Source organism: Geodermatophilus marinus, assembly GCF_003428645.1.
Lineage (GTDB): Bacteria > Actinomycetota > Actinomycetes > Mycobacteriales > Geodermatophilaceae > Geodermatophilus.
In genome coordinates this window covers 169,018-226,164 of record NZ_QVQH01000005.1, presented here as the reverse complement: position 1 = coordinate 226,164, position 57,147 = coordinate 169,018, and the positions used below count along the sequence as shown (strand labels likewise).

The 57,147-nt window shown below is 75.4% G+C and carries 50 protein-coding genes (2 of these 50 cut by a window edge); 22 read left to right on the top strand and 28 right to left on the bottom strand.

Annotated elements, in window-relative coordinates; all coding sequences use genetic code 11:
- A protein-coding gene (locus D0Z06_RS08215) for a LutB/LldF family L-lactate oxidation iron-sulfur protein (protein WP_117376876.1) crosses the window boundary here: on the top strand, positions 1–1,012 show its 3' portion. The gene continues 476 nt to the left of window position 1, outside the view; the window shows 1,012 of its 1,488 coding nt (coding positions 477–1,488); its start codon lies off the left edge, out of view; the stop codon is at positions 1,010–1,012.
- Positions 1,009–1,647 carry a LutC/YkgG family protein gene (locus tag D0Z06_RS08210; protein ID WP_117376875.1) on the top strand — a complete coding sequence of 213 codons (639 nt, stop codon included), beginning with the start codon at positions 1,009–1,011 and terminating at the stop codon, positions 1,645–1,647. The genes D0Z06_RS08215 and D0Z06_RS08210 overlap by 4 nt, the downstream gene beginning before the upstream one ends.
- Here the strand turns inward: D0Z06_RS08210 and D0Z06_RS08205 are convergent.
- The gene (locus D0Z06_RS08205; RefSeq protein ID WP_147331999.1) at positions 1,635–3,143 is read right to left on the bottom strand and encodes an AAA family ATPase; all 1,509 of its coding nucleotides are present in this window, start codon (positions 3,141–3,143) and stop codon (positions 1,635–1,637) included. The two genes, D0Z06_RS08210 and D0Z06_RS08205, sit on opposite strands and share 13 nt — an antisense overlap.
- Positions 3,144–3,348: 205 nt before the next feature.
- Here D0Z06_RS08205 and D0Z06_RS08200 point away from each other — a divergent pair, with 205 nt between their 5' ends.
- Positions 3,349–4,977: a glycoside hydrolase family 13 protein gene (locus D0Z06_RS08200; protein WP_117376873.1), complete on the top strand. Its 1,629-nt coding sequence runs from the start codon at positions 3,349–3,351 to the stop codon at positions 4,975–4,977.
- A 33-nt stretch (positions 4,978–5,010) separates the two neighbouring features.
- Here D0Z06_RS08200 and D0Z06_RS08195 read toward each other — a convergent pair whose 3' ends face one another.
- Both D0Z06_RS08195 and D0Z06_RS08190 read right to left on the bottom strand, forming a co-directional pair.
- Positions 5,011–5,742, bottom strand: a complete 732-nt coding sequence (locus D0Z06_RS08195) for a glutamine amidotransferase (RefSeq protein ID WP_117376872.1) — start codon at positions 5,740–5,742, stop codon at positions 5,011–5,013.
- An 11-nt stretch (positions 5,743–5,753) separates the two neighbouring features.
- Positions 5,754–6,326, bottom strand: coding sequence for an AAA family ATPase (locus tag D0Z06_RS08190; RefSeq protein WP_158579912.1), 573 nt, complete (start codon positions 6,324–6,326; stop codon positions 5,754–5,756).
- A 227-nt stretch (positions 6,327–6,553) separates the two neighbouring features.
- On the opposite strand from D0Z06_RS08190, the gene D0Z06_RS08185 reads away from it, so the two are divergent.
- Genes D0Z06_RS08185 through D0Z06_RS08175 form a run of 3 tightly spaced genes read left to right on the top strand, consistent with a single transcriptional unit; the run spans position 6,554 to position 10,120 of the window.
- Positions 6,554–7,930 (top strand): MFS transporter, encoded by a 1,377-nt coding sequence (locus D0Z06_RS08185; RefSeq protein WP_117376870.1) that lies wholly within the window; start codon positions 6,554–6,556, stop codon positions 7,928–7,930.
- On the top strand, positions 7,927–8,781 hold the full coding sequence (locus D0Z06_RS08180) for a 3-hydroxyacyl-CoA dehydrogenase family protein (protein ID WP_117376869.1): 855 nt from the start codon (positions 7,927–7,929) through the stop codon (positions 8,779–8,781). The genes D0Z06_RS08185 and D0Z06_RS08180 overlap by 4 nt, the downstream gene beginning before the upstream one ends.
- Before the next feature lie 13 nt (positions 8,782–8,794).
- Positions 8,795–10,120: a cytochrome P450 gene (locus D0Z06_RS08175; RefSeq protein ID WP_117376868.1), complete on the top strand. Its 1,326-nt coding sequence runs from the start codon at positions 8,795–8,797 to the stop codon at positions 10,118–10,120.
- 65 nt (positions 10,121–10,185) lie between these two features.
- Here D0Z06_RS08175 and paaZ read toward each other — a convergent pair whose 3' ends face one another.
- The 3 genes from paaZ to paaK all read right to left on the bottom strand — a co-directional run bounded on the left by paaZ (position 10,186) and on the right by paaK (position 14,250).
- Positions 10,186–12,225 (bottom strand): phenylacetic acid degradation bifunctional protein PaaZ, encoded by a 2,040-nt coding sequence (paaZ, locus tag D0Z06_RS08170; protein ID WP_117376867.1) that lies wholly within the window; start codon positions 12,223–12,225, stop codon positions 10,186–10,188.
- Positions 12,222–12,836 carry a TetR/AcrR family transcriptional regulator gene (locus D0Z06_RS08165; protein ID WP_117376866.1) on the bottom strand — a complete coding sequence of 205 codons (615 nt, stop codon included), beginning with the start codon at positions 12,834–12,836 and terminating at the stop codon, positions 12,222–12,224. Before D0Z06_RS08165 ends, paaZ begins: the two co-directional genes overlap by 4 nt.
- Positions 12,837–12,903: 67 nt before the next feature.
- A complete protein-coding gene (gene paaK, locus D0Z06_RS08160; RefSeq protein WP_117376865.1) occupies positions 12,904–14,250 on the bottom strand; it encodes a phenylacetate--CoA ligase PaaK in 1,347 nt (448 codons plus the stop codon).
- 196 nt (positions 14,251–14,446) lie between these two features.
- On the opposite strand from paaK, the gene paaA reads away from it, so the two are divergent.
- The 7 genes from paaA (at position 14,447) to D0Z06_RS08125 (ending at position 19,789) form a co-directional block, all read left to right on the top strand.
- On the top strand, positions 14,447–15,433 hold the full coding sequence (paaA, locus tag D0Z06_RS08155) for a 1,2-phenylacetyl-CoA epoxidase subunit PaaA (protein WP_117376864.1): 987 nt from the start codon (positions 14,447–14,449) through the stop codon (positions 15,431–15,433).
- Positions 15,430–15,801: a 1,2-phenylacetyl-CoA epoxidase subunit PaaB gene (gene paaB / locus D0Z06_RS08150; RefSeq protein ID WP_117376863.1), complete on the top strand. Its 372-nt coding sequence runs from the start codon at positions 15,430–15,432 to the stop codon at positions 15,799–15,801. The genes paaA and paaB overlap by 4 nt, the downstream gene beginning before the upstream one ends.
- 193 nt (positions 15,802–15,994) lie before the next feature.
- On the top strand, positions 15,995–16,906 hold the full coding sequence (gene paaC / locus D0Z06_RS08145; protein ID WP_117376862.1) for a 1,2-phenylacetyl-CoA epoxidase subunit PaaC: 912 nt from the start codon (positions 15,995–15,997) through the stop codon (positions 16,904–16,906).
- Positions 16,907–16,911: 5 nt separating this feature from the next.
- Positions 16,912–17,430 carry a 1,2-phenylacetyl-CoA epoxidase subunit PaaD gene (gene paaD, locus D0Z06_RS08140; RefSeq protein ID WP_233517531.1) on the top strand — a complete coding sequence of 173 codons (519 nt, stop codon included), beginning with the start codon at positions 16,912–16,914 and terminating at the stop codon, positions 17,428–17,430.
- A gap of 4 nt (positions 17,431–17,434) precedes the next feature.
- On the top strand, positions 17,435–18,514 hold the full coding sequence (gene paaE, locus D0Z06_RS08135; protein ID WP_117376861.1) for a 1,2-phenylacetyl-CoA epoxidase subunit PaaE: 1,080 nt from the start codon (positions 17,435–17,437) through the stop codon (positions 18,512–18,514).
- A gap of 1 nt (position 18,515) precedes the next feature.
- Positions 18,516–18,917: a thioesterase family protein gene (locus D0Z06_RS08130; protein WP_117376860.1), complete on the top strand. Its 402-nt coding sequence runs from the start codon at positions 18,516–18,518 to the stop codon at positions 18,915–18,917.
- A 74-nt stretch (positions 18,918–18,991) separates the two neighbouring features.
- Complete coding sequence (locus D0Z06_RS08125) at positions 18,992–19,789, top strand: SDR family NAD(P)-dependent oxidoreductase (protein WP_117376859.1); 798 nt, start codon at positions 18,992–18,994, stop codon at positions 19,787–19,789.
- Here the strand turns inward: D0Z06_RS08125 and D0Z06_RS08120 are convergent.
- The 3 genes from D0Z06_RS08120 to D0Z06_RS08110 form a co-directional block, all read right to left on the bottom strand.
- Entirely contained in the window at positions 19,783–20,700 is a 918-nt protein-coding gene (locus tag D0Z06_RS08120) for an oxygenase MpaB family protein (RefSeq protein ID WP_117376858.1), read from the bottom strand. The two genes, D0Z06_RS08125 and D0Z06_RS08120, sit on opposite strands and share 7 nt — an antisense overlap.
- A 72-nt stretch (positions 20,701–20,772) precedes the next feature.
- Positions 20,773–23,169: an ATP-binding cassette domain-containing protein gene (locus D0Z06_RS08115; protein ID WP_117376857.1), complete on the bottom strand. Its 2,397-nt coding sequence runs from the start codon at positions 23,167–23,169 to the stop codon at positions 20,773–20,775.
- Entirely contained in the window at positions 23,166–24,899 is a 1,734-nt protein-coding gene (locus D0Z06_RS08110; protein ID WP_199522207.1) for a CocE/NonD family hydrolase, read from the bottom strand. Before D0Z06_RS08110 ends, D0Z06_RS08115 begins: the two co-directional genes overlap by 4 nt.
- A gap of 274 nt (positions 24,900–25,173) precedes the next feature.
- Between D0Z06_RS08110 and D0Z06_RS08105 the strand changes: the two genes are divergently transcribed.
- On the top strand, positions 25,174–25,395 hold the full coding sequence (locus tag D0Z06_RS08105) for a hypothetical protein (protein ID WP_117376856.1): 222 nt from the start codon (positions 25,174–25,176) through the stop codon (positions 25,393–25,395).
- An 18-nt stretch (positions 25,396–25,413) separates the two neighbouring features.
- On the opposite strand, the gene D0Z06_RS08100 is transcribed toward D0Z06_RS08105, so the two are convergent.
- The 9 genes from D0Z06_RS08100 to D0Z06_RS08060 form a co-directional block, all read right to left on the bottom strand.
- Positions 25,414–26,184: an NAD(P)-dependent oxidoreductase gene (locus D0Z06_RS08100; protein ID WP_117376855.1), complete on the bottom strand. Its 771-nt coding sequence runs from the start codon at positions 26,182–26,184 to the stop codon at positions 25,414–25,416.
- Positions 26,181–26,570, bottom strand: a complete 390-nt coding sequence (locus D0Z06_RS08095; protein ID WP_199522206.1) for a VOC family protein — start codon at positions 26,568–26,570, stop codon at positions 26,181–26,183. The genes D0Z06_RS08100 and D0Z06_RS08095 overlap by 4 nt, the downstream gene beginning before the upstream one ends.
- 57 nt (positions 26,571–26,627) lie before the next feature.
- Complete coding sequence (locus D0Z06_RS08090; protein WP_117376854.1) at positions 26,628–27,719, bottom strand: 4-oxalomesaconate tautomerase; 1,092 nt, start codon at positions 27,717–27,719, stop codon at positions 26,628–26,630.
- Positions 27,716–28,420, bottom strand: coding sequence for a 4-carboxy-4-hydroxy-2-oxoadipate aldolase/oxaloacetate decarboxylase (locus tag D0Z06_RS08085; RefSeq protein ID WP_117376853.1), 705 nt, complete (start codon positions 28,418–28,420; stop codon positions 27,716–27,718). Before D0Z06_RS08085 ends, D0Z06_RS08090 begins: the two co-directional genes overlap by 4 nt.
- On the bottom strand, positions 28,417–29,100 hold the full coding sequence (locus D0Z06_RS08080) for a GntR family transcriptional regulator (protein WP_117376852.1): 684 nt from the start codon (positions 29,098–29,100) through the stop codon (positions 28,417–28,419). The genes D0Z06_RS08085 and D0Z06_RS08080 overlap by 4 nt, the downstream gene beginning before the upstream one ends.
- Before the next feature lie 5 nt (positions 29,101–29,105).
- The gene (locus tag D0Z06_RS08075) at positions 29,106–30,125 is read right to left on the bottom strand and encodes an amidohydrolase family protein (RefSeq protein WP_117376851.1); all 1,020 of its coding nucleotides are present in this window, start codon (positions 30,123–30,125) and stop codon (positions 29,106–29,108) included.
- A gap of 112 nt (positions 30,126–30,237) precedes the next feature.
- A complete protein-coding gene (locus D0Z06_RS08070) occupies positions 30,238–30,582 on the bottom strand; it encodes a DUF202 domain-containing protein (RefSeq protein ID WP_117376850.1) in 345 nt (114 codons plus the stop codon).
- The gene (locus tag D0Z06_RS08065) at positions 30,579–30,956 is read right to left on the bottom strand and encodes a YidH family protein (RefSeq protein WP_117376849.1); all 378 of its coding nucleotides are present in this window, start codon (positions 30,954–30,956) and stop codon (positions 30,579–30,581) included. Before D0Z06_RS08065 ends, D0Z06_RS08070 begins: the two co-directional genes overlap by 4 nt.
- A 13-nt stretch (positions 30,957–30,969) precedes the next feature.
- Positions 30,970–34,344, bottom strand: a complete 3,375-nt coding sequence (locus D0Z06_RS08060; protein ID WP_117376848.1) for a pyruvate carboxylase — start codon at positions 34,342–34,344, stop codon at positions 30,970–30,972.
- Between the two features lie 298 nt (positions 34,345–34,642).
- Between D0Z06_RS08060 and D0Z06_RS08055 the strand changes: the two genes are divergently transcribed.
- From D0Z06_RS08055 to D0Z06_RS08040, 4 genes are all read left to right on the top strand, one after another.
- Positions 34,643–36,298: a PP2C family protein-serine/threonine phosphatase gene (locus tag D0Z06_RS08055; RefSeq protein WP_117376847.1), complete on the top strand. Its 1,656-nt coding sequence runs from the start codon at positions 34,643–34,645 to the stop codon at positions 36,296–36,298.
- 59 nt (positions 36,299–36,357) lie between these two features.
- Positions 36,358–37,959 (top strand): acyl-CoA synthetase, encoded by a 1,602-nt coding sequence (locus D0Z06_RS08050; RefSeq protein WP_117376846.1) that lies wholly within the window; start codon positions 36,358–36,360, stop codon positions 37,957–37,959.
- 194 nt (positions 37,960–38,153) lie between these two features.
- Positions 38,154–39,188, top strand: a complete 1,035-nt coding sequence (gene speB / locus D0Z06_RS08045; protein ID WP_117376845.1) for an agmatinase — start codon at positions 38,154–38,156, stop codon at positions 39,186–39,188.
- Complete coding sequence (locus tag D0Z06_RS08040) at positions 39,185–41,065, top strand: primary-amine oxidase (protein ID WP_233517530.1); 1,881 nt, start codon at positions 39,185–39,187, stop codon at positions 41,063–41,065. Before speB ends, D0Z06_RS08040 begins: the two co-directional genes overlap by 4 nt.
- Before the next feature lie 194 nt (positions 41,066–41,259).
- Here the strand turns inward: D0Z06_RS08040 and D0Z06_RS08035 are convergent, their stop codons facing one another.
- Positions 41,260–41,751: an Lrp/AsnC family transcriptional regulator gene (locus D0Z06_RS08035; RefSeq protein ID WP_117376843.1), complete on the bottom strand. Its 492-nt coding sequence runs from the start codon at positions 41,749–41,751 to the stop codon at positions 41,260–41,262.
- Between the two features lie 105 nt (positions 41,752–41,856).
- Between D0Z06_RS08035 and D0Z06_RS08030 the strand changes: the two genes are divergently transcribed.
- Positions 41,857–43,248, top strand: a complete 1,392-nt coding sequence (locus D0Z06_RS08030) for an aspartate aminotransferase family protein (protein ID WP_117376947.1) — start codon at positions 41,857–41,859, stop codon at positions 43,246–43,248.
- A gap of 194 nt (positions 43,249–43,442) precedes the next feature.
- Here D0Z06_RS08030 and D0Z06_RS08025 read toward each other — a convergent pair whose 3' ends face one another.
- From D0Z06_RS08025 to D0Z06_RS08010, 4 genes are all read right to left on the bottom strand, one after another.
- A complete protein-coding gene (locus D0Z06_RS08025) occupies positions 43,443–43,856 on the bottom strand; it encodes a VOC family protein (protein ID WP_117376842.1) in 414 nt (137 codons plus the stop codon).
- 81 nt (positions 43,857–43,937) lie between these two features.
- Positions 43,938–44,741: an alpha/beta fold hydrolase gene (locus D0Z06_RS08020; RefSeq protein WP_199522205.1), complete on the bottom strand. Its 804-nt coding sequence runs from the start codon at positions 44,739–44,741 to the stop codon at positions 43,938–43,940.
- A gap of 69 nt (positions 44,742–44,810) precedes the next feature.
- Positions 44,811–45,275 carry a universal stress protein gene (locus D0Z06_RS08015; RefSeq protein ID WP_199522204.1) on the bottom strand — a complete coding sequence of 155 codons (465 nt, stop codon included), beginning with the start codon at positions 45,273–45,275 and terminating at the stop codon, positions 44,811–44,813.
- Positions 45,272–46,801, bottom strand: coding sequence for an APC family permease (locus tag D0Z06_RS08010; RefSeq protein ID WP_117376840.1), 1,530 nt, complete (start codon positions 46,799–46,801; stop codon positions 45,272–45,274). Before D0Z06_RS08010 ends, D0Z06_RS08015 begins: the two co-directional genes overlap by 4 nt.
- Before the next feature lie 109 nt (positions 46,802–46,910).
- Here D0Z06_RS08010 and D0Z06_RS08005 point away from each other — a divergent pair, with 109 nt between their 5' ends.
- A complete protein-coding gene (locus D0Z06_RS08005; RefSeq protein ID WP_117376945.1) occupies positions 46,911–48,119 on the top strand; it encodes a saccharopine dehydrogenase family protein in 1,209 nt (402 codons plus the stop codon).
- A gap of 98 nt (positions 48,120–48,217) precedes the next feature.
- Here D0Z06_RS08005 and gabT read toward each other — a convergent pair whose 3' ends face one another.
- The gene (gabT, locus tag D0Z06_RS08000; RefSeq protein ID WP_117376839.1) at positions 48,218–49,576 is read right to left on the bottom strand and encodes a 4-aminobutyrate--2-oxoglutarate transaminase; all 1,359 of its coding nucleotides are present in this window, start codon (positions 49,574–49,576) and stop codon (positions 48,218–48,220) included.
- A gap of 141 nt (positions 49,577–49,717) precedes the next feature.
- Here gabT and D0Z06_RS07995 point away from each other — a divergent pair, with 141 nt between their 5' ends.
- Positions 49,718–51,277 (top strand): PucR family transcriptional regulator, encoded by a 1,560-nt coding sequence (locus tag D0Z06_RS07995; RefSeq protein ID WP_117376838.1) that lies wholly within the window; start codon positions 49,718–49,720, stop codon positions 51,275–51,277.
- 127 nt (positions 51,278–51,404) lie between these two features.
- Here D0Z06_RS07995 and D0Z06_RS07990 read toward each other — a convergent pair whose 3' ends face one another.
- From D0Z06_RS07990 to D0Z06_RS07975, 4 genes are all read right to left on the bottom strand, one after another.
- Positions 51,405–52,451, bottom strand: coding sequence for an LLM class flavin-dependent oxidoreductase (locus D0Z06_RS07990; RefSeq protein WP_117376837.1), 1,047 nt, complete (start codon positions 52,449–52,451; stop codon positions 51,405–51,407).
- Complete coding sequence (locus D0Z06_RS07985; RefSeq protein ID WP_199522203.1) at positions 52,451–53,980, bottom strand: APC family permease; 1,530 nt, start codon at positions 53,978–53,980, stop codon at positions 52,451–52,453. Before D0Z06_RS07985 ends, D0Z06_RS07990 begins: the two co-directional genes overlap by 1 nt.
- A 154-nt stretch (positions 53,981–54,134) precedes the next feature.
- Complete coding sequence (locus D0Z06_RS07980; RefSeq protein WP_117376836.1) at positions 54,135–54,854, bottom strand: cache domain-containing protein; 720 nt, start codon at positions 54,852–54,854, stop codon at positions 54,135–54,137.
- On the bottom strand, positions 54,851–55,660 hold the full coding sequence (locus D0Z06_RS07975; protein WP_199522202.1) for a FadR/GntR family transcriptional regulator: 810 nt from the start codon (positions 55,658–55,660) through the stop codon (positions 54,851–54,853). The genes D0Z06_RS07980 and D0Z06_RS07975 overlap by 4 nt, the downstream gene beginning before the upstream one ends.
- 101 nt (positions 55,661–55,761) lie before the next feature.
- On the opposite strand from D0Z06_RS07975, the gene D0Z06_RS07970 reads away from it, so the two are divergent.
- A protein-coding gene (locus D0Z06_RS07970; protein ID WP_199522201.1) for a (Fe-S)-binding protein crosses the window boundary here: on the top strand, positions 55,762–57,147 show its 5' portion. It continues 144 nt past the right edge of the window; the window shows 1,386 of its 1,530 coding nt (coding positions 1–1,386); the start codon lies at positions 55,762–55,764; its stop codon lies beyond the right edge, outside the window.

Genomic DNA, 57,147 nt, shown 5'->3' with positions numbered 1-57,147 from the left:
GGGCGAGGACACCCCCTCGCACATCCTGGTGCCGGCCATCCACAGGAACCGGGCGGAGATCCGGGAGGTCTTCGCCCGGACCATGCCGCAGTTCGCCGGCCCGGGCGACGCGGGCGACCTCACCGACGACCCCCGGCGGCTGGCCATGGCCGCCCGCGCCCACCTGCGCGAGCGGTTCCTGCGCGCGAAGGTCGCGATCAGCGGCGCGAACTTCGCCGTCGCCGAGACCGGCACCCTCGCCGTGGTCGAGAGCGAGGGCAACGGCCGGATGTGCCTCACCCTCCCCGACACCCTGATCACCGTGATGGGCATCGAGAAGCTCGTCCCCACCTGGCGCGACCTGGAGGTCTTCCTCCAGCTGCTGCCCCGCTCCTCCACCGGCGAGCGGATGAACCCCTACACCTCGCTGTGGACCGGGGTCACCCCCGGCGACGGGCCGCAGGAGTTCCACCTCGTGCTGCTCGACAACGGGCGGACGGCGGTGCTCGCCGACGAGGTGGGCCGGGAGGCGCTGCACTGCATCCGCTGCTCGGCCTGCCTCAACGTCTGCCCCGTCTACGAGCGCACCGGCGGGCACGCCTACGGCTCGGTCTACCCGGGCCCGATCGGCGCCGTGCTGTCCCCGCAGCTCACCGGCGTCGAGGACAACGCCTCGCTGCCCTACGCCTCGTCGCTGTGCGGGGCCTGCTACGACGCCTGCCCGGTGGCCATCGACATCCCGTCGATCCTGGTGCACCTGCGCGGCGAGCACGTCGAGGCCGTCGCCCGGGAGAGGCGCCGCCCCACCCCGGAGGCGCTCGCCTTCCGCGCCCTGGCCCGGGTCATGTCGCACCCGCGGCTGTGGCGGGCCGCCCAGCGCGCCGCCGGGCTGGGCCGGTTCCTGGCCCGCGGCCGGCCCACGCTGCCCGCCGCGCTGCCCCCGCCGGCCAGCGCCTGGACCCGCACCCGGGACCTGCCCGCCCCGCCGGCGCGGTCGTTCGTGCAGCAGTGGACCCGGGAGCACGGCGCGTGACCGCGCGCGAGGAGGTCCTGGCCCGCATCCGCACCGCGCTCGGCGACCGGCGCCCGGACGTCGAGGTCCCCCGCGGCTACCGCACCACCGACGACCGGCCGGCCGGCGTGCTGCTCGACGTCCTCACCGACCGGCTGGAGGACTACCGCGCCACCGTGCTGCGCTGCGCCGCGGACGACGTCGCGACCACCGTGGGAGCCGCGCTGGGGGCGGCGCTGGGCGGCGGCTGGTCCCCGGCCGACGTCGTGGTGGCCCCCGGCGTCCCGGCCGCCTGGCGGCCCGCGGGGGCGGCCGAGGACGACGGCCGCCCCGCCGCCGGCCTCACCGCGTTCGCCGCCACCCTGACCGGCGTGGCGGTCGCGATCGCCGAGACCGGCACCCTCGTGCTCGACGGCTCCCCGCGCTGCGGCCGCCGGGCGCTGTCCCTGCTGCCCGACTGCCTGGTCTGCGTCGTCGAGGCCGGCCAGGTGGTCGGCGGCGTGCCCGGGGGGCTGGCCCGCCTGGACCCCCGCGCCCCGCTGACGATGGTCAGCGGCCCGTCGGCCACCAGCGACATCGAGCTCCAGCGGGTCGAGGGCGTGCACGGCCCGCGCACGCTGGTCGTGGTGCTGGTGGCCGCGCCCTACGGGCGGTAGCCGCCCCGGAAGCGCCGGACCGAGGTCCACGCCACGCCGGGGACCGGCTCGGGCACCCCCGCGGGCAGGGTCGCCGGGTCGACGCCCACCCCGAGCAGGGTGCGGGTCACCTGCTGGGTCGAGTCGAGCAGGTCGTCGAGCGCGCGGGCCAGGTGCCGGCCGGTGACGGCGGTGAGCCGCCCCTGCTCCTGCAGCGCCTCCAGCACCGCCCGGCGCAGCAGCTCCCTGAGGAAGGACGCGGTGACGCCGTCGCTGCGCTCGACCGCCGCGGTCAGGTCGGCCTCGGTGACCCGCAGGGGGACGCCGGAGCCGTAGAGGTCCAGCAGCCGGCGCCGGGCGGCGGCGTCGGGCAGGTCGACCTCGACGGCGACGTCGACCCGGCCCGGCCGCGCGGCCAGCGCCGGCTCCAGCAGGTCGGCCCGGTTGGTGGTGAGCACGAACAGCAGGTCGGCGTCCGGGGCGGCGCCGTCCATGGCGTCGAGCAGGTCGAACAGCACCGGGCTGCCGCCGGGGCCGAAGGAGCGGTCGGCGGCGACCAGGTCGACGTCCTCGAGCACGACCACCGCCGGCTGCAGGTCCCGGGCCAGCTCGGCCATCGAGCCGACCGCACCCAGGGACCGCCCGGTGAGCAGCAGCCGGGTGTAGCCGGACATCCGCCCGAGCAGGTAGCGCACCGTGTGGGTCTTGCCGGTGCCCGGCGGCCCGTACAGCAGCAGCCCCCGCTTGAGGTGCTGCCCGGCGGCGGCCAGCGCGTCGCGGTGCTCGGCCACCCCCAGGGCGTGCCGCTCGATCCGGTCGAGCACCGGCTCGGGGAGCACGACGTCCTCGCGGACCGTGCCGGGCGGCTCCAGGAAGGTCAGCTCGACCCCGCCCATCGGGGTCGGGGTGACCTCGACCAGCCGGCCGCGGTACACGTTGAGCTCGCGGCGCAGCCGGTCCAGCTCGGCGAGCACGGCCTGGGCCTGCGCCACCGGCAGCCCGGCGACCTCGACGGTCAGCCGCGGCTCGTGCTCGTTCGGGCCCTGGACCAGCAGCACGTAGCGCCCGGTGGCGTCGGTGACCACCAGCAGTGCCAGCTTCAGGCAGGCCCGGGTGGAGCCCGGCCCGTCGGGCAGGTCGACCACCGACGGGGCGCTCAGCCGCACGGGGGGCAGCGCCTCCCCGGTGACCAGCTGCTGGAGGTCGAGCCCACCGAAGTGCGGGGGCAGCACGACCCCGCGCACCTCGACGCCGCGCCCGTCCGCCCTCGTCCAGGCGTCCAGCGCGGCCTGCAGGTTGACCTGCTCGAAGAGCGGCAGCTGCCGGGCGACCACCGACCGCTCCAGGCCGGCCGGCCCGAGGGTGTCCTGCACCAGGGCGACGACCTCGTTGCGCGTCCCGCCGACCGGGGCCTGCAGCCACTCGAGCAGCGCGCGCAGCCCCGCCGCGAACTCCCGCTGTTCCGCCGGCCCGGCCGCCGACGTCCCCGGCCCGGTCTCCGACGCCCCCGTCGCCACCCCGCCCACCCCGTTCCCGGTCCGTGCCCCCGCGGCGCCCTGCGGCGCTCCGCGCAGGAGCGCAGCGTAGGCGATCGCGGCGCGGCCCGGCCGGCGCGGACGGGGGCCGGGGCCGGCGGTCGTCGGCAACTCCTGACAACGACACGGCGCGATTGCGTGCGGCCTGCGTCACAGCACACGCCGAGCGGGCGCCGATGCTGCGGGCATGACACGCCGGCTGTCCACCGCGCGGACCGCTCCCCGCCCCGGGGCCGCGGCCGCACCGGCGTCCCCCTGGTGGCGGGACGCCGTGGTCTACCAGGTCTACCTGCGCTCGTTCGCCGACGGGAACGGGGACGGCATCGGCGACCTCGCCGGGTTGCGCGCCCGCCTGCCCTACCTGGCCTGGCTCGGCGTGGACGCGGTGTGGGTGAACCCGCACTACCCCTCCGGCGGGGCCGACGGGGGCTACGACGTCGTCGACCACCGCGCGGTCGACCCCGACTACGGGGACGTCGCCGACGTGGAGGCCCTCGTCGAGGACGCCCGGGCGCTGGGGCTGCGGGTGCTGCTCGACGTCGTCCCCAACCACAGCTCCGACCAGCACCCGTGGTTCCGGCGGGCGCTGGCCGACCCGACCTCCCCCGAGGCCGGGCGCTACCACTTCGCCCCGCCGTCGGAGGCCCCGCCCAACAACTGGCGGTCGCTGTTCGGCGGCCCGGCATGGTCGCGGACGCCGGACGGCCGCTGGTACCTGCACCTGTTCTCGCCCGAGCAGCCGGACCTCAACTGGCGCGACCCCGCCGTCGCCGCCGACTTCGAGGACTCGCTGCGCTTCTGGCTCGACCGCGGGGTGAGCGGTTTCCGCGTCGACGTCGCCTACGGGCTGTTCAAGGACGCCGCGCTGCGGGACAACCCCGGCAGCTACTCCCCCACCCTCTTCGGCCACGGCCCCGAGCAGGCGATGACCTGGGACCAGCCGGAGGTGCACGACGTGTGGCGCCGCTGGCGGGCGGTCTGCGACGAGTACCCCGGCACGATGCTCGTCGGCGAGGTGTGCCTCGCCGACCTCGACCGCGTGGCGCGGTACTCCCGGCCCGACGAGCTGCACCAGTCGCTGGCCTTCCGGCTGCTGAAGTCCTCCTGGGACGCCGCGGCCTTCGCCGAGGCCACCACCGGCGCGCTGGACGCCTTCGGCCGGGTGGGGGCGCCGGTCTCCTGGGTGCTGGGCAACCACGACAAGGACCGCATGGTCAGCCGGTTCGGCGGCGGGGCCGTGGGCACCGCGCGCGCCCGCGCCGCGGCCCTGCTGCTGCTCGCGCTGCCCGGCTCGGCCTACGTCTACGCCGGGGACGAGCTCGGCCTGCCCCAGGCGCACGTGCCCGAGGCGGCGCGGCAGGACCCGATCTTCCACCGCAGCGGCGGGGCCCGGGCCGGCCGGGACGGCTGCCGGGTCCCGCTGCCGTGGAACACCGCCCCCGGGCTGGGCTTCTCCCCCGCCGGCGCCGCCGACCCGTGGCTGCCGGTGCCCGCGGGCTGGGAGCGGCACGCGGTCTCCCGCCAGGCCGGCGAGGGCGGCTCGACGCTGACCCTCTACCGGCGGGCGCTGGCGCTGCGCAAGGCCCACCCGGCGCTCGGCTCGGGGGCCGCGGAGGTCTCCGTCGAGGACGGCCTGCTCACCGTGCGCTGCACCGGCGCCGGCGGCGCGGTGCGCTGCGTGGTCAACATGGGCCGCAGCACCCGGCTGGTGGCCGGCCCCGGCCGCGTGCTGCTGGCCTCCACCTCCCGGGTGCGCTCCTCGGGCAGCAGCCTGGCCCTGCCCCCGGACAGCGCGGTGTGGGTCACCGAGGGCTGAACGGCCCAGACCGGTCCCCCCGGCCGGCCCGGCTCAGGAGGCGTAGCGGTCGGCGAAGGTGGCGAGCAGGCGGCCGGGCTCGGTGACGACGGCGGTCGACACCCGCGCGACCACCGTCTCGACCTCCGCGGCCGGGAAGTAGCCGGCGTTGCGGTAGACCCGGACGCGGGTGACCAGGCCGGCGACGTCGAGCTCCGGGTGGAACTGGGTGGCGTAGACGTTGCGGCCGACCCGGAACAGCTGCACCGGGCAGCCCGGCGAGGTGGCCAGCAGGACGGCGGACGACGGCAGGACCCGGCAGGCCTCCTTGTGCCCGACCAGCGCGTCGAAGACGTCGGGCAGCCCGGCCAGCAGCGGGTCGGCGCGGCCCTCGGGGGTGAGCGACACCGGCACGCAGGAGACCGGCTCGCCGAACGTCCGGTCCACCACCCCGCCCTGGTGCCGGCCCAGCGTGCCGATGCCGTAGCAGGCGCCGAGGAACGGGACGTCGCGGGCAACCACCTCGTCGAGCAGCCGGCGCAGGTCGGCCTCGACCCGCCGCTGGACGGGCGACTTGGCCCCCTCCGGGTCGCTGACGGTGAACGGCCCGCCGCCGAGGATGACGCCGGAGACCGCGGCGAGGTCGACCTCGGGCAGCGGCCCGGCCTCCAGGCGCACCCGGCGCAGCCCGGCCTCGTCGAGCCCGGTCAGCCGGAGGAACGCCGCGTACTCACCGTCCGCGGCGTCGTCCTCCGGCCGCGTGCCGAGGAACAGGAAGGGCCGCACGCGCAGGGATGCTAGAGCGCCGGCAGCCCGGCCAGCCCCGCCAGGCCCGCCGGTCCCCGGCCGAGCAGGCCGGCGGGGGTGAGCGCGTCGGCGTGGTCCCGGTCGACCACCAGCGCCGGCCCCGCGCCGGGGGCGCCCGCGGCCGCCAGCACCCGCGCCCAGCCGGCGCCGTGCCGGCGCATGGCGCGGGCGGAGACCTGCCGGCGGCGCGCCGCCTGGCCGTCCTCGGCGGTCCGCCGCGGGACGTCGAGGAGGACCAGCCGCAGCGGCCGCCCCGACCAGCGGGCGACGGCGCGGACGGTGGCCGGCCACCCGCGGCCGGTCCAGGGGTCGGTGAGGACGACGACCGGCGCCGGGCCGAGCAGGGCGAGCAGCACCCGCCCCCGGTGCAGCAGGTGGACCAGCGGGCGGAGCAGGCCGTAGGGCAGGCGCACGCCGGCCGCCCGCAGCGCACCGGCGACCTGCTCGGAGTCCCGGCCGACCACCCCCGGGGGCGTCCCGGCCAGCACCCGGCGCAGCAGCGTGGTCTTCCCCGAGCCGGGCAGCCCGCCGATCACGACGAGGAGACGTCCGTCGTCGTCCACGTGCCCTCCCTCCGCGGATCGCGGCTCCCGGGACACGGCTCCCGGGGATGCGGCCCCCCAGGATGCCCCCGGAGGCTGGGCGCACCCTGCCAGCGACCCGGGGGCCGGGTGAACGGGCTCCGGGCTGGGTGTTTGTGGTGCCGGACACAGCCTTGCTAGGGTTCCCGCCGACGGTTTACCGACCGAACGGTCGGTTTCACACATCCCCCACGACAGCGGGACGGTCGATGACTTCGCAGACGGCACCGCAGGCACGCGCGCGGACCACCCGGGAAGAGCGCAAGGTGCTCGCCGGCACCCTCGCCGGCACCACCATCGAGTGGTACGACTTCTTCATCTACGCCCAGGCGGCCGGCCTGGTGCTCGCCCCGCTCTTCCTGGCGCCGGTCAGCGAGGACTCCCCCGGCCTGGCCACGGTGATCTCGCTGGCCACCATCGGCATCAGCTTCCTGTTCCGCCCGCTCGGGGCCATCGTCGCCGGCCGGCTCGGTGACCGGCTCGGCCGCAAGCGGATGCTCGTGTTCACCCTGGTCCTCATGGGCGCGGCCACCGCGCTGATCGGGCTGCTGCCCACCTACGGCCAGATCGGCGTGCTGGCCCCGGTGCTGCTCATCCTGCTGCGCGTGCTGCAGGGCTTCTCCGCCGGCGGCGAGTGGGGCGGGGCGGCGCTGATGAGCGTCGAGCACGCCCCGCTGCACCGGCGCGGCCTGTTCGGCGCCTACCCGCAGATCGGCGTCCCGATCGGGATGATCCTGGCCACCGGCGTGCTCTGGGTGCTCACCACCGTCACCACCCCCGAGCAGTTCGAGTCGTGGGGCTGGCGGATCCCGTTCCTGTTCTCCGTGGTGCTCATCGGCATCGGCTACCTGATCCGCCGGGCCGTCGACGAGAGCCCGGTCTTCGAGGAGATGCGCCAGCGCCGCCGGGAGTCCTCCGCCCCGCTGCGCGACCTGTTCCGCCACAACACCCGGCAGGTCGTGCTCTCGGCGCTGACGTTCATCGCCAACAACGCCGCCGGCTACCTGCTCATCGCCTTCTTCATCGCCTACGCCAGCACCACGCTGGAGATGCCGCGCTCCTCGGTCCTGCTGGCCACCACGCTGGCCTCGTTCGGCTGGCTGGTGTTCACCCTCTACGGCGGGGCGCTGTCGGACCGGATCGGCCGGCTGCGCACCTTCCAGATCGGCTACGCGCTGGTCTTCGCCTGGATGATCCCGCTGTTCCTGCTCATCGACACCCGCAACATCTGGCTGTACGGCATCGCGCTGTTCGCGCTGACCATCGGCCTGGGCCTGTCCTACGGCCCGATGTCGGCGATGTACGCGGAGATGTTCCCGGTCGCGGTCCGCTACTCCGGCGTCTCGATCGGCTACGCGCTCGGCGCCATCCTCGGCGGGGCGTTCGCGCCGATGATCGCCGAGGTGCTCATCCAGTCGACCGGCTGGTCGGGCTCGATCGGCCTCTACATCATGGGCCTCTGCGTCATCTCCTTCGCCGCCGTCACCGCGATCGGCGAGACCCGCGGTGCCGACCTGCGGGTCGCCGAGGTCCACGAGCCGGCCGGGCGGACCGCGGCCGGGCGGGCGACCGGCGGGCGCGCATGAGCGGCGTCCCGTCCCGGGTCGGCGTGATCGGCGGCGGCCGCATGGGCGCCGGCATCGCGCAGGCCTTCCTCGCCGCGGGCGCGCACGTCGCCGTGGTGGAGGCCGGGGCGGAGGCCGCGGAGGCCGCCCGCGGGCGGGTGGCCTCCGGGCTGGCGGAGGCGGTCCGCCGGGGCACGCTGGCCGAGGACGTCGACGCCGTCCTCGGCCGGCTGGCCCTGCTCGACTCGCCCGCCGAGCTGGGCGACGGGACCGGCCTCGTGGTGGAGGCGGTCCCGGAGCGGGCCGACCTCAAGGCCGGGGTGCTGCGCGCCGCCGAGGCCGCCGTCGGCCCGGACGCCGTCCTCGCCACCAACACCAGCTCCCTGTCGGTCACCGAGCTCGCCGCCGCCCTGGAGCGCCCGGCCCGCTTCCTCGGCCTGCACTTCTTCAACCCGGTGCCGGCGTCGAAGCTGGTCGAGGTCGTGGTCGCGCGGGAGACCGACCCCGACCTGGTGGCGCGGGCGAGCGGCTGGGTCCGGGCGCTGGGCAAGACCGACGTCGTGGTGCGCGACTCCCCCGGCTTCGCGTCGTCCCGGCTGGGCGTGCTGCTCGGGCTGGAGGCGATCCGGATGCTGGAGGAGGGCGTCGCCGACGCCGAGGCCATCGACGCCGCGATGGAGCTGGGCTACCGGCACCCGATGGGCCCGCTGCGCTCCACCGACCTGGTCGGCCTGGACGTGCGGCTGGCCATCGCCGAGTACCTGCACCGCACGCTCGGCGAGCGGTTCGCCCCACCGCAGCTGCTGCGCGACAAGGTGGCCGCGGGCGAGCTGGGCCGCAAGACCGGCCGCGGCTTCCACTCCTACGACTGACCCGGGGGGCGCCATGACCGTCGGACCGGCGGGCACCACCACGCTCGTCGACCCGGTGACCTACGAGTCGGGCCCGCCGTTCGACCTGCTGCGCCGGCTGCGGGCCGCCGGGCCGGTGACCTGGGTCGACGAGCCGGCGCTGCACGGCCAGCCCGCCGGCCCGGGGTTCTGGCTGGTGCTGCGGCACGCCGACGTCGAGGGCGTGCTGCGCGACCCGGCGACGTTCTCCTCGTGGCTGGGCGCCACGCAGGTCCGCGACGCCGCGGACCTGGCGTGGGTGCGCCGGATGATGCTGAACATGGACCCGCCGGACCACTCCCGGCTGCGGCGGCTGCTCGCCCGCTCGTTCACCCCGCGGGCGGTGGCCGCGCTGACCGCCGCCATCGAGGCCACCGCGGACGGGCTGGTCGCGCGCATGACCGGCGGGCTCGGCGCGGGCCGGTGCGACTTCGCCAAGGACGTCGCCGCCGACCTGCCGCTGCTCACCCTCGCCGACGTCCTCGGGGTACCGGCCGAGGACCGCTGGCTGATGTTCGACTGGTCCAACCGCGTGATCGGCTGGCAGGACCCGGACTACGCGACCTCGGCGGCCTTCGACGGCACCGGCGGGACGCCGATGGCCCGCGAGGCGCTGGCGCTGCGGCCGGCGCCCGGCCCCGACGGGCGGATGCCCGACCCGCGCACCCGGGCCGGCATGCCCGACCTGTACGCCTACGCCCGGCTGCTGGCCGAGGAGAAGCGCCGCTCCCCCGGCGACGACGTCATGTCGATCCTGCTGGCGCAGGTCGACGAGGGCGGTGGGCGGGTCAGCGACGCCGAGTTCGAGAACATGTTCTGGCTGTTCGCCGTGGCGGGGAACGAGACGCTGCGCAACGGCCTGCCCGGCGGGCTCATCGCGCTGCTGCAGCACCCGGGGGCGCTGGCCGCCGTCCGGGCCGACCCGTCGCTGCTGCCCGGCGCGGTCGAGGAGATGCTGCGCTGGTGGACGCCGGTGATGGTGTTCCGCCGGACCGCCACCCGTGACACCGGGCTGGGCGGCGCGCCGGTGCGGGCCGGCGACAAGGTGGTCGTGTCGTTCACCTCGGCCAACCGGGACGAGGCGGTGTTCGCCGACCCCGACGCCTTCGACGTCCACCGGGCGCCGAACCCGCAGCTGGCCTTCGGCCACGGGCCGCACTTCTGCCTGGGCGCGCAGCTGGCCCGGGCGCAGATGCGGGCGCTGTTCGCCGCGCTGCTGCGCCGGACCTCCTCGATCGAGCTCGACGGGCCCCCGGTGCTGCTGCGGTCGAACTTCCAGCGCGGTGTCAAGCGCCTCCCGATCCGCTGGACCGCCGCGTAGCGGAGTGCCCCGTGCGAGGTTTCCCCGCACGGGGCACTCCGCATCACCCCCAGGTCACCCCCAGGTCACCCCCAGGTCTTGGCCACCATCGTGAGGACGTCGTAGGTCGCCACCGGCTTGCCCTCGCCGTCGACCACGACGGCGTCCCAGCGGACCTCGCCGTGGTCGGCGCCGCCGCGCGGGGTGATCTGCTTGCAGGTCAGCGTCACCGTGAGCTCCGCGCCCGGCTTGACCGGGGTGAGGAAGCGCAGGTTGTCCACGCCGTAGTTGGCCAGCACCGGCCCCGGGTCGGGGTCGACGAACAGCCCGGCGGCCCAGGAGACGATCAGGTAGCCGTGCGCCACCCGGCCGCCGAACAGCGGGTTGGCCGCGGCGGCCTCCTCGTCCATGTGGGCGTAGAAGGTGTCGCCGGTGAACTCGGCGAAGTGCTCGATGTCCTCGAGCGTCACCGCCCGCGGCCCGGCGGTCACCGAGTCGCCGACGCGCAGCTCGGCCAGCGACTTGCGGAACGGGTGCACCCCGTCGTCGTTGCGGCGGGCGCCGGTCACCCAGCGCCGGCCGATCGCGGTGAGCATGTCCGGCGAGGCCTGCACGGCGGTGCGCTGCATGTGGTGCAGCACGCTGCGGATGCCGCCGAGCTCCTCGCCGCCGCCGGCCCGGCCGGGGCCACCGTGCACGAGGACCGGCAGCGGTGAGCCGTGCCCGGTGTTCTCGCGGGCGTCGTCGCGGTCGAGCACGAGGACCCGACCGTGGGCGTGCGCGGCGCCGAGCACGAACTCCCGCGCCACCGCCTCGTCGTGGGTGACGATCGAGCCGACGAGGCTGCCCTGCCCGCGGGCGGCCAGCTCGACCGCCTGGGCGACGCCCTCGTACGGGAGCACGGTGCTCACCGGGCCGAACGCCTCCACGTCGTGCGGCTCCCCGGCGTCCAGGTCGTCGCAGCGCAGCAGCATCGGCGGGAGGAACGCCCCCCGGTCGCGGTCGGCGCCGACCACGTCGAACCGCTCCGGGTCGCCGGACACCAGCTCGGCGACCCCGCGCAGCGCCTTGACCGCCCGCAACACCTCCTCGCGCTGGTTCCGGCTGACCAGGGCGCCCATGGTGACGCCCTCGGCGCCGGGGGCGCCGACCACCACGCGGGCCAGCTCGGCCCGCACCGCCTCGACGACGTCGTCCACCAGCTCCCGCGGCACCAGGGCCCGGCGGATGGCCGTGCACTTCTGCCCGGCCTTGACCGTCGTCTCGGTGACCAGCTGGTCGACGAACAGGTCGAACTCCGGCGTGCCCGCCGTCGCGTCCGGGCCGAGGACGGCGCAGTTGAGCGAGTCGGCCTCGGCGTTGAACCGCACCGAGTTCGCCACCACCGCGGGGTGGCTGCGCAGTTTGCGGGCCGTGGCGGCCGAGCCGGTGAACGCGACGAGGTCCTGGCCGGCCAGCCCGTCGAGCAGGCCGGCGGGGCTGCCGGCCAGCAGCTGCACCGACCCCTCGGGCAGCAGGCCGGACTCGACGACCGCCCGGAACACCGCGGCGGTGAGGTAGGCCGTCTGCGACGCCGGCTTGACGATGGTCGGGACGCCGGCGAGCAAGGCCGGGGCGAGCTTCTCCAGGAAGCCCCACACCGGGAAGTTGAAGGCGTTGATCTGCACGGTGACCCCGCGCAGCGGCGTGTACAGGTGCTGGCCGGCGAACGTGCCGCGCTTGCCGAGCGGCTCGACCGCGCCGTCGAGGACGACGGTGTCGTCGGGCAGCTCGCGGCGGCCCTTGCTGGCGTAGGAGAGCAGGGTGCCGAAGCCGCCGTCGACGTCGACCGCGGTGTCGCGGTCGGTGGCACCGGTGCGGTGGGAGAGGGCGTAGAACTCGTCCTTGCCGGCCATCAGCCGCAGGCCGAGCTGCTTGAGCAGGGCGGCGCGCTGGTGGAAGGTCAGCGCGCGCAGCGCCGGGCCGCCGACGGTGCGGGCGTGGTCGAGCATCGCGGCGACGTCCAGGCCGGTGCTGCTGACCCGGGCGACGGCCTCGCCGGTCACCGCGTCGGCGATCGGCGTCCCCTCGTCGCGGGCGGCGTACCACCGGCCGGCCACGTAGCTCTCGAGCATCGGGGCGGTCATCGGAGGGCTCCCTTCGGGTGGGCCCGGAGGCCGGAGAACGTGGTGGTGACCAGCGCGTCGGCGAGGTCGTCGGCGGAGAGGTCACCGCCGGGGCGGTACCACTCGGTGAGCGAGTTGACGGTGCCGAACAGCAGCCGGCTGGTGACCGCGGGGTCGACGTCCGGGCGGACGTCGCCCTCCACCTCGGCGGCGCGCACCAGGTCGGTGACGAACCGGTCGAAGCGGCGGCGCCGGGCCAGCGCGGCCCGCTCCACCTCGGAGTTGCCGCGCACCCGCAGCAGCAGGGTGACGAAGGGCAGCTCGGCGGCCAGCACCCGCACCGAGCCGCGGACGACGTGCTCGAGCCGGTCGATCGCCCGGCCGGTGGTGGCGCCGGGCTCCTCGGTGACGGCGAACAGCGCGTCCAGGGCCCGGTCCAGGGCCAGCCGCAGCAGCTCCCCCTTGCCCGGGACGTGGTGGTAGATGGCCGACTTCGTGATGCCGAGCCGGCCGGCCAGCTCCTCCATGCTCGTGGCGTCGTAGCCGCGCTCGATGAACACCGCGACCGCGACGTCGAGCAGGGTGTCCAGCGAGTGCCCCGGACGGCCCCGGCGCACCTGCGCAGCGGTCACGCACCCTCCCTTCCTCGGCTCGCTCCCGCGGGCCGCTCCGCTCCTCGCTCGTCCCTCGCTGCGATCCTCACGCCCCTGTCCGCTCGCGGGAGTCGGTGAGCCGCTGCAGCTTGCCCAGGGAGCGCGGGAGCGTCTCGGGGTCGACCACGAGCACCTCGATGCTGCTGCCGACCATGTCCTTGACGCCCTTCTCGACCTCGCGGGCGGCGGGGTCGCGGCGCTCCGGCGGGCAGTCGGGGCGGGCCTCGACCCGCGCGACGAGGTGGTCCATCCGGCCGCGGCTGACCAGCTCGAGGGCGAAGTGCGGCGAGAGGCCCCGGGTGCGGAGGACGACCTCCTCGATCTGGGTCGGGAAGACGTTGACCCCGCGCAGGATGATCATGTCGTCGGTGCGGCCGGTGACCTTCTCCATGCGGCGCATGCCGGGCCGCGCCGTCCCGGGCAGCAGCCGGGTGAGGTCGCGGGTGCGGTAGCGGATGACCGGCATGGCCTCCTTGGTCAGCGAGGTGAAGACCAGCTCCCCCTGCTCGCCGTCGGGCAGCACCTCGCCGGTGACCGGGTCGATGATCTCCGGGTAGAAGTGGTCCTCCCAGACGTGCAGGCCGTCCTTGGTCTCCACGCACTCCTGGGCGACGCCGGGGCCCATGACCTCCGACAGGCCGTAGATGTCGACGGCGTGGATGCCGGCCCGCTCCTCCATCTCGCGGCGCATCTGCTCGGTCCAGGGCTCGGCGCCGAAGATGCCGATCTCCAGGCTCGACGCGCGGGGGTCCATCCCCTGCTTCTCGAACTCGTCGATGACGGTGAGCATGTAGGACGGCGTCACCATGATCACCCGCGGCTCGAAGTCGCGGATCAGCTGCACCTGGCGCGGGGTCATGCCCCCGGAGATGGGGATGACCGTGCAGCCGAGCTTCTCGGCGCCGTAGTGCGCGCCGAGCCCGCCGGTGAACAGCCCGTAGCCGTAGGCGTTGTGCAGCTTGTCGCCGGCCCGCCCGCCCGCGGCGCGGATCGACCGGGCCATCACGGTGGCCCAGGTGTCGATGTCCCGCTCGGTGTAGCCGACCACCGTGGGCCGCCCCGTCGTCCCGCTCGAGGCGTGCACCCGGCGCACCTGGTCCTGCGGCACGGCGAACATGCCGAACGGGTAGTTGTCGCGCAGGTCGGTCTTGCTCGTGGTCGGGAACCGGGCGAGGTCGGCCAGCTCGCGGCAGTCGTCGGGGTGCACGCCGGCCTCGTCGAAGGCCCGCCGGTAGTGCGGCACGTTCTCGTAGGCGTGCCGCAGCGTCCACTGCAGCCGCTCCAGCTGGAGGGCGCGCAGCTCGTCGAGGCCCAGGCGCTCGGCGGGGTCGAGCAGGGCGGGGTCGGGGGCGGCGCCCAGCCGCCGGTCGGTGTCGGTCGTGCTGGCGGTCATCGGTGCTGCGCCTCCGGGGTCGGTGCCGGGACGGCCGGTGTCCCGAGGCGGGGCGCCCCGATTTACCGACCGGATGGTCGGTAACCAACTCCCCCGACCCCCGCCCTGTCAAGTGGGGTTGTGATCCGCGCCGCGGTGGGGCACACTCATTACCGACCGTCCGGTCAGTAATTGACCGCCGACCCGAGGGGACGACATGTCCGCGCCCACCCTGGACCGCCCCGCCGCCGGGACGCCCGACGAGGCGGCCCTGCAGGCCCAGTTCGACGCCACCATCGCCGCCGGGCACCGCATCGAGCCGCGCGACTGGATGCCCGAGGGCTACCGGAAGACGCTCATCCGCCAGATCGCCCAGCACGCGCACTCCGAGATCATCGGGATGCAGCCGGAGGGCGACTGGCTGCTGGCCGCGCCGTCCCTGCGCCGCAAGGCGATCCTGCTGGCCAAGGTGCAGGACGAGGCCGGCCACGGCATGTACCTCTACTCGGCCGCCGAGACCCTCGGCGCCGACCGCGCCGACCTCACCGACAAGCTGATCGAGCGCAGGCAGAAGTACAGCTCGATCTTCAACTACCCCACGCTCACCTACGCCGACGTCGGCGTCATCGGCTGGCTGGTCGACGGCGCGGCGATCTGCAACCAGGTGCCGCTGTGCCGCTCCTCCTACGGGCCCTACGCCCGGGCGATGATCCGCATCTGCAAGGAGGAGTCGTTCCACCAGCGGCAGGGCTACGAGCTGCTGATGACGATGATGCGCGGCACCCCCGAGCAGCGGGCCATGGTGCAGGACGCCGTCGACCGCTGGTGGTGGCCGTCGCTGATGATGTTCGGCCCGCCGGACGACGACAGCCCGAACTCGGCGCAGTCGATGGCCTGGGGCATCAAGCGGCACAGCAACGACGAGCTGCGCCAGCGCTTCGTCGACATGACGGTGCCGCAGGCGGAGGCTCTCGGCGTCACGCTGCCCGACCCCGACCTGGCCTGGGACGAGGCGGCCGGGCACTGGCGGTCCGGCGCGATCGACTGGGACGAGTTCAAGCGCGTGGTCAGCGGCAGCGGGCCGATGAACGACGTCCGCATCGCCCGCCGCAGGGCCGCACGGGACGACAACGCCTGGGTGACCGAGGCGGCCAACGCCTACGCCACCAAGCACTCCGCCGAGCACGGGGGGCGGGCGGCATGAGCCAGGGCGACCTGACCAGCGAGGGCGGGCACGGCGCCGTCCCCACCGGGCCGGAGGTCCCCGTCGAGCCCGCGCCGGCCAAGACCCGGCGCGACTGGCCGCTCTACGAGGTCTTCGTGCGCGGCAAGCGCGGGATCAACCACGTGCACGTGGGCTCGCTGCACGCGCCGGACGACGAGATGGCGGTCGACGCCGCGCGCGACCTCTACACCCGGCGCAACGAGGGCGTGAGCATCTGGGTGGTCCGGGCGGCCGACATCACCGCCTCGAGCCCCGACGAGAAGGACCCGATGTTCGCCCCCAGCGGCGACAAGGTCTACCGCCACCCGACGTTCTACGAGATCCCCGAGAACGTCCCCCACATGTAAGAGGACCCCCGTGCCCCCCGCCACTCGCAAGCTCGCGGCGGGACCCTGCACGGGGGCCGATTCCAGGCTCACCAGGGCCCCTGGGAGGGGGCCATCCCCGAGGGCCCCGGGAGAGGGCGGCCCTGCGGGCCCCGTGGAGCCGTTGCATGCGGCTCAGGGTCCGAAGTGCATCACCAGCAGAAGGAGCCGCCAGATGGCGCACGAGGAGACGGTGTACGACGCGTTGGCCAACGCGGCGGACGACCACGGGCACTGGGCCTTCGGCACCGGGTTCGACGACCCGCTGGCCGGGGTCGACACCACCGTGCCCGAGGGCGTCGACCCGGCCGACCTGGGCACCTACTGCCTGATGCTCGGCGACGACGCGCTGGTCCTGGCGCAGCGGCTCACCCAGTGGGTCACCGCCTCCCCCGAGCTCGAGGAGGAGGTCGCCGTCGCCAACGTCGCCCTCGACCTGCTCGGGCAGGCCCGGCTGCTGCTGGCCCGGGCCGGCTCGACGGGCGTGCTGGGCCGGTCCCGGTCGCAGGCGACCGACAGCATCCCGGACGAGGACGCGCTGGCCTACTTCCGCGACCCCGACGAGTTCCGCAACACCGGCCTGGTCGAGGCGCCGGGCGGCGACTTCGGCCGCACGGTGGTCCGGCTGCTGGTCGCCTCGACCGTGCGGCTGGCGCTGTTCGCCCGGCTGCGGGGGTCCCGCGACCCGGTGCTGGCCGCCATCGCCGCCAAGGGCGTGCACGAGCTCACCTACCACCGCGACCACGCCGCCCGCTGGGTGCTCCGGCTGGGCGACGGCACCGCGGAGTCGCACCGCCGGGCGCAGGAGGGCGTCGACGCGGTCTGGCCGCTGCTGGCCGACGTCCTCACCCCCACCGACGTCGAGCAGCGCCTGGTGGACGCCGGCGTCGCGGTGGACCCGGCCGGGCTGCGCGAGGAGGTCGAGGGGGTCCTGACCACGGTGCTCGAGCGGGCCACGCTCACCGTTCCGGCCTGGCCGGCCGCCACCGCGCCGCGCGGGCGGTCCGGCCAGCACGGCCCGGAGCTGGCCGAGCTGGTCGCCGAGATGCAGAGCCTGGCCCGGCAGCACCCGGCGGCGACGTGGTGACGGCCGTGACCGGGGGGACGACGCGCACCGTGGACGACGCCCGGGTGGTCGCCGAGACGGTGACCGACCCCGAGCTGCCCATGCTGACCCTCGCCGACCTGGGCGTGCTGCGCGACGTCCGGGTCGACGACGACGGCACCGTGGTCGTCGACATCACCCCGACCTACAGCGGCTGCCCGGCCATGGGGGTCATGCGCGCCGACCTGGTGCACGCCCTGCACCGGGCCGGGTTCGCCGACGTCGACGTCCGCACCGTCCTCTCCCCCGCCTGGACCACCGACTGGATCAGCGAGGCCGGCCGCCGCAAGCTCGCCGAGGGCGGGATCGCGCCGCCCGGGCGGGCGCCGGTGCGCGCGGCAGGCCCGGTGCCCCTCCAGCTGGGCCCCACCCGCCGCACCGCCGACTGCCCGCTGTGCGGCTCGGCCGACACCGTCGAGCAGAGCGAGTTCAGCGCCACCGCCTGCAAGGCCCTGCGCCGGTGCCGCAGCTGCGGCGAGCCGTTCGAGCACGTCAAGGAGATCTGAGGCCGTGACCGCACCCACCACCCGCCGCCGGCCGCGGTTCCACCCGCTGAAGGTGGCGCGCGTCGAGCAGCTGACCGACGACGCCGTCGCGGTCACCTTCGACGTCCCCGAGGAGCTGGCCGAGGACTACGTGTTCCGGCCCGGCCAGGCGCTCACGCTGCGCCGGGTGGAGGGCGACCGCGACGAGCGCCGGTCGTACTCCATCTGCGCGCCCGTGGGCGCCGCGCCCCGGGTCGGCGTGCGCGAGGTGCCCGGCGGCTTCTTCTCCTCCTACCTGGTGCACGAGGTCCGGCCGGGCGACGAGATCGAGGTGCTCCCGCCGTCGGGGACCTTCACCGCCGACCTGTCGGTGCCCGCCGACCACGTGTTCGTCGTCGCCGGCTCGGGGATCACCCCGGCGCTGTCGCTGGCCGCCAGCGTGCTGCGCGACGGGGAGTCCACCGTCACCGTCTTCTACGGCAACCGGCGCACCAACACGGTCATGTTCGCCGACGAGCTGGCCGACCTGAAGGACCGCTACGGCACCCGGCTGCAGCTGGTGCACGTGCTCTCCCGCGAGCCCCGCGACGCCGAGCTGACCAGCGGCCGGCTCGACGGCGACCGGCTGCGCACCCTCGTCGGCAACCTGGTCGACGCCCCGCACGTGGACCACTGGTGGCTGTGCGGCCCGCACGGGATGGTCTCCGACGCCCGCGAGCTGCTCGCCGAGCTCGGCGTGCCGGCCGAGAAGGTCCACCAGGAGCTGTTCTACGTCGACGACGTCCCGCCGGAGCCGGTGCGCGGTGACGAGGAGACCGTCGAGGGGCCGAGCAGCCAGGTGACCGTCGTCCTCGACGGGCGCACCACGACCCTGGCGCTGCCCCGCGACGTGCCGGTGCTCGACTCGGCGCAGAAGGTGCGCGGCGACCTGCCCTTCGCCTGCAAGGGCGGGGTGTGCGGCACCTGCCGGGCGCGGGTCACCGACGGCGAGGTCGAGATGCGCCGCAACTACGCGCTGGAGGCCGCCGAGGTCGAGGCCGGCTACGTGCTCACCTGCCAGTCGCTCCCGGTGACCGACGCCGTCACCGTCGACTTCGACGCCTGAGGTGCGCGAGATCCCGGTCGGGGCGAGCGCGACCCTGGAGGTCGTGGTCACCCCCGAGATGACCGTGCACTTCGACCGGCTCGGCCCGGTGCACCCGGTGTACGCCACCTACACGATGGCCAAGCACTTCGAGGAGGCCGGGCGCACGCTGCTGCTCGAGCACCTGGAGCCGGGCGAGGAGGGCGTGGGCCGGTCGGTGTCGGTCGAGCACCTCGCCCCCGCCCGCGTGGGGGACGTCGTCGTCCTCACCGCGCGCTGCACCGAGGTGCGCGGCAACCGGCTGACCTGCGCCTGCACCGCGACCGACGCCGCCGGCCGCGAGCTCGGCACCGGGACGACGGTGCAGGTGGTCCTCCCCCGGGAGCTGCTCGAGGCCCGCCTCGCCGGCACGGCCCGGGCATAGGAAGCTCTTCCCACGTCCGCGACCCCGGGACACGGGTATAGCTTCCTCTTCCTCGGGAGGGAGGGAGCGCGCAGGTGGACCTGGGGCTGGGCGGCAGGCGGGCGATCGTGACCGGCGGCAGCCGCGGCATCGGGCTGGCCGTCGCCGACGGGCTGGCCGCCGAGGGGGCCCACGTCGCGCTCGTCGCCCGGGACCGCGACGCGCTCGAGGCCGCCGCGGCCCGCGTCCGGCGGCACGGCACCACCGTGCTCGCCTGCCCGGCCGACACCCGGGAGGACGACGCGGTGCGCGCGGTCGTCGACCGGGTGGTGGCCGTGCTCGGCGGGGTCGACGTGCTGGTCAACGCCGCGGCGCGGCCGGCCTCCTCCGCCCCCGTGCCGCCCCTGGCCGACCTGCGCGACGACGCGCTGCGCGAGGAGGTCGAGACCAAGGTGCTCGGCTACCTGCGCTTCGCCCGCGCCGTGGCCCCGCACATGGCCGCGGCGGGCTGGGGCCGGATCGTGAACGTCAGCGGGCTGAACGCGCGGCTCTCCGGCTCGCTGGTCGGCTCGGTGCGCAACGTGGCCGTGGCGGCGATGACCAAGAACCTGGCCGACGAGCTCGGCCCGGCCGGCATCACGGTGACCGTGGTGCACCCGGGCACGACCGTCACCGAGCGCACCCCGCAGGTCGTGGCCGCGCGGGCCGAGCGGGACGGGACGACGCCCGCCGAGGCCGAGCGCGCCCTGGCGGCGGGCACGAGCATCGGCCGGCTGGTCACCGCGGCCGAGGTCGCCGACGTCGTCGTGTTCCTCGCCTCGGCCCGCAGCGCCGGCATCACCGGGGACGCGGTGGCGGTCGGCGGGGGCACCCGGGGCGCCATCCACTACTGAGCGCGGGCCCACCCGGGTGCCGGGCCCGTCCCCAGCCGCCAGCGCGCGGCCTCCTCCGACGGGCTGCGGGGGCCCAGCGCCGCCCGCAGCGCCCGCAGCTGCAGGGTCGTCGCGGGCAGCCGCACCGCTCCCGGCCCGCGCCGGCCGGGGACGCCCGCGAACGGCGCCACCGACGGCGACACCAGCAGCGCGGCGGCGCCGGCCAGGCCGCGGTAGAAGACCTCCTCCACGCCCGCCAGCCCGGGTGGCGCGGCGAGGAAGGTCCGCAGGTGCTCCGGCACCGGCTCCAGGTCGGGGACGCACGCGGCCAGCGCCGCGGCCAGCTCGGCCTCGCTCGCCGGCAGGTCGGTCGCCCCGAGCGCGGCCGCGCTGCGGGCCCACTCGGCGACGTAGGCGTCCGGCCAGCGCCGGCCGAAGCGCCGGGTGAGGTCGGTGCCCACGGCGCGCTGGGCGGCGAGGAAGGCGTCGGTGAAGGCCAGGTGGACCCAGCGCAGCAGCGCCGGGTCCTGGGCGGAGTAGGGCCGCCCGCCGGGCGCGGTGCCCCGGACGGTGGTGTGCATCCGGCGCACGCGGGCGGCCTCCCGCTCGGCGAGCTCGGCCGAGCCGAAGGTGCTCACCACGAGCCAGCGGGCGGTGCCGGCCAGCCGCTTCCACGGGTCGTCGCGGTAGGCCGAGTGCCGCTCCACGCCGGCCAGCGCCAGCGGGTGGGCGGCCTGCCCCAGCAGTGCCGCGACGCCGCCGACCAGCGTGGCGAGGTCGCCGTGCACGCGCCACACCACGCCGTCGGGTGCGAACCACCCGGGCCCGCTGCCCACCCGTGCGATGTCGCGCACCCACGCCGGCGCGCCGGTCGGGTCGCCGGAGACCCGGGCCCGGAACCGGGCACGCGCGCCCTCGACCACCCCCGTCACGCCCCCAGCGTCCCACCGTCCGGGCCGTCCCCGCCGCCGGCGGCGGGCAGGGCCGGCCCGGACCGGTCGGCGTCAGGCGCCGACGTAGTCCGCGAGGTGCTCGCCGGTGAGGGTGGGACGGGCGGCGACGAGGTCGGCCGGGGTCCCCTCGAAGACGATCCGGCCGCCGTCGTGGCCGGCACCGGGACCGAGGTCGATGATCCAGTCGGCGTGCGCCATGACCGCCTGGTGGTGCTCGATGACGACGACCGACCGGCCGGAGTCGACCAGCCGGTCGAGCAGGCCGAGCAGGTTCTCGACGTCGGCCAGGTGCAGGCCCGCGGTGGGCTCGTCGAGGACGTAGACGGCGCCCTTCTCCCCCATCTGGGTGGCCAGCTTGAGCCGCTGCCGCTCGCCGCCGGAGAGCGTGGTCAGCGGCTGGCCGAGGGTGAGGTAGCCCAGCCCGACGTCGGCCAGCCGGTCGAGGATCGCGTGCGCCGCGGGGGTGCGCGCGTCGCCGGCCCCGAAGAACTCCTCCGCCTCGGCCACCGGCATGGCGAGCACCTCGCTGATGTCCTTGCCGCCGAGGGTGTACCCGAGCACGGCGGCCTGGAAGCGCCGGCCCTCGCAGACCTCGCAGGTGCTGGCGACGCCGGCCATCATGCCGAGGTCGGTGTAGACCACCCCGGCGCCGTTGCAGGTCGGGCAGGCGCCCTCGGAGTTGGCGCTGAACAGGGCCGGCTTCACGCCGTTGGCCTTCGCGAACGCCTTGCGGATCGGGTCGAGCAGCCCGGTGTAGGTGGCGGGGTTGCTGCGCCGGGAGCCCCGGATCGCGGTCTGGTCGACCACCACGACGCCGTCCCGGCCGGCCACCGAGCCCTGGACCAGGGAGCTCTTGCCGGAGCCGGCCACGCCGGTGAGGACGACGAGCACGCCGAGCGGGATGTCGACGTCGACGTCCCGCAGGTTGTGCGTGGCCGCGCCGCGCACCTCGAGGGCGCCCGACGGCGTGCGGACCGACGGCTTCACCGACGCCCGGTCGTCGAGGTGCCGGCCGGTGAGGGTGCCGGCGCGGCGCAGGCCCTCGACCGTGCCCTCGAAGACCACCTCGCCGCCGGCGGTGCCGGCACCCGGGCCGAGGTCGACGACGTGGTCGGCGATCGCGATGGTCTCCGGCTTGTGCTCGACGACGAGCACGGTGTTGCCCTTGTCGCGCAGCCGCAGCAGCAGGCCGTTCATCCGCTGCACGTCGTGCGGGTGCAGGCCGATGGTGGGCTCGTCGAAGACGTAGGTCACGTCGGTGAGCGAGGAGCCGAGGTGGCGGATCATCTTGGTGCGCTGCGACTCGCCGCCGGACAGCGTGCCGGCCGGGCGGTCGAGGGAGAGGTACCCCAGCCCGATCTCGGCGAAGGAGTCGAACAGGTGCTGCAGGCCGGCGAGCAGCGGGGCCACGGAGGGCTCGTCGAGGTCGCGGACCCAGTCGGCGAGGTCGCTGATCTGCATGGCGCAGACGTCGGCGATGCTCCTGCCCCGGATCGTCGAGCCCCGGGCCTCGGGGGCCAGCCGGGTGCCGTCGCAGTCGGGGCAGGTCGTGAAGGTGACCGCCCGCTCGACGAAGCGCCGGACGTGCGGCTGCAGCGCCTCGACGTCCTTGGACAGCATCGACCTCTGGATGCGCGGGACGATGCCCTCGTAGGTCAGGTTGATGCCCTCGACCTTGATCTTGGTCGGCTCCGCGTACAGGAGCGTGTGCAGCTCCTTCTTCGTGTACGCAGCGATCGGCTTGCCCATGTCCAGCCCGGCGCCCTGGAACAGCCGACCGTACCAGCCGTCCATGCTGTAGCCGGGGATGGTCAGCGCACCGTCCTCCAGCGACCGGCTGTCGTCGTAGAGGGCGGTGAGGTCGATGTCGTTGACCGTGCCCATGCCCTCGCAGCGGGGGCACATGCCGCCGAGGCGGGTGAAGGTGGCCTTCTCCCGCTTGGTCCGGGCCCCGCGCTCGACGGTGATGGCCCCGCTGGCCGTGACCGACGGCGTGTTGAAGGAGTAGGCGCTCGGCGGGCCGATGTGCGGCTCGGCGAGCCGGCTGAACAGGATCCGCAGCATCGCGTTGGCGTCGGTGGCGGTGCCGACGGTCGACCGCGGGTTGGCCCCCATGCGTTCCTGGTCGACGATGATCGCGGTGGTCAGCCCGTCGAGCAGGTCGACCTCGGGGCGGGCCAGCGTCGGCATGAAGCCCTGGACGAAGGCGCTGTAGGTCTCGTTGATCAGCCGCTGCGACTCCGCGGCGATCGTGCTGAACACCAGCGAGCTCTTGCCCGAGCCGGAGACGCCGGTGAAGACCGTCAGCCGCCGCTTGGGGAGCTCGACGCTGACGTCCTTGAGGTTGTTCTCGCGCGCGCCGTGCACGCGGATCACGTCGTGGCTGTCGGCGGCGTGCGCGGTGGGCGGCCGCGTGCTCGCGGCGGCGTCGGTCTCGGCCGTGGTCATGCTGTCTCCGTCCGTGGGTCGGGCTGCGGGGGCGGGTCGGAGGACCCGGCGGTCGGCACCGGCAGGAGGAGCCGGGAGGCCCCGCCGGCGAGGGTGATGCTCCGGTGCGAGGGGGCGGTGCGGGCGGAGGTCGCCGGGTCCTCCCCGGTGCCGAGGTTGCGCTCGAACCGCGGGTGCGATCCGCCGGCGACGAGCAGCCGCACCCGGGACCCGGCGCCGAAGCGGTGCGCGACGGCGTCCAGCTCGAGCCGGACGACGCCGTCCGGCGCGGCCGGGTCGAGCCGACGGAAGCCGTCGCTGACGTTGCGGGAGCGCCCGCGGGCGTCGACCTCGGAGACGCGGGCGAAGAGGTCGACGTGCGGGTTGTCGCTGGTGTGCGCCAGCTCCACGACCGGGCACCCGACGATCTCCAGCGGCGCGGGCAGCGGGGCCGAGTCGAGGACGAGGACGTCGTCCCGCGCGGCCAGCCGCCGGTCGTCGCGGTAGCCGCTGCCCGCGCCCAGCAGCCGCCCGCCGACCGTGGGCGTGGGGTCGGCCGGGTCGTACCGGAAGCGGGCCGGGCCGGCGGTCGCCGGGGGCGCGAGGGGGGCGAGCGCCCCGCCGGGCGCGAGGTGGAGGACCCGCTCGGTGGTCGCCGGGGGCCAGTGCGGCAGGTCGCGCCACTCCCCCGCGCCGGTCACGTGCACCCGCACCGGTTCCGGCCGGGTGCGTCCTGCTGTCCCTGCCGCGGTTCCTGCCGCGGTGCCGGCCAGGTGCTCGCCCAGCCAGTCGAGGCACTCCCGCAGCAGCGGGCCGGCGCCGCGCGTGAGCACCTGCAGGTGCGTCCACGGTCCGACGGTGAGCGCGACGTCGCGGCCGCGGGCGCGCAGGTGGGCGTACTGGGCCAGGGACTGCTCGAGGAAGAGGTCCTGCCAGCCGGTGTGCAGCAGCACCGGCACGCGGACGCGGTCCAGGGCCACGCCCAGCCGCATCGGCGCCCAGAACGGGTCGTCGAGGTCGCGGCGGCTGACCCAGTCGCGGTACCAGCCGGCCCGGCCGGCCAGCAGCGCCTCCCCCGCGTCGGCCAGCGGGAGACCGGCCAGGGCCGGCGCCAGCCGGCGGGGCGCCGTGGCCGAGCGGACCACCCCGCGCACCCCGCGGACCTCCTCCTGGGCGGCGACCATGTCGCTCCAGCCGAGGAAGTCGGCCAGCGCGAAGGCCCCGCCGGCGTAGACCGACTCGCCGAAGTCGTGCGGGCCCACCTGCACGATCGCCGTGGCCAGCTCCGGCGGGGGGTCCACGAGCAGCGCCCACTGGGTGAAGCCGAGGTAGGACATCCCGAGCGTGGCGAACCGGCCGCCGAACCACGGCTGCTCGCGCAGCCAGGCCACCGTGTCGGCCCCGTCCTCGACCTCGTGGACCATCGGCCGGAAGTCGCCGCCGGAGCCGAACGTGCCCCGGCACCGGGCGAGCACGACGTGGTAGCCGCGGGCGGCGAAGACGCCGCCGTGGAGGGCGGCCATGGGTCCGCTCCACCCGTACGGGGACCGCAGGAGCAGCGTGCCCAGCGCCGGCCCCTCGGGCGCCCAGTGGTCGGCGAGGAGCACCTGGCCGTCCCGCATCGGGATGCGCACGTCCCTGGTGACCGTGCAGCCGGTCGTCGGGGGCGGCAGCCGGAGCAGCCGGCCCAGCGCCCGGTCGGCGAGCCGGCGGCCGGTGCCCCGGGCGCGGGGCGGGAGGGTCGCGGTCACGGGTCGGGGACCTCCGGGATCGGCGGGGCGGGCGGCCCATCCACGCACCCGGGCGACCCGGCGTCAAGCCACCCGTCCGGCCCCGCTGCCCGCCCCGCCCCGGCCGCGTGCGACGGGTCGGTGACGACTTCGTGGCGAGACGGGGACTTCCGCGCACCCGGCCCGGTGATCGGGTAGGTCATCGAGGCGTGAGCAGAGAGCACACCTCGCGGACCGCCGGTCCACGGCACCCGGTCCCCCGGGGACGCCGGCGTCCCGTCGGAGAGGCACGGCCGTGACCGCCATCCCGCAGACCGACACGGACGCCCTGTCGGAGGAGCTGCTGGCCGAGGCCCGCCGCCCGGGAGCGGCCGAACCCGTCGCCATCCACGTCCGCCCCGAGCTGCACTGCCGGATGAAGGCGGCGGCGGTGGGCACCGACCCGCCGCTGCCGGTCGTGGTGGACGAGGAGATCCCCGCGTTCCCCGGCTACGAGATCCACCGCGCCGCGCCGTAGGGTCCCGCGCCCGGCCGGCTACGCCGGTGGGGCGTCCCGGAGCTGCACCAGCAGGTCCCGGGCGGCCGCGGCGACCCGCGCCGGGACGCCGAGCTCGGCCAGCTGCTCGGTGGCCGCCGCCATCTCGTCGGCCCGCCGCCGGGCGTGCGTGCGGGTGCCCTCGACCAGCCGGTCGATGGTCCGCTCGTCGAAGGCGGCGAGCTCGGTGCCGATGTTGCCGCGCAGCCAGTCCGCGCACCCGGCGGCCTCGGCCGCGGTGAGCGCCTCGACGACCGCGGCGGCCAGCCCCTTGTAGAACACGCTGCGCAGCAGCTTGCGGGAGATGGCCTCCCCCACCGGGCCCGGCTGCACGGTCACCTCGGCGCCCAGCCCGCGGAGCGCCCCGGCGTAGCGACCGGCGGCGTCGCCGGAGACGAGCATGGGGGTGCGCAGCCCCTTGCCCGGGACCGGCGACATCAGCGCCACGTCGACCACCGGCACCCCCTGCGCCGCGGCCCGCTCGGCGAGGGAGACCTTGAGCCCGGGGCTGGCGGTGTTGAGGTCGGCCCACAGCGTGCCCGGCCGCAGCGCCGGCAGCGCGGTGCCCAGCGCCGTCATCGCGTCGTGGGAGCTGTTGACGCTGAGCACCAGGTCGGCGTCGGTGACCGCCTCGGCCTCGCCGGCCCGCGGCTGCACGCCGTCGACGGCGACGCCCTTCGGGTCGTAGCCGCGGACGTCGGCCCCGGCGGCGGCCAGGTCGGCGGCGATCAGCGAGCCGGCCTCGCCCAGCCCGAGGACGGCGATCCTCACGGCTGCACCGGCGGCGTGCCGTGGGTGTGGAAGGTCTCGATCGTCTCCAGCCCCCAGGCCTGACCCTCGGCGCGCTCGGCCTCGGTCCAGTCCACCGGCCGCCAGCCGACCCCCCGGCCGGCCGCCTCGATGGCGGCCACCCGGCGCGCCAGCGCCTCGGGGCCGGCGGCACGCAGGTGGGTGCGGCCCACCCCGGAGGTGGCGTGCGCGGTGAGCGTCAGCGTGGTCGTCTCGTGGTCGTCCCAGGCGCGCAGGAACACCGAGTCGCCGGCCTCCCCGGTGCAGGTCGGGCCGAGGTAGCGGGTGCAGAACTCGACGCCCTGCTCGAGGACGGGGGTGCGCAGCTCGACGTGGCCGAGGTGGGCGATCTCGTGCAGCGGGGGCATCGGGGCTCCGGTGTTCGTCCGTGCGGGAGGGGGTGGGAGGACGGGGCCGCAGGTGTCTCAGCGGGGGAAGGCGGTGCCGTCGAAGAGCTTGCGGGCGGTGCGGACGACGCCGGCGCGGACGACGCGGGGCGGGTCGGCCGAGGCGTCGACCTCGACGTCGACGAGCAGGTGACCGGTCGGGTGCTCGACGTCCACCCGGGAGCTGCCGGCCGGCCAGCCGGCGGTGAGCTCGTGGCCGACGGCGCCGGGCAGCAGCATGCCGGTCACGACGCTGACCGCGGCGAACACGCCGATCGAGCTGTGCGGCTGGACCGGGATGAACGACCGGGTGCACACCTGGCCGCCGTCCCGGGGGGCGGCGAGCAGCGCGGTCTTGGGCACCGAGGTGCCGGTGACGTCGCCGAGCCCCATCAGCTCCCCGGCCGCGGTGCGGACGGCGTCGACCCAGGCCAGCAGGCCGGCGTCGGCGGAGAGCTCCGCGTGCGACTCGTACCCGGAGAGCCCGAAGGCCTCGGCCCGCGCGACGACCACGGCCATGCCGTTGTCGACGCAGGTGACGTCGATGCCCTCCACCGTGTCGCGGACCCGCCCCGTGGGCAGCAGCCGGCCGGTGCCCGAGCCGGCGGTGTCGGCGAAGGTGAGCGCCACCGGTGCGGCGGTGCCGGGGACACCGGCGATCGGGACGTCGCCCCACCGGCGGTCCCCGCGGTACTCGACCCGGCCACCCGGCGTCGGGAAGGTGGCCACGGCGACGCTGCCGGAGTTCAGCATGCGGATGCGGACGCTGGTCTGCTCCGCACCGGCGGGCACCAGGCCGCGCTCGACGGCGAACGGCCCCACGCCGGCGAGGACGTTGCCGCAGTTCTGCCGGTCGCTGACGGTCGGCTCGTCCACGCCGAGCTGCAGGAACAGGTAGTCGACGTCGACCCCGGGCGCCGCGGAGGGCGAGACGACGGCGACCTTGCTGGTCAGCGTGGTCGCGCCGCCCAGGCCGTCGATCTGCCGCGGGTCGGGGGTGCCCATGAGCCGCAGCAGCAGGTCGTCGCGCGCGGCCGGGTCGGCGGGCAGGTCGGCGGCCTCGAGGTAGAGCCCGCGGGAGGTGCCGCCGCGCAGCATGGTGCAGCGGACCCCGGTGTCGTCGTAGCTCACCCCCGCTGCTCCCTCCACGCCTCGTACGGGACGTGCTCGATGCCGAGGGCCGGCAGCTGCTCGCGCAGGCCGTAGCGGTCCAGGCCGAGCTCGCCGCGCCGGAAGGCCGCGCGTGTGGCGTCCTCCTTGTCGACCCGGGCCTGCGCCGCGGTGAGTGCCCGCGGCACGTCGGCGCGCGGCACCACCATGACGCCGTCGTCGTCGGCGACGACCACGTCGCCGGGGGCGACGGTCTGCCCGCCGAGGACGACGGGCACGTTGACCGCGCCGGGCGTGGCCTTGACCGAGCCCTGCGCGCTCACCGCGGTCGACCAGGCGGGGAAGCCCATCTCGCGCAGCTCGGCGACGTCGCGCACGCCGCAGCCGAGCACCACCCCCCGCACGCCGCGGTGCGCCAGCGCGGTGGCGAACAGCTCGCCGAACAGCCCGTCGCTGGACGGCGAGCTGGTCGCGACGACGAGGACGTCCCCGGGGCGGCACTGCTCCACGGCCACGTGGATCATCAGGTTGTCCCCCGGCCAGCACAGCACGGTGACCGCGGTGCCCCCGGTGCGGGCACCGGGCCAGGCCGGCCGGAACGCCGGGCCGAGGTAGCCGACCCGGCCGAGGGCCTCGTGCACGGTGGCCACGCCGAAGCCGCCGAGGCGCTCGGCGTCCCCTGCGTCGGCGCGGGGCGGATCGGTGACGACGACGGTTCTCACGGGGTGCCTCCTGGGGAGCCGGTGGACGCGGCCAGCGCGTCGATGACGCTGGCGAAGTGGGCGGTGGCGGCCGCCGCGGCGCGGCCGGGGTCGCGGCCGGTGACGGCGTCGACGAGCTCGCCGAGCTCGGCGAGGCTGACCTGCGGCCGGCCGGGACGCAGGGACAGCCGGAACTGGTGGCGCACCAGCTGCGCCTGCAACCGGTCGACCAGGCCGGCGGCGACCGGCTGGCGGGCGGCGGCGTGCAGCAGGCCGTGCAGCTCCTGGATGAGCGCGGAGTAGCCGAGCAGGTCGCCGGCCGCCAGCGCGTCGCGCATCGCCCCCAGCTGGGCGCGCAGCCGCCCGGCCTCGGCGTCGGTGACGCGCTCGGCCGCCTTGCCGGCGATGAGGGCCTCCAGGGCCATCCGGCACTCGGTGATCGCGACGGCCTCCTCGGTGGAGACCACCCGCACCCGCGCCCCGCGGTTCGGGACGCGCTCCACCAGCCCCTCGGCGGCCAGCGCGTCGATGGCCAGCCGGACGTGGCTGCGGCCGGCGTCGAACCGCGCCACCAGGTCGGCCTCGACCAGCCGGGAGCCGGGCGCGAACTCGCCCTCGGCGATCGCCCGGCGCAGGGCGTCCTCGACCCGCGACCGGACGGGCGGTGCGGCCGGTCGCGACCCCGGCGGCGGGGGCGGCACGGCGGTCAGCGCCCGGCCCGCCGCAGGGCCGCGTCGAGGCGGGGGTACACGCGGCGGGCGTTGCCCTCGTACACCGCGGCGCGGGCGGCGTCGTCCAGCCCGGCCGCCTCGACGTAGCGCCTGGTGTCGTCGAAGTGGTGGCCGGTGCGCGGGTCGACGCCGCGGACCGCCCCGACCATCTCCGAGCCGAACAGCACGTTGCCGGTGCCCACCACGTCGAGCAGCAGGTCGATGCCGGGCTGGTGGTAGACGCAGGTGTCGAAGAAGACGTTGCCCATCACGTTGGTCTCGACCGGTGGCTGGGCGAGCATGTCGGCCAGCCCCCGGTAGCGCCCCCAGTGGTAGGGCACCGCACCGCCGCCGTGCGGGATGACCAGCCGCAGGCCGGGCAGGTCGGTGAACAGCCCGCCCTGCACGAGCTGCATGAACGCGGTGGTGTCGGCGTTGATGTAGTACGCCCCGGTCGCGTGGAACGCCGGGACGGTCGAGGCCGACACGTGGACCATCGCCGGCACGTCCAGCTCGACCAGCGCCTCGTAGAAGGAGTACCAGGAGCGGTCGGTCAGCGGGGGCGCGGTCCAGTGCCCGCCGCTGGGGTCGGGGTTGAGGTTGCAGCCGACGAAGCCGAGCTCGGTCACGCAGCGGCGCAGCTCGGCGACCGAGCCCTCCAGGCCGGCCCCGGGCGACTGCGGCAGCTGGGCCACGCCGACGAACCGGTCGGGGAACAGCGTGGTCACCCGGTGCACCAGGTCGTTGCACCGGCGGGCCCACTCGAGGCTGACCGACTCGTCCCCGACGTGGTGGGCCATCGCCGAGGCCCGCGGGGAGAACAGCGTGACGTCGATGCCCCGCTCGTCCATCAGCCGCAGCTGGCTGGCCTCGATCGTCTCCCGGATCTCGTCGTCGCCGATCCCCGGGTACGGCGGCGGCGCGTTCCCGGCCTCCCAGGCCGCCACCTGCTCGGACCGCCAGGCGGTGTGGGCGGCCGGCGCGGTCGTGTAGTGGCCGTGGCAGTCGATGATCACGCGCGTCCTCCGATCCGGCGGGCCCGGTGCCACCGACCCTCCCAGCCCGTCGACGGGATCGTCAACGATCCTGTCGACAGCCCGGGGTGGCGCGCCTCCCCCCGGCCCGAGGTCAGCCGGCGAGGACGAACGCCAGCGCGAGGAGCCCCACGAGGACGCCCGAGCAGGCCAGCGCGGCGATGGGCAGGCCCGCCGCCCGGACGCCGGTCAGGTCCCCGTGGCCGGACAGCGAGCGGTGGACGCTGCGGTAGCGCCGCCAGGACAGCTCGGCGACGGCCACGGCCTGCGCCAGCCCGATCCCCGCGACGACCAGCGCGGCCAGGCCGAGCGCGGGTGCCGCCAGGCGTCCCCCCACGACCGCCCCGACCGCCATCGCGAGCGCGGTGCGGCGCCAGGCCAGGGCGGTCCGCTCCGCCTGCAGGCCGTCGTCGAAGACCGGCCCGGGGGGACCGCTCACCGCACCAGCAGGCCGATGAGGACCAGCGCGCCCGCGACCGTCGTCCCCACGGCCGTGACCACGCTCAGCGGCGGCGAGGGCAGCGGGCGCGAGCAGCGCATCGCCCGCTCGGTGGCCATCCAGCCGAACCAGGCCTGCACCGGCGCCAGCAGGCCCAGCGCGATGAGGACCAGGGCGGCGGCCAGCCGGGCGCCCTCGGCGATCGGCAGGTCCAGGGCCTCCAGCGCCACACCCGCCGCCAGCAGCGCCAGCGACGTGCGCATCCAGGCCAGGAAGGTCCGCTCGTTGGCCAGGGAGAACCGCGGGTCGGGCTCCTCCCCCACGCCGTAGACGCGCCGGGGGAAGCGGCGGTCGGCCCGCTCCGGTGGCGCCATGCCGGCCCGGCGCTCAGCCGAGGACGACGAGCAGGTCGCCGCCCTCCACCTGCTGCACCTCGCCGATGGCCAGCCGCTGCACCGTCCCGGCGACGGGGGCGGTGATGGCGGCCTCCATCTTCATCGCCTCGATGCTGGCGACCGGCCGGCCGGCCTCGACGGCGTCGCCCTCGGCGACCTGCAGGGTGACCACCCCGGCGAAGGGCGCCGCGACGTGCCCGGGCTGGGTGCGGTCGGCCTTCTCGGCGGCCTTGACCGCGGCCTCGACCGAGCGGTCGCGCACCGCGACGGGGCGCAGCTGGCCGTTGAGCGTGCCCATGACGGTGCGCATGCCCCGCTCGTCGGGGTCGGAGACGGCCTCGACGCCCATGAGCAGGGTGACGCCGGGCTCGAGGTCGACGGCGTGCTCGTCGCCGGGGCGCAGCCCGTACAGGAACTCCTTGGTCGGCAGCACCGACACGTCGCCGTAGGCCTCGGCGTGGGCGAGGTACTCGCGGGTGGGGCCGGGGAACAGCAGCCGGTTGAGGGTGCCGCGGGGGTCCTTGGCCAGCCACTCGCGGTCGGTCCCGGACAGCTCCGCCGGCGGCTCGGCGGGACGGCGGCCCTCCAGCGCCCGGGTGCGGAAGGGCTCGGGCCAGCCGCCGGGCGGGTCGCCGAGCTCGCCGCGCAGGAACCCGATGACCGAGTCGGGCAGGTCGTAGCGCCCCGGGTCGGCGGCGAACTCCTCGACCGAGACCCCGGACCCGACCAGCTGCAGCGCCAGGTCGCCGACCACCTTGGAGCTCGGGGTGACCTTGACCAGCCGGCCCAGCAGCCGGTCGGCGGCGGCGTAGGCGTCCTCGACCTCCTCGAACCGCTGGCCCAGCCCCAGGGCGATGGCCTGCTGGCGCAGGTTGGACAGCTGCCCGCCCGGGATCTCGTGGGTGTAGACCCGCCCGGTCGGCGAGGGCAGCCCGGACTCGAACGGCGCGTAGACCCGCCGGACCGCCTCCCAGTACGGCTCGAGGTCGTTGATGGCGGCCAGGGACAGCCCGGTGGCCCGCGCGGTGGTGTCGGTGGCGCCCACGATCGCCGACAGCGGCGGCTGCGACGTCGTCCCGGCCATGGCGGCCACCGCCCCGTCGACGGCGTCCACGCCGGCCTCCCAGGCGGCCAGCAGGGTGGCGGTCTGCCCTCCGGCGGTGTCGTGGGTGTGCAGGTGCACCGGGAGGTCGAAGCGCTCCCGCAGCGCCCGCACCAGGGTCGCGGCGGCCGGCGGGCGCAGCAGCCCGGCCATGTCCTTGATCGCCAGGACGTGCGCCCCGGCGTCGACGATCTGCTCGGCCAGGCGCAGGTGGTAGTCGAGGGTGTAGAGCCTCTCGCCGGGGTCGGACAGGTCGCCGGTGTAGCACAGCGCGACCTCGGCCACCGCCGTCCCGGTCTCGCGGACCGCGTCGATCGCCGGGCGCATCTGGGCCACGTCGTTGAGCGCGTCGAAGACCCGGAACACGTCGATGCCGGTGCGCGCGGCCTCGGCGACGAAGGCGTCGGTGACCTGGGTGGGGTAGGGGGTGTAGCCGACGGTGTTGCGCCCGCGCAGCAGCATCTGCAGGCAGACGTTGGGCACCGCCTCGCGCAGCGCGGCCAGCCGCTCCCACGGGTCCTCGTGCAGGAACCGCAGCGCGACGTCGTAGGTGGCCCCGCCCCAGCACTCCAGCGACAGCAGCTCCGGCACGGTCCGGGCGACGTGGCCGGCGACGGCGACGAGGTCCTTGGTGCGCACCCGGGTGGCCAGCAGCGACTGGTGCGCGTCCCGGAACGTGGTGTCGGTGACCGCCAGGGCGGTGCGGGTCCGCAGGTCCTCGGCGAACCCCGCGGGCCCCAGCTCGGCCAGCCGCTGCCGGGAGCCCGCCGCCGGTGCCTGCCGCAGGTCCACCGCGGGCAGCTTGGTGGCCGGGTCGACCAGGTGCGGGCGCTCGCCGTGCGGCCGGTTGACCGTCACGTCGGCCAGGTAGGTGAGCAGCCGGGTGCCCCGGTCGGCCGAGGCGCGCGCGGTCAGCAGCTGCGGGCGCTGCTCGATGAACGAGGTGGTGACCCGGCCGGCGGCGAAGTCGGGGTCGTCCAGCAAGGCCTGCAGGAACGGGATGTTGGTGGCCACGCCGCGGATGCGGAACTCGGCCACCGCCCGCCGGGCCCGGGCCACGGCCATGCCGAAGTCCCGCCCGCGGCAGGTGAGCTTCACCAGCATCGAGTCGAAGTGCGCGCCGACCTCCGCGCCGAGCGAGGCGCCGCCGTCCAGCCGGATCCCGGCACCGCCCGGCGACCGGTAGGTCGTGATCCGGCCGGTGTCCGGGCGGAAGCCGTTGGCCGGGTCCTCGGTGGTGATCCGGCACTGCAGCGCCGCGCCCCGCAGCGCGATCGTGCCCTGGGAGAGCCCCAGGTCGGCGAGGGTCTCGCCCGCGGCGATCCGCAGCTGCGCCTGCACCAGGTCGACGTCGGTCACCTCCTCGGTCACCGTGTGCTCGACCTGGATGCGGGGGTTCATCTCGATGAACACGTGCCGTCCGGCGGCGTCGAGCAGGAACTCCACGGTGCCGGCGTTGACGTAGCCGATGTGGCGGGCGAAGGCGACCGCGTCGGCGCAGATCCGCTCCCGCAGGGCCGGATCGAGGTTCGGCGCCGGGGCCAGCTCGACCACCTTCTGGTGCCGGCGCTGCACCGAGCAGTCCCGCTCGAACAGGTGCACCACGTCCCCGGCGCCGTCGGCCAGGACCTGGACCTCGATGTGGCGGGGGTCGACCACGGCCTGCTCGCAGAACACGGTCGGGTCGCCGAAGGCCGACTCCGCCTCCCGCATGGCCGCCTGGACCGCCGGGCGCAGCTCGGCCGGGTCGGCGACCCGCCGCATCCCGCGCCCGCCGCCCCCGGCCACCGCCTTGACGAACACCGGGAACGGCAGCTCCCGGGCGGCGGCGAGCACCGCGTCGGCGTCCGCGCTGGGCACGGTCGAGGCCAGCACCGGCAGCCCCGCCTCCCGCGCCGCGGCGATGGCCCGGGCCTTGTTGCCGGTGAGCTCCAGCACCTCCGCCGGCGGACCCACGAAGGTGATCCCCGCCCGGGCGCACGCGTCGGCCAGGTCCGGGTTCTCCGACAGGAAGCCGTAGCCGGGGTAGACCGCGTCCGCCCCGGCCCGGCGGGCGGCCTCCACGACCTCCGTCACGGACAGGTAGGCCCGCACCGGGTGGCCCACCTCGCCGATCGGGTAGCTCTCGTCGGCCTTCAGCCGGTGCAGGGAGTTGCGGTCCTCCCACGGGAACACCGCCACCGTCCCCGCACCCAGCTCGTAGGCCGCCCGGAACGCCCGCACCGCGATCTCCCCGCGGTTGGCCACCAGCACCTTCGTGAACACAGAGGTCCTCCCGCGGTCCTCGTCGTGGGTCCCGGCGCGGAACCGTCCGTGCCTGCCGATCCAACCGGACGCCGTCCGGCACGGGAAGCCGGGCTCGGGAGCACCCGTCACCGGGCGCCGCCCCGCGGCGCGGCGCCGGTCCCTCCCGTCACGACGAGCCGCCGCGCCAGTACTGTGCCTGCCTGGCCACCGGTCCCGGGGGACGTGGTGGCGAGGGGTCCCGAGCAGCGGGGATCCCGAGGGGCGGGGCCCGTGGGCCTGCGGTCCGGGGGTGCAGCGGTCGGGGGACGGAGGCGGGGTGCACGGGTCCGCCGGGGGCGAGGTCGAGCCGGCGCTGGCGGCCGCCGCCCTCGAGCGCCTGCCCGACGGCGTGGGCGTCCTGGACCGCGACTGGACGGTCCGCTACGTCAACCCCGCCGGGGCCCGGCTGCTCGACCTGCCCCGCGCCGAGCTGCTCGGGCGGGACCTGCGCGAGGCGCTGCCGGGGCTCGCCGACACGCCCTTCGAGGCCTTCCTGCGGCACGCCCGCCGCACCGGCGCGCCGGTCACCTGGCAGGGCTACCACCCCGGCACCGGCCGCTGGCTGTCGGCGGTCGCCGAGGCGGCCGGCGGGCTGCTGCACGTCTCCTTCCGCGCGGTCCCCCCGCCGCCGGCCGGCCCGGGGGACGGCGACCGGCTGCTCTACCTCGCCGAGGTCAGCGAGGCGATGATCACCACCCTGGACACCGGCGTCCCGGCCGACCGGCTGGCCGCCCTCCTGGTGCCGCGGCTGGCCGACTGGGCGACGGTCACGGTGGTCGCCGACGAGGGCGGCCCCGAGCAGACCGCCCGCGCCCACCGGGACCCGCGGCTGCTCGACGCGCTGGACACCTACCTCGCCGGGCGGCTGCGCGGGGCCCGGACCCAGGACGCGGTGACCGCCGCGCTGGTCTCCGGCGCGCCCGTCCAGCTCACCAGCATCGACCAGGCCCTCGTCTCCGCGGCGACGCCGGCGGAGGAGGTGCGCGAGGCCTGGCGCCGGCTGGACGCCACCAGTTGCGTCTTCGTGCCGGTCCGCTCCCGCGGCGAGACCTTCGGCGTGCTGTCGCTGGTCAACGCCGGCGACCGCCCGCCGCACTCGGCCGAGGAGATCGCCGTCGCGGTGGACGTCGCCCGCCGCGCCGCGCTGGCCTTCGACAACGCCCGCCTCTACCGCCGCCAGGTGCAGGTCGCCGAGACGCTGCAGCGCAGCCTGCTCCCCCCGCCGCCGGCCGCGGACGCGCTCCGGGTGGCGGTCCGCTACCGCCCGGCCAGCAGCCGCGCCCTGGTCGGCGGCGACTTCCACGACGCCTTCCGCACCGCCGACGGGGCGCTGGTCGCGGTCATCGGGGACGTCGCCGGCCACAACCTGGAGGCGGCCGCGGCCATGGGCCGGCTGGCCAGCACCGTCCGCGCGCTGGCCTACGACCGCGGCGACACCCCGGCCGGCACGCTCACCCGCGTCGACCGGGTCCTGGCCGGGCTCGGCCCGGGCACGCTGGCCACCGCACTGGTGGCCCGGCTGGAGCAGGACGACGCCCAGCGGGCGACCGGCGAGCACACGCTGCGGTGGTCCTCGGCCGGGCACCCCCCGCCGCTGGTGCTCCGGGCCGACGGCGGGGTGCGGGTGCTCGGGACGACGCCGGAGCGGCTGCTCGGGGTCGGCCCCCCGGCGGTGCTGCGGACCGACCACCGGGCGGCGCTGCGCTCCGGGGACGTGCTGGTCCTCTACACCGACGGCCTGCTGGAGCACGGCGGCACGTCGATCGACGAGGGCACCGACCGGCTGGCCGCGGTGCTGGGCGGCCTGGCCGGGCGCCCGCTCGAGGAGCTGTGCGACGGCCTGGTCGACGGCGTCCTCACCGGACGGGCCCGCGACGACGTCGCCGTCCTCGCCGTCAGGGTCGACGGGGTCGACGGGGTCGACGGGTGGTGACCCGGGGCCGGCCCGGTGGCAGGCTCGCACCGTCCCGCCGGCCCCGGAGAGGTCCCCAGATGACGACGTCGTACACGCCCGAGACCACCGCCGCGATCGCCCGCGCCCGGCAGCACGCGGTGGGCGACCTGCTGCACCGCACGGCGGCCCGGTACCCGAAGCGGACCGCCGTCGTGGCCGGCGACCTGCGGGTCACGTACGCGGGGTTCGACGCCGCGGTCAACCGGACCGCGCACGCGCTGGCCGACCGCGGCCTGGCCAAGGGCGACCGGTTGGCGCTGCTGTCGCACAACTGCTGGCAGTTCGCCGTCGTCGCCTTCGCCACCGCACGGATGGGTGTCGTCCTCGTCCCGGTGAACTTCATGCTCGGCCCGGACGAGGTGGCGTACGTGCTCGAGCACTCCGGCGCCGCCGGCATCGTCGCCGAGGACGCGCTCGTGCCCACCGCCGAGAAGGCCCTGGCCGGGGCCGGCATCGGCGGCGGGGTGCGCGGCTGGATCAGGCTGTCGGGTGCCGCGCCGTCCAGCGGCTGGGAGGACGTCGACGCCTGGTGGCGGACCGGGGACGACACCCCGCCCGACGTGCTCGTCGCCGACGACGACCCGATCCGGATGATGTACACCTCGGGGACCGAGTCCCGGCCCAAGGGCGTGCTGCTCTCCAGCCGGGCGCTGGTCGCGCAGTACGTCAGCTGCATCGTCGACGGGGGCATGACCGCCGACGACGTCGAGGTGCACGCCCTGCCGATGTACCACTGCGCGCAGCTGGACTGCTTCTTCTCCCCCGACGTCTACCTGGGCGCGACCAGCGTCATCCTCCCGGCGCCGGACCCGGCGGCGATCCTGGCCGCGGTCGAGCGGGAGCGGGCGACCAAGCTGTTCTGCCCGCCGACGGTCTGGATCTCCCTGCTGCGGCACCCGGACTTCGACACCACCGACCTCTCCAGCCTGCGCAAGGGCTACTACGGCGCCTCGGCGATGCCGGTGGAGGTGCTGCGCGAGCTGGCCCGGCGGCTGCCGGACGTGCAGCTGTGGAACTTCTACGGCCAGACCGAGATGGCGCCGCTGGCCACCATCCTGCGGCCGCACGAGCAGCTCGAGCGGGCCGGCTCGGCGGGCCGGGCGGCGCTCAACGTGGAGACCCGGGTGGTGGACGACGCCGGCCGGCCGGTGCCGCCGGGCGAGGTGGGCGAGATCGTGCACCGCAGCCCGCACGCGACGCCGGGCTACTACGCCGACGAGGCGAAGACCGCCGAGGCGTTCGCCGGCGGCTGGTTCCACTCCGGTGACCTCGGGACCATGACCGAGGACGGCTACCTCACCGTCGTCGACCGCAAGAAGGACATGATCAAGACCGGCGGGGAGAACGTGGCCAGCCGGGAGGTCGAGGAGGCGGTGTACGAGCTCGACGGGGTCGCCGAGGTGGCGGTGTTCGGGATCAGCCACCCGCACTGGATCGAGGCGGTGACCGCCGTCGTCGTCCTCAAGCCCGGCGCCACCCTGACCGCCGAGGACGTGCACGCGCACACGCGGGAGCGGCTGGCCGGCTACAAGCGGCCGAAGTACGTCGTGCTCGCCGACGCGCTGCCCAAGAACCCCAGCGGCAAGATCCTCAAGCGCGAGCTGCGCCAGCAGCACGCCGGGCTCGCCGGCGAGGGCTGAGCCGCCCGGGCGGAGTGGATCCGTCGGGGTGACCCCGACGGATCCACTCCGCCCTGGGGCGCGTCCTCGCACCCGATCGCCGCTACACTCCGCCTCCTACGACGGATACCGTGGCCCTACAGCGCCGTCGCCACGGTTTCCACGGTCGAGGGCGCGCCGGGGCGGGGCGAACGGTTCCCGCGGAGGGAGAGGTCATGCCGCGCTACGGGGCCCAGTTCGGCCCGGACATCACCTTCCTCGGCGTCGACCGCTGCGACCTCGGCGACCCGGCCTCCCTCGCCGGCGCGGACGTCGTCGTCGTCGGGGCCCCCTTCGACGGAGGCACCTCGCACCGGCCCGGCACCCGCTTCGGCCCGCAGGCGATCCGGATGACCGACTACCTGCCGCACGACGGCTCCCGGCCGAGCCTGGCGCTGCGCACCGACGGGCTGCGCGACCTGCGCGTGCTCGACGCCGGGGACGTGGAGATGTACTCCGGGGACATCGAGACCGCCCTGCCCGCCCTGCGGGAGGCCGTCGCCGCGGTCGTCCGCGCGGGCGCGGTCCCCGTCGTCCTGGGCGGGGACCACTCCATCGCCTTCGCCGACGCCGGCGGGGTCGCCGACGTGCTCGGCCACGGGCGGGTGTCGATGGTCCACTTCGACGCGCACGCCGACACCGGCGACATCGAGTTCGGCTCGCTGTGGGGCCACGGGCAGCCGATGCGCCGGCTCATCGAGTCCGGCGCCCTGCGCGGGGACCGGTTCCTGCAGATCGGGCTGCGCGGCTACTGGCCGGGGGCGGAGACGCTGGACTGGATGGCCGCGCAGCGGATGCGCTCCTACGAGATGACCGAGATCGGGCACCGCGGGCTCGACGCGTGCCTCACGGAGGCGTCGGCGATCGCCACCGACGACTGCGACGGCGTGTTCCTCTCGGTCGACATCGACGTCTGCGACCCCGGGCACGCGCCCGGCACCGGCACCCCGGAGCCCGGCGGGCTGACCGCCCGCCAGCTGCTGGACGCGGTCCGCCGGCTCTGCTTCGAGCTGCCGGTCGTCGGGATCGACGTCGTCGAGGTCAGCCCGCCCTACGACCCCGCCGACATCACCGCCGCCCTGGCCAACCGCGTCGTCCTCGAGGCCCTGTCGGCGATCGCCCGGCGCCGCCGGGACGCCCGGGACGGCACCCGGTGGGACCCCGCCCTCCCCCTGCTCGCCGACCGCCGCCCCCGAGAGGACACCCCGTGACCGCCCACCCGCTCGACCCGCTCACCGCCGACGAGTTCCGCGCCGCGGCCGGCATCCTGCGCCGGGACAGGGGCGTGGACGAGCGCTGGCGGTTCGCCTCCGTCGAGCTGCGCGAGCCGGCCAAGGACGTCGTCCGCGCCTTCCGCCCCGGCGACCCGATCCGCCGCGAGGCCCGGGTGACCTGCTGGAGCCGCGACGAGGGGACGCCGTACAAGGCGCTGGTCTCCCTCACCGACGACGCCGTCCTGTCCTGGGAGGCCCAGCCGGGCCGGCAGGCGAACATGACCCTCGACGAGTGGCACGAGGCGCACGAGACGCTGATCGCCCACCCGGACGTCGTCGCGGCCCTCGCCCGGCGCGGCATCACCGACCTCGACCTCGTCCTCATCGACACCTGGGCCTACGGGCACTCGCTGATCCCCGAGGGGCTGCAGGACCGCCGGGTCGGGTGGACCGACGTCTGGCAGCGCTCGGCCCCCGGCGCCAACCCCTACGCCAACCCGGTGATGGGCCTGCACCTCGTCGTGGACCTCGACCGGATGGAGCTGCTGCGCATCGAGGACACCCCGCCGCCGGCCCGCCCGGCGGTCATGGGCGAGTACGTGCCCTCGCTGGTGCCGGGGCTGACCCAGCGCACCGACGTCCGGCCGCTGGAGATCACCCAGCCCGAGGGCGTCTCCTTCACCCTCGACGGGCACGAGCTGCGCTGGCAGAACTGGACGCTGCGGCTGGGCTTCAACCACCGCGAGGGGTTGGTGCTGCACCGGGTGGCCTACGACGGGCGCCCGATCGCGCACCGCATGTCCTTCGCCGAGATGGTCGTCCCCTACCGCGACCCCAGCCCCGACCACCACCGGCGCACCGCCTTCGACATCGGCGAGTGGGGCCTGGGCTTCATGACCACCTCGCTGGAGCTCGGCTGCGACTGCCTCGGCGAGATCACCTACGTCGACGCCGTCCTGCACGACAGCCGCGGCGAGCCCTACCCGATCCGCAACGCGATCTGCCTGCACGAGGAGGACGACGGCGTGCTGTGGAAGCACGTCGACGAGCAGGCCGGCGCCGAGGTGCGCCGCTCACGGCGGATGGTCGTGTCCTTCCACGCCACCGTGGCCAACTACGAGTACCTCGTCTACTGGCGCTTCTACTCCGACGGCACGATCCAGTGCGAGGTGCGGGCCACCGGGATCATGGTGACCAGCGCCTTCGACGGCGACGCCCCGCCGTACGGCACCGTGGTCGACGAGCGCACGTACGCCCCGCACCACCAGCACTTCATCGTCGCCCGGCTCGACATGGAGGTCGACGGCCCGGAGAACACCGTCGTGGTCTCCGAGAGCGAGGCGCTGCCGGTGTCGGAGGAGAACCCCCACGGCCTGGCGCTGGTGCAGCGCAGCCGGGCCCTGACCACCGAGTCCGAGGGCCGGCAGGACCCGGACTACGCCACCCAGCGCAGCTGGAAGGTGGTCAACCGCGGCCGCCGCACCCGGCTGGGGACGCCGCCGGCCTACAAGCTCGTCCCCTCGTCGGCGTTCCCGGTCATCGCCGACCCGGCCGCACCGTTCCGGCGGCGCGCCCGGGTCGTCGACCACGCCCTGTGGGTCACCCCGTACGCGGAGGACGAGCGCTGGCCCTCCGGCGAGTTCTGCAACCAGAGCCGCGAGGACGACGGCCTGCCCGCCTGGACGCGGGCGGACCGGTCGATCGCCGACACCGACATCGTGCTGTGGCACGTCTTCGGCATCCACCACATCACCCGGCCCGAGGACTGGCCGGTCATGCCCGTGGACGTCGTGTCCTTCCAGCTGCGGCCGGTCGGCTTCTTCGACCGCAACCCGGCCCTCGACCTGCCACCCAGCCCGTCGCGCTGCCACTGACAGGCCCCGTCCCGAGGCTCGCCCCGAGCCTGCGAGGGGTGAGGAGGACGGGGTCGCGCCTCGGCTCCTGGCCCCGTCCCGAGGCTCGCCCCGAGCCTGCGAGGGGTGAGGAGGACGGGGTCGCGCCTCGGCTCCTGGCCCCGTCCCGAGGCTCGCCCCGAGCCTGCGAGGGGTGAGGAGGACGGGGTCCTTTCTCAGTCCTCGGCGGCCGCCGGGAGCTGCGGGCGGCGGGTGCCCCAGGCGTAGGTCTGCTTGCGCAGGCCCAGGTAGAGGTGGGTCTCGGTGGACTCCACGCCCTCGACGGCCCGCAGCCGGGCGATCATCTCCAGCAGCTGGTCGTCGTCCTCGCAGACCACCTCGACGAGCAGGTCGACCGACCCGGCGGTGACAACGACGTAGTCGACCTCGGGGAACTCGGCGACCCGGTCGGCCACCGCCCGCAGGTCCCCCTTCGTGCGGATCGCCACCATCGCCTGCCGGGAGAACCCGACCTGGAGGGGATCGGTCACCGCCACGATCTGCATGACCCCGGCGTCCAGCAGTCGCTGCACCCGCTGGCGCACCGCCGCCTCCGACAGGCCGACCGCGGCGGCGATGCGGGCGTAGGGCCGCCGGCCGTCCTCCTGCAGCTGCTCGATGATCGCGCGCGAGACGTCGTCCAGCACGAACTGCCCCCGCATCGTCATCACGTGATCCTACCGGCCGCCGCACGGACGGTGTCGTCGGTCCGGGAGCCCGAAGGCTACGATTCACCCCACTGTCACCCTCCGACGACGACGGGATCCGTGGTCATGACCACCACCGAGCAGGACGTCGCAGCCCCGGCCCGGCCGATCGGCCCCGAGGCGACGGCCAACCTCTGGCTGCACTTCTCGCGCATGGGCGCCTACCGGGACACCCCGCCCCCGGTCATCGTGCGCGGGGAGGGGCCGTGGATCTACGACGACCGCGGCCGGCGCTACCTCGACGGGCTGGCCGGGCTGTTCGTCGTGCAGGCCGGGCACGGGCGCCGGGTGCTGGCCGAGGCCGCGGCCCGCCAGGCCGAGACCCTGGCGTTCTTCCCGCTGTGGTCCTACGCCCACCCGGCGGCCGTCGAGCTCTCGCAGCGGCTGGCCGCCGCGGCCCCCGGCGACCTCAACCGGGTCTTCTTCACCACCGGCGGCGGCGAGGCCGTCGAGACCGCGTGGAAGGCCGCCAAGCAGTACTTCAAGCTGACCGGCAAGCCGGGCAAGACCAAGGTCATCAGCCGCGCCGTGGCCTACCACGGCACCACCCAGGGCGCGCTGTCCATCACCGGCCTGCCCGCGCTCAAGGCCGACTTCGAGCCGCTGGTGCCGGGCACGTTCCGGGTGCCCAACACCAACCTGTACCGGGCACCGGTCTTCGCCGACGACCCCGCGGCCTTCGGCCGGTGGGCGGCCGACCAGATCGAGCAGCAGATCCTGTTCGAGGGCCCCGAGACCGTGGCCGCGGTCTTCCTGGAGCCGGTGCAGAACGCCGGCGGCTGCTTCCCGCCACCGCCCGGGTACTTCGCACGGGTCCGGGAGATCTGCGACCGCCACGACGTCCTGCTGGTCAGCGACGAGGTCATCTGCGCCTTCGGCCGGCTGGGCACGACCTTCGCCTGCGACAAGTTCGGCTACGTCCCCGACATGATCACCTGCGCCAAGGGGATGACCTCGGGGTACTCCCCCATCGGCGCGATGATCGCCTCCGACCGGGTCGTGGAACCGTTCCTGCGGGGGACGACGTCCTTCCCGCACGGCTACACCTTCGGCGGCCACCCGGTCAGCGCGGCGGTGGCGATGGCCAACCTCGACATCTTCGAGGAGGAGGGGCTCAACGCTCACGTGCTGGCCACCGAGGACGCCTTCCGGGCCACCCTGGAGCGGTTGCTGGACCTGCCGATCGTCGGGGACGTCCGCGGCGACGGGTTCTTCTACGGCATCGAGCTGGTCAAGGACAAGGCCACCAAGGAGACCTTCGACGACGCGGAGTCCGAGCGGCTGCTGCGCGGCTTCCTCTCCGGCGCGCTGTTCGAGGCCGGCCTGTACTGCCGCGCCGACGACCGCGGCGACCCGGTCGTCCAGCTCGCCCCGCCGCTGGTCTGCGGCCAGGCCGAGTTCGACCTCATGGAGCAGGTGCTGCGCGACGTCCTCACCGAGGCCTGGACGCGGCTGTAGGGGCGCACCCCGCTCCCCGCTCCCCGCTCCCCGCTCCCCGCTCCCCGCTCCCCGCTCCCCGCGGTGATCATGGGCGTCTGGCACGCGACACGGCGGGACACGCCGACCGGCCCGGCGGGAAGCCCATGATCACCGCGGGGACGGCGGGGGCACACCGCGGGGACGGCGGGGAGGCCAGCGGGGACGGGCGCCGGTCAGCCGGCCGGCTGCGCGATGTTGACCATCCAGGCCACCCCGAACCGGTCGACGCACATGCCGAACTCGTCACCCCACACCTGCTTCTCGAGCGGCATGGTGACCGCCCCGCCCTCGGAGAGCCCGGCGAAGTAGCGGCGCAGCTCGTCGGCGTCGTCCCCGCTGAGGCTGATCGAGATCGAGCTGCCCTCCCTGCGCTCCATGCCGGCGGGGGTGTCGGAGACCATCAGGGTGTACCCGGCCGGCGTCTCGAGCTGGCCGTGCATGATCTTGTCGGCGTCGGGGCCCTGGGCCCCGCCCGCCTCACCGAAGGTGCTCAGCGAGACCTCCCCGCCGAACACCTCCCAGTAGAACTCGAGGGCCGGCCGGGCCGTGTCCGCGAAGCTGATGTACGGGTTGAGGCGAGAGGTCACGACTTCCTCCGGGTGCCGGGTGACGGGCACCGCCGACGCGGTGCGGGCGGTCGGCGTGGCAGCCGACCGGGGAAGCTGGGGTCACGACGCGGGCGGCGGGGCGTCGATGAACGGCAGGACCACGTCGAGGACCAGGTCGGTCCTGGCCAGCCCGTGGAAGTGCGTCGTCCCCGGGAACACCGCCAGCTGCGAGGCCGGGACGCCGACGAAGTCGCCGTTGACGTCCCCGCCCCGCAGGCGCAGGAACCGGACCGCGTGGTCGAGCGTGACCGCATCGCAATCCCCCACGGTGATGAGGGTCGGCGCGGCGATCCCCCGGATGTCCGCGTCGGACCAGCCGGGGACGCCCTCGTCGAACGAGCCGAGCTTGTCCAGCAGGGTCTGCAGCCGGTCGGGGTGCGGCGACCTGGCACGGTAGGCCTGCTCCATCGGCGTGCCCGCGATCATCTCCACCGTCATGCCGCCCACCGCCTCGCGGTTCTCCGGGCGGTCCCCGTCCGGGTGGAACGAGGCGGAGGAGATGACGAGCCGGCGCACGAGCTCCGGGTGCTCGATCGCCAGGTGGAGGGCGGTCGCGCCGCCCACGCTGAAGCCGAGGACGTCGGCCCGCGCGACGCCCAGGTGCCGGAGCAGCCCCACGACGTCGGAGGCCAGGTGCGCGCTCCGCAGCGGCCGGTCGACGTCGTTGGTCCGCCCGTGCCCCTGGAGGTCGGCGGCGATCACCTGGCGGGTGGCGGCCAGCCCGGGGATCAGCGCGCCGAACTGCTGGTCGATGTCGAACAGCCCGCCGTGCAGCAGGACCAGCGGGGTCCCGCCCGCACCGTGGACCTCGTAGTACATCTCCAGGCCGTCGACGTGGGCGTATCCGCTCTGCGGTGCGGGCACGACGGGAGTCTTCAACCCGCCCCGCCCCCGGTCAACGGTGATCGCCACGCCGGATCCCCGGGTGGGCGGTCAGCCCTCCACGGCGGGGACGCAGAGCACCGGGCGGCGGGAGAGGTGCAGCAGCTTGTGCGGCACCGAGCCCAGGATCGCCCCGCGCAACGGGGTCTCCCCGTACGTGCCGACGACGACGACCCGGGCGTCGTGCCGCTCGGCGGCGTCGAGCAGCGCGTCGACCGGCTTGTCGGGCAGCACCTCGACCACCGTCGCCACCCCGGCGGCCCGGGCCGCCTGGACGGCGTGCGCGGTCGCGGTCCGGCCCATCTCGGCGATCGCCTGGTAGTGCTCGCCGGCCTCCTCGCCCACCGAGCCGGGGGGCGCGGCCCCGAAGACCAGGACCAGCGGCTCGCCGAGCCGGGCGGCCAGGTCGATCGCCAGCTCCAGCGCGCTGCGCGCTCCCGGGGACTCGTCGTAGCCCAGGACGATGCTCATCGTCTTCCCTCCGGTCGGCCGGCCTGCTTCCTGCTGCGCGGTCACGGCGCGGGGTCCTCGACCGCCGCTGCGCTGCGACCTGCGGCGATGTCGCTCTCCAGCCGCTCGGCGGTGGTGGTGCGCTCCTGCCAGAACCGGCCGTCGCGCACCCGCCAGACGAACATCACGACGAGGCCGAGCACGAAGATCCCGACCCCGATGACCAGCGGCGGGCCGACACCGAGCCAGGCCTGGCCGCTGTAGGAGTTGGCCGGGTCGGCCAGGTCGGCCAGCGACTCCACCAGCAGCCACAGCAGCAGCAGCGCCCCGACCACCGGGCCGACGCCGATGAGCAGCAGGTCCTTGGCGCTGCGGGTCAGCCGCTGCCGGTAGAACACCGCGCACGCGATGCCGGTGAGGGCGTAGTAGAACGCGATGAGCAGCGACAGCGCGGTGAGCGAGTCGAACAGGGCGTTCTCGCTGATGGCACTCACCAGCAGGTACCAGGCGATGGCGATGCCGGCGACCCACCACGTCGAGACGTCGGGGGTGCGGTACCGCGGGTGGATGCGGGCCAGGCCGTGCGGCAGCGCGTGCCGGCGGGCCATCGAGAGCCCGGTCCGGGACGCCGGGAGGATCGTCGTCTGGGTGGAGGCCAGGGCCGCGGTCGCCACGGACAGCAGCAGCACCCAGTCCCAGCCGCCGAGGACGTCACCGGCCAGCAGGGCGAAGATGAACTCCTCCTCGCCGGCGTTGGCCTCGAGGTACCCGGTCCCGGAGAAGACGAGGACGGCGTAGGCCACCGCCAGGTAGGTGACCAGCAGCAGCACGGTCGAGACGATCGCGGCCCGGCCCGGTGCCGAGGCGGAGTCCTTGGTCTCCTCGGTGAGGTTGACCGCCGACTCCCAGCCCCAGTAGATGAAGACGCCCAGCAGCAGGCCGCCGGTGAGGGCCGCCCCGCCGGCGCCGAACGGGTTGAGCCACGACCACTCGGGCGTCAGCCCGCCGCCCTCGACGGCGTCCCCGCCGAGGCCGCGCACGATCGCCACCACGGCGAACACCAGCAGCGCCACGACCTGGGCGATGATGAGCACGTCCTGCAGCCGGGCGGACAGCTCGGTGCCGAGCACGCAGACGGCCGTCATCAGAACGATGACCAGCACGGTGAGCACCCGGATCACCACGGTGTTCTCGGCGAGGCCGTCCAGCTGCAGGGCCAGCAGGCCGAACCGCACGGCGACGTCGGCCAGCGAGCCGATGACCAGGACGCCGGTCATGGCGATGGCCCACCCGCCGAGCCAGCCCACCCAGGGGCCCATCGCCCGGGTGACCCAGGAGAAGGTGGTGCCGCAGTCCTGGTCGGCCCGGTTCAGGTAGTAGAAGGCCGACGCGATGAGCAGCATCGGCACGAAGGACGCCAGGAACACGCCCGGCGCGTAGACGCCGACCAGGGCGACGACGGGGCCGATGACGGCCGCCATCGAGTAGGCCGGTGAGGTCGAGGCGAGGCCGATGACGAGGGCGTCGAGGAACCCGATGGCGTTGTGCCGGAGCTCGGCGGGCGCCTCCGCCGGCGGCTGCTGCTGGCTCATCCGACGGTTATCGCAGCCGGAACGGCTTTCGGCAAGGGTTTGGTCGGCGCGACCCCTGTCGACGCGACGGAAGTCGTCGCTAGGCTGCCGGTCACCTGTGGAGGTGGACATGCGCATCCTGCTCGTCGGCGCCGGTGGCGTCGGCAGTGCGGTCGCCGCGATCGCGGCCCGCAGACCCTTCGTCGACCGCCTGGTCGTGGCCGACTTCGACCCCGCCCGCGCCGAGAAGGCGGTGGCGGTGACCGGCGACCCCCGGCTGGTGGCCGCCCGCGTCGACGCCTCCGACGAGGCCGGCGTGCGCGCGCTGCTGGCCGAGCACTCCTGCCAGGTGCTGCTCAACGCGACCGACCCGCGCTTCGTGATGCCGCTGTTCCGGGCCGCGCTCGCCGCGGGCGTCGACTACCTGGACATGGCGATGTCGCTGTCGCGGCCGCACCCGGAACGGCCCTACGAGGAGACCGGCGTGAAGCTCGGTGACGAGCAGTTCGCCCTGGCCGGCGAGTGGGAGGCCGCCGGACGGCTGGCGCTGGTCGGCATCGGCGTGGAGCCCGGGCTCTCGGACGTGTTCGCCCGCTACGCCGCCGACCACCTGTTCGCCGAGATCGACGAACTCGGCGTCCGCGACGGGGCGGACCTCGCCGTCCGCGGCCACGACTTCGCGCCGTCCTTCAGCATCTGGACGACGATCGAGGAGTGCCTCAACCCGCCCGTGGTGTGGGAGCGCGACCGGGGCTGGTTCACCACCCCGCCGTTCAGCGAGCCGGAGGTCTTCGACTTCCCCGAGGGCATCGGGCCGGTGGAGTGCGTCAACGTCGAGCACGAGGAGGTGCTCCTCATGCCGCGCTGGGTGGACGCGAAGCGGGTCACCTTCAAGTACGGCCTCGGCGCCGAGTTCGTCGACGTCCTCAAGACGCTGCACAAGCTCGGGCTGGACCGCACCGAGCCGGTGCGCGTCGGCGACGTCGAGGTCTCCCCGCGCGACGTCGTCGCCGCCGTGCTGCCCGACCCGGCCGGGCTCGGCGAGCTGATGACCGGCAGGACCTGCGCCGGCCTGTGGGTCAGCGGCACCGGCACCGACGGCACCCCCCGGCAGGTGTACCTGTACCACGTGGTCGACAACGCCTGGTCGATGGCGGAGTACGGCGCCCAGGCGGTCGTGTGGCAGACCGCCGTCAACCCGGTGGTCGCGCTGGAGCTGCTGGCCACCGGCCGGTGGTCCGGGTCGGGCGTGCTCGGCCCGGAGGCCTTCGACGCGGTGCCCTTCCTCGACCTGCTGACCGCCTACGGCTCCCCCTGGGGGATGCGCGAAGGGGGCTGAGGCCGGCGCCGTGGAAGGACCCCGTCCTCCTCACCCCTCGCAGGCTCGGGGCGAGCCGCTGGACGGGGCCGGCGCGGGGCCCCGGCCGACCGGTCACGTCACCGTGCGGGGGCGTGCTCGTCGAAGGCGGCGTCGAGGACGTCGAGCGCCTCGCCGAGCAGCTCCTGGCCGATGACCAGCGGCGGCAGGAAGCGCAGCACGTTGCCGAAGGTCCCGGCGGTCAGCGTCACCACGCCCTGCGCGTGGCAGGCCTTCGAGATGCGGGCGGTCAGCTCGGCGTCGGGCTCCGTCGTCCCGGGCCGGACCAGCTCGACGGCCAGCATCGCGCCCCGGCCGCGCACGTCGCCCACGGCACCGGACCGCTCCTGCAGCCCGCGCAGCCGCGGCAGCATGGCGGCCTCGAGGGCCCGCGCCGCCCCGGCCAGCTCCCGCTCCCGCATGGTCCGGATGGTGGCCAGCGCGGCGGCGCAGGCGACCGGGTTGCCGCCGTAGGTGCCGCCCAGGCCGCCGGTGTGGCAGGCGTCCATGAGGTCGGCCCGACCGGTGAGCCCGGCCAGCGGCAGCCCTCCGGCGATGCCCTTGGCGGTGGTGACCAGGTCGGGGACGACCTGCTCGTGCTCGCAGGCGAACCAGTCGCCGGTGCGGCAGAACCCGGTCTGGATCTCGTCGGCGATGAACACCGCGCCCGAGCGCCGGCACCAGTCGGCCAGCGCCGGCAGGAAGCCCGGGGCCGGGACGACGAAGCCGCCCTCGCCCTGGATCGGCTCGATGAGCACCGCGGCGACGTTCCCGGCCCCGACCTGGGTCTCGACCAGCGCCAGCGCGCGGGCCGCGGCCTGCTCGCCGGTCATCCCCTCCGGGTCGCGGAAGGGGTAGGACATAGGGACGCGGTACACCTCGCCGGCGAAGGGCCCGAAGCCGTGCTTGTACGGCATGTTCTTCGCGGTGAGGGCCATCGTGAGGTTGGTCCGCCCGTGGTAGGCGTGGTCGAAGACGACGACCGCCTGGCGCCCGGTGGCGTGCCGGGCCACCTTCACCGCGTTCTCGACCGCCTCGGCGCCGGAGTTGAACAGCGCGGAGCGCTTCTCGTGGTCGCCGGGCGTGAGGCGGGCGAGCTCCTCGCAGACCGCGACGTAGCCCTCGTAGGGGGCCACCATGAAGCAGGTGTGGGTGAAGGCCGCGACCTGCTCCTGCACCGCGGCCACGACCGCCGGCGCGGCGTTGCCGACGCCGGTCACCGCGATGCCCGAGCCGAGGTCGATGAACGAGTTGCCGTCGACGTCCACCAGGACGCCGCCGCCGGCGCGCTCGACGTAGACGGGCAGGGTGCTGCCGACCGCGGAGGAGACGGTCGCGGCGCGCCGCGCGCCCAGCTCGCGGGACCGCGGGCCGGGCACCTCGGTGACCAGGCGGCGCTCCTGGGGCAGCGTGTCGGGGCCGGTGAGCAGGTCGGTCATCGCTTCTCCTCGCGGGACACGGGTTCCCCCGCCCAGGGGACGGGGCGGGTTCCAGCCTGGGACCCCTACCCCGGTCGGCGGTACCGTCCACCCCGGCGCGCCGTGGACGTCCGGGTGTCCACATCGTCGAGAGGGGGCCGGGTGCCGGTCACCGTGGCCTCGCTCCGGGACAACCGGTCCCTGGGGCTGGTCCTGCACACCCGCCGCGCCCCGGTGGACCGCCCGGTCTCCTGGGTGCACGTCAGCGAGCTGGCCGACCCGGCGCCGTTCCTGGAGGGCGGCGAGCTGCTGCTCAGCACCGGGTTGCCGCTGGTCCGCGGCGGTCACGATCGCGGAGCCGGCCCGGCGGGCGACCGGGGCGCCGACCCGGCGGCCTACGTGCACCGGCTGGCCGATGCCGGGGTGGTCGGCCTGGGCCTGGGCACGGGGCTGGGGCTGCCGGAGGTGCCCGCCGAGCTCGTGGCGGCGGCCGACGCCCGCGGCCTCGCCGTCCTCGAGGTCCCCCGGCGGACGCCGTTCATCGCGATCTCCCGGGCCGTGTCGGCGGCGCTGGCCGCGGAGGAGTACGCGGCGGTGGCCCGCGCCTCGGCCGTGCAGCAGGAGCTCACCCGCGCGGCGGCGACGGCCGGCGCGGCCCGGGCGGTCGTCGACCGCCTCGCCCGGCACCTCGGCGGCTGGGCGCTGCTGGTGGACGCCGCGGGGACACCGCTGGAGGCCGCCCCCCGCGACGCGCGCCGACGGGCGGCGGACCTCGCCCCCGCGGTGGAGCGGCTGCGCGGGGTGCGCCCCCCGGCCGGTGCGGCGCTCACCGACCCCGGCGAGACGGTGCTGCTGCAGTCGCTGGGCACCGGGCCGCGCTCCCGGGGCTTCCTCGCCGTCGGCCGCCCCGACCGCTTCCCCGCGGCCGACCGGCACGTCGTGGACGCCGCCGCACTGCTGCTCACCCTCCGGCTGGAGCAGTCGCGGGCCCTGGAGGGGGCGACCGCTGCACTGCGGGCCGCGCTGCTGCGGCTGCTGCTGGCCGGCGGGCAGGACGACGTCGCCCCGGTCCTCGCCGCGCTCGGGGAGCGGCTGCCGGCCGCGCCGGTGCGCGCGCACGTCGTGCTGGGCGGGCCGGAGCAGCGGGCGGCCGCCGTCGACGTCGCGGCCGACGCCGCGGCGCACGCGGGTTCCCCGGTGTTCGCCGCGGAGTCCGACGGCGCGCTCGTCCTCCTGACCGGCTCCGGCGCGGAACCCGCCGGGCGGCTGTCCGACCTCCCCGGCCGGGTGCCCGGCGCCGTCCTCGGGATCGCGCCGCCGGCCCCGTGGGCCGGGCTGGCCGAGGCGGTGCGGCAGGCCCGGCAGGCGGCCGAGCACGGCCGGGCGACCGGCCGGCCGGTGACCGCCTTCGCCGACCTGGCCGGTCGCGGGCTCGCTGCGCTGCTGGACCCCGGCGCGACCGCTGCCTTCGCCGGGGCCGTGCTCGCCCCGCTGGTGGCCGCCGACCGCGCCGGCCCCGGCGACCTGGTGGAGTCGCTGCGGGCCTGGCTGGCCGCCCACGGCCAGTGGGAGCCGGCCGCGGCCGCCCTGGGGGTGCACCGCCACACGCTGCGCAAGCGGATCCGGCGGGCGGAGCAGCTGCTCGGGCGGGACCTGGGGTCCCCCGGCGTCCGGGCCGAGCTGTGGCTGGCCCTGCACCCGCCGGGCGGCCGGGCGGGATAGGCGGTCGCACGGCCTCCGGAGCCGCGGGAAAGGAAGCCATGCCCCTGTCGGAGGGGCCCTGTCGGAGGGCCCCTGACGCAGGCATGGCTCCCTGTTCCGCGGGCGACGTCCCGCGGGCGACGGGGCCTCACGCGAAGGCGGGCATCACCTCGTCGTGGATCAGCCGGAGCTGCTCCTCCACCGTGGCGACCCCGGCCAGCTCCCGGCCGGTGAAGGCCTTGACCAGCGAGGCGTCGGTGATGGCCGCGACGAGGTGGTTGACCCCGGTCGGCTGGATCTCCTTGATCTTCGCGGTGACCTCCTCCGGGGTGCCGGAGAAGGAGAGCTTCTCGGCGATCTCCGGGGTGGTCAGCTCGATGCCGCGGGCGAGGTCCCCGCCGGCGATCGCCTCGATGATCGGCTGGAGGCTGACCGGGTCGACGCCGTTGCGCTCGAGCTGCTCGGCCGGCATCGAGGAGGCGTAGATGCCCACCATGCTGCGGGCGGCGTCCTTCGCCGCGGCGGAGTCCCGCCCCACAGAGACGACCACCCACGCGCCGAAGTCCAGCGTCGTCCAGTCCTTGCCGGCCCGCTCGGCCCCGATGCGCAGGTTCTCGGCGGCGTACTCGTAGGCCTCGCGGGTGTAGCTGAGGGCGTGGTGGCAGCCGTCGGAGTGCTCGGCCGCCGCCTGGAACGAGCGCGGCCCGCGCATGGCGCCCATCTTGACCGGCAGGTGGTCCTGCACCGGGCGGGCGAAGGTGAACAGCCCCTCGTAGGAGAAGAACTCGCCGTCGAAGGTGATGGCGCCCTCGTCGAGGAAGGTCCGCATCACCGTCACGCCCTCGACGACGCGCGACAGCGGCTTGGTCTTCGTCCAGTCCGTCTTGTACTGGGCGAGCAGGCCGAAGTTGCCGCTGGAGAGCACCACCTCGGCGCGCCCCCCGGTCAGCTCGTCGAGCGTCGCCGCGGCCTGGGCGATGAGGGTCGGCTCCCGGAGGGTCACCGCCGAGACGCTGGGGCCCATCCGGACCCGGGACGTCTGCTGCGACGCGGCGGCGAACAGCAGCCAGAGGTCCTTGTGCCACGTCTCGTCGGCGGCGTAGACCGCGTGGAAGCCGAGCTCGTCGGCCAGCTTGATCGCCCGCAACGACTCCTCGAGGGGGTAGTCGGGCAGCATCGCGTAGCTGAACTTCATCAGATCTCCTCACTCACCGCGGCGCGGCTGTCGCGCCGGATCTGCTGGAGCTGTGCGGCCACCTCCCGGGCATCGCCCTCGGGGATGTGGGCGGAGTGCCGGTCCGGCCGCGCGAGAAGGAGGTAGAGAAGGCCGCTGCCCATGACGAAGGCCAGACCGATGGCCACGATCCAGCGGTCGAGGAAGGTCTCCGTGCCGGGCGCCGGCTTGATCAGCAGGACGAGGGCGAAGACCCCGTAGGCCAGGGCGAGCACGTTGACCGCCAGGCCGGCGGAGCCGAGGTTCCACAGCCCGGCGGGACGCCAGCCCAGCAGCCGCTGGCGCAGCGCGGCGAGGACGACGGCCTGGAAGGACACGTAGATCCCGCAGACGGCGAAGGCGGTGACGCGCGCGAGCGAGTCGGGCTGGAAGTACACGAACAGGCAGATGAGCACCGGCACCACGCACACGACCAGCAGGGCGTTGGTGGGGACGGCGTGCCGGCTGGACACGTGCGACAGCCAGCCGCTGGCCGGCAGCATCCGGTCGCGGGCGAAGGCGTAGAGCAACCGGCTGCCGGCCGCCTGCAGCGAGAGCACGCAGGAGATGAAGGCGACGACGGTCACGACCAGGAAGACCTTGGACCCGGCGGTGCCGAGCGAGCTCTCCAGGATCGTGGGGATCGGGTCGGTGTCCTCGCCGGCGATGACGGCCGACAGCTGCGCGTCCGGCGCGGCCAGCACGTACCCGGCGTAGGAGAGGAAGCCGGACACCCCGCCGACCAGGATGGTGAGGATCATCGCGCGCGGGATCTGGCGGGTCGGGTCGTTGACCTCCTCGGCGACGTCGCCGCAGGCCTCGAAGCCGTAGAACAGGAACAACCCGGACAGCGCCGCGGCCAGGAAGACCCCGAGGTAGGCGTCCCCACCGCCGGCCCCGAGGGTGCCGAAGAAGACGGTGAACGGCTGCTCGCGGCGGAACAGCAGCAGGAACAGGCCGAGCGCGATGACACCGACCAGCTCGGCGGCCAGGCCGATCTTGGCGATGCGGGCCAGCATCCGGGTGCCGCTGTAGTTGACGACGAAGGCGATGACCAGCAGCCCCACCGCGGTGAGCAGCACGACCGCGGGCGTGGCGGTGACACCGAACAGCGCCGCCACGAAGCCGCCGCCGAACTCGGCGACCGCGGTGACGGTCACGATGATCGCCCAGATGTAGACCCACGAGACGATCCAGGCGTAGCGCCGGTTCCACAGCCGCCGGGTCCACGGGTAGATGCCACCGGCCAGGGGGTACTGGGAGACCACCTCCCCGAAGACGAGCGCGACCAGCAGCTGCCCGGCCCCCACGATGACGATCCACCAGATCGCCGGCGGCCCGCCGATGGAGAGGCTGTAGGCGAACAGCGAGTAGACGCCGACCAGCGGCGACAGGTAGGTGAACCCGAGGGCCATGTTGGCCCACAGGCCCATCCTGCGGTGGAACGCGCTGGTGTAACCGAGGGCGGCGAGCTGGGCGTCGTCCGCGCTGTGGGCGCCGGGTGGGGTCACGAGGTCTCCTCGGGAGCAGGGGGCGGCAGCGGTGTGCCGCAGGCCACAGGTTCCCGAAAACCTATAGATGCAGAGTTCAGAGGACAAGGGACTTGCGCCCGCGTCCGGTCGCCGCCGGCGCAGACCCGCCCGCAGCCCTCGCGGCGCCGGCCGGTCAGGCGTCGAGCCGGCTCCGCGCGTCGACGAGGACCAGCCGCCACGGGGTGCCGCCGATCCCGGCCACCGGCCCCTCCGGGACGGCGTCCGCCGCGAGCAGGTCGCCGACCAGCCACCCCGGCGAGGTCGAGAGGACGACGCGGTCCTCGTCGTTGAGCAGCAGGAAGGGCGCCACCGCCCCGCCGAGCCGCCGCAGCACGGAGGTCTCGAACCGGCGCACCGGGACGTCGGCGCCGGCCACGCCCACGAACCCGCAGCCGGCCAGCACCGGCTCGGTCAGCGTGAGCACGTAGCGGCCGGTGCCGTGCACGTCGACGTGGGGGCCGAAGACGTGGCGCCGCCCGGTCCGGCGCGGGACGTCGAACCACGGGGCGGTCGTGTAGTCGTAGTAGCCCAGGCTGCTGGGGCGCAGGTCCGGTTCCAGGGTGTGCACCTCGCCGCCGTCCGGGTCGGCCTGCCACCACTCCAGGCGCAGCGGCAGCCCCTCCTCGGCCCGCGGCGCGACGACCAGCCCCAGCCCGACGGCGAGCTGCCCGGGTGCCCGCAGCAGGAGCTGCACCCCCTCGGGGAGCACCCAGCGCGTGGCCGGCAGCCCCGAGCGCTCGACCGAGCGCAGCACCGCCTCGTGCACCCGGTCGACGGTGGCGAAGACCTGCTCGACGAGTCCGGAGACCGCGGCCGCCACCCGCGCCGCCTCCCCCGCCCGCCCGGACGTCACGACACCTCCCGGCGGCTGCCCGCCGCGGGGGCGGCGCCGCCGAGCCGCTGCAGCCGCAGCTCGACCGACCAGAGCGTGCGGGTCTCGATGTGCGCCTCGGTGAGGGCGCGCGCCGAGGCCGCGTCCCGGTGCTCGATCGCGTCGACGACGGCCCGGTGCCCGGCGACGATGACGTCGAGGAGGCCGGGCGAGTGCGCCGGCGGCCACGGCAGCTGGCCCAGCTCCAGGTGCAGGTCCATCTCCTGCATGGTCAGCCGCACCGACTGGGCGCAGGCCGCCAGCTCGATGTAGTACCGGCCGTCGATCCGCCGCTGGCCGGTGACCGACCCGGCCGACGCCAGCCGGTCGACGATGTCGCGCAGCCGGGCGATCTCGGTGCGGGAGGCACGCACCGCGGCCAGCCGGGCGGCCGCCGCGGCCACGGCGGCGTGCACGTCGCCGAGCTCGCGCAGGTCGGTGGTGCCCAGCTCGACCAGGCGGGCCTCGGCCAGCTCGGCCAGGACGTCGTCGCGGGCCCGCACGAAGCTGCCGCCGCCGCGCCCGCGGCGGGTCTCCACCAGCCCGAGCTTGCGCAGCTCGGCCAGCGCCTCCCGGAGGGTCACCGTGGAGACCTTGAGCATGGTGGCGAGGTCGGTCTCGGTGGGCAGCTGCTCGCCGTCGGCCAGCAGGCCCAGGGCGATGGCGCTGCCGACGCGGCGCACCACCGCCTCGCTGCGCAGCGCGCCGTCGTCCAGCGGGGCGAAGACGGCGCGCCGGGCGTCACCGCTGAGCAGCTGCACGGTCGCCTCCTGGAAGGGTCCTGCCACGAAGTGTGACACCCCGGCAGCGGGAGCTTAACCGTTGAATCCATAGGTTAAGCCGGTTAGCGTGGCGCTCACCCCAGCCCCCCTGTGACGAGGAGCACGCAGTGACACAGGTCCAGCCCGACCGGGCGCCCGGGGCCACCCCCCGCACCGCCGCGGGCGACGGCGCCCCGCCGGTCGACGCCCCCCGGCAGATCGACGCCCTGTCCGAGCCGTTCACGCCGGGGGCCCCGTCCAACCCGCCGGAGCTGGCGGACTTCCCCGAGACGCTCGCCGGCCCGGTCCCCCCGCCGCGGGAGGACCCACGGACGGCCGCCTTCGTCGAGCAGTGGCGCAACGCCTCCTACAACTGCTTCTCGTCGGGCCACAAGTTCTGCCGCGAGGTCTGCCCGGTCACCCAGGTCGAACGCAACGAGTCCTGGACGCCCACCGCCTTCCACGCCAACGTCATCGCGATGGAGCGCGGCGAGCTCGACATCGCCGACATCGCCGCCGACTACGTCAACTGCACCCAGTGCGGCGCCTGCGAGCTGCGCTGCCCGAATACCCTGTTCACCGGCGACTTCTACCGCTTCCGCACCCGCACGGTCGACGTCGTGAAGGCGGTGCGCTCGCTGGCCGTCGAGAGCGGCGTCCACCAGCCGAACTGGCAGATCTGGAACGAGCGCACCGACCTGCGCACCCACGAGCCGGTGCTCGGCGAGACGCCGGTCGGCCAGGAGTCGGTCCGCGACTGGGCCGAGGGCCTGGACATCCCGGTCGGCGGCGAGACGGTGCTGTTCGTCGACTGCGAGGCGGCGTTCTACCGGACGTCGGTGCCCCGGGCGGTGGCCCAGGTGCTGCAGATGGCCGGCTACGAGTTCGGGCTCATGGGCGAGCAGTGGTGCTGCGGCGGCCCCGCCGCGGAGATGGGCTACGCCGAGCAGGCGCAGCGCTTCGCCCGCCACAACCTGGACAACTGGCGGGCCACCGGCACCCGGCGGGTGCTGGTGCTCGACCCGCACGACTACATCAGCTTCACCGAGGACTACCCGAAGTACTTCGGCGAGGAGTTCGACATCGAGGTCGTGCTCGTGATCGAGGTCCTGGCCCAGCTGCTCCGCGAGGGCCGGCTGACCCCGTCCGTCCCGGTCGACCGCGCGATCACGTACCACGACCCCTGCCGGCTCAACAAGCGCAAGGGCATCTGGCAGGAGCCCCGCGAGCTGCTCCGGGCCATCCCCGGGCTGCGGTTCGAGGACGTCGACCGGGTCACCCAGTGGTCCTACTGCTCCGGTGGCGGCGGTGGCCTGCCCATCGAGAAGCCCGAGCTGACGCGCAAGATCAGCGCGCTGCGGCTGGAGCGGGCCGCCGAGCTCGACGTCGACACCCTCGTCAGCGCCTGCCCGTGGTCGGAGCGGCCGCTGTCGGAGGCCGGCGACGCCGAGGACATCGACGTCGTCGACCTGCACGAGCTGTTCGCCCAGTCGCTCGGCATCTCCGTCGGCGGC

Excerpts from the sequence above, each read along its gene's own strand:
- paaA (WP_117376864.1), top strand. The coding sequence starts at position 14,447 with ATGTCCGCGCCCACCCTGGACCGCCCCGCCGCCGGGACGCCCGACGAG.
- D0Z06_RS08200 (WP_117376873.1), top strand. The coding sequence starts at position 3,349 with ATGACACGCCGGCTGTCCACCGCGCGGACCGCTCCCCGCCCCGGGGCC.
- paaB (WP_117376863.1), top strand. The coding sequence starts at position 15,430 with ATGAGCCAGGGCGACCTGACCAGCGAGGGCGGGCACGGCGCCGTCCCC.
- D0Z06_RS08035 (WP_117376843.1), bottom strand. The coding sequence starts at position 41,751 with ATGACGATGCGGGGGCAGTTCGTGCTGGACGACGTCTCGCGCGCGATC.
- speB (WP_117376845.1), top strand. The coding sequence starts at position 38,154 with ATGCCGCGCTACGGGGCCCAGTTCGGCCCGGACATCACCTTCCTCGGC.
- D0Z06_RS08185 (WP_117376870.1), top strand. The coding sequence starts at position 6,554 with ATGACTTCGCAGACGGCACCGCAGGCACGCGCGCGGACCACCCGGGAA.
- D0Z06_RS08010 (WP_117376840.1), bottom strand. The coding sequence starts at position 46,801 with ATGAGCCAGCAGCAGCCGCCGGCGGAGGCGCCCGCCGAGCTCCGGCAC.
- D0Z06_RS08050 (WP_117376846.1), top strand. The coding sequence starts at position 36,358 with ATGACGACGTCGTACACGCCCGAGACCACCGCCGCGATCGCCCGCGCC.
- D0Z06_RS08030 (WP_117376947.1), top strand. The coding sequence starts at position 41,857 with ATGACCACCACCGAGCAGGACGTCGCAGCCCCGGCCCGGCCGATCGGC.
- D0Z06_RS08005 (WP_117376945.1), top strand. The coding sequence starts at position 46,911 with ATGCGCATCCTGCTCGTCGGCGCCGGTGGCGTCGGCAGTGCGGTCGCC.
- gabT (WP_117376839.1), bottom strand. The coding sequence starts at position 49,576 with ATGACCGACCTGCTCACCGGCCCCGACACGCTGCCCCAGGAGCGCCGC.
- D0Z06_RS07990 (WP_117376837.1), bottom strand. The coding sequence starts at position 52,451 with ATGAAGTTCAGCTACGCGATGCTGCCCGACTACCCCCTCGAGGAGTCG.
- D0Z06_RS08095 (WP_199522206.1), bottom strand. The coding sequence starts at position 26,570 with ATGCCCCCGCTGCACGAGATCGCCCACCTCGGCCACGTCGAGCTGCGC.
- paaZ (WP_117376867.1), bottom strand. The coding sequence starts at position 12,225 with ATGACCGCCCCGATGCTCGAGAGCTACGTGGCCGGCCGGTGGTACGCC.
- paaC (WP_117376862.1), top strand. The coding sequence starts at position 15,995 with ATGGCGCACGAGGAGACGGTGTACGACGCGTTGGCCAACGCGGCGGAC.
- D0Z06_RS08065 (WP_117376849.1), bottom strand. The coding sequence starts at position 30,956 with ATGGCGCCACCGGAGCGGGCCGACCGCCGCTTCCCCCGGCGCGTCTAC.
- D0Z06_RS08180 (WP_117376869.1), top strand. The coding sequence starts at position 7,927 with ATGAGCGGCGTCCCGTCCCGGGTCGGCGTGATCGGCGGCGGCCGCATG.
- paaK (WP_117376865.1), bottom strand. The coding sequence starts at position 14,250 with ATGACCGCCAGCACGACCGACACCGACCGGCGGCTGGGCGCCGCCCCC.
- D0Z06_RS08115 (WP_117376857.1), bottom strand. The coding sequence starts at position 23,169 with ATGACCACGGCCGAGACCGACGCCGCCGCGAGCACGCGGCCGCCCACC.
- D0Z06_RS08175 (WP_117376868.1), top strand. The coding sequence starts at position 8,795 with ATGACCGTCGGACCGGCGGGCACCACCACGCTCGTCGACCCGGTGACC.